Source organism: Trichococcus alkaliphilus (assembly GCF_003008695.1).
Classification (GTDB): domain Bacteria; phylum Bacillota; class Bacilli; order Lactobacillales; family Aerococcaceae; genus Trichococcus; species Trichococcus alkaliphilus.
Map to the genome: position 1 here is coordinate 1 of NZ_PXZT01000002.1, position 57,671 is coordinate 57,671.

Sequence of the window (57,671 nt, forward strand, 5' to 3'; positions counted from 1 at the left end):
AAAAATGGTTGACCGATGTGACCGAATTCAAGTATTACGAAGGACCGGCAACCAAGAAAGTATATTTGAGTGCCATTTTGGATCTTTATGACCGTCGAATTGTCGCATACATCATCAGTGATCAAAACGATATGCCGCTAGTCCTCCAGACTTTTGATGCGGCCATACAAAATGAACCAGAAGCTCAGCCGTTGTTCCACAGTGACCGCGGATTTCAATATACAAGCAAGCAATTCTGTGCACGTTTGAGCGCGGCTGGTATGATACAAAGCATATCCCGTGTCGCTCGCTGTATTGATAATGGCCCTATGGAAGGGTTTTGGGCGCTCATCAAGCGTGAAAAATATTATCGTCGTAAATTTACGAGTCGTTCTTCTTTGGTTGATATGATTCACAACTATATGGAATATTACAATAATAGACGCATTCAAAGAAAGTTGCATATCATGACTCCAATGGAGTTTCATGACCAGTATTTCGAGGCAGCCTAATGATCCCTCACGTTTTGTGAGTGAAGCGTTTTGTGCTTCGCTCATAAAACGTGTGGGCCGCCAAGCGTAAGCGCGGCAGGGTTAAATACAAAAAAAACTGCCCCCACATTACGGGGAGCAGTCTGTAAAACTGTTTAAATATTTCACTGTCCTATTGACGGGTGGCATACCAGAAGAGGCAGTCTTTTTTGTATTTAGTCCCCAGATTATCCGATTGTTCGGTGTTATCGGACAACCTCCGACTCTTCCACATGCTGCTTGTCCGATTCTCCCGCGATATCGGACAACCTCCGACATTATCGCACGATCTAATTGCACAAAAAAAGCTGAACCCGCAAAGGATTCAGCTTTTAGATTTGTACTATCGGTACTGTTTATATTTTTTAGAAGAATACGTTTGTTACGCCATCGCCTGAAGCACGGAAGCTTTGTGCTGAAGTTGAACGGTAACCGTTCAATACTTCGTTAACTGCTTGGATTGTGTCAGCAGAAGGTACTTCTGCTGCAGCAGCTCCGTTGGAAACTACTGAGAACTGACCTGATGCATACAATACAGCATCAATTGTCGTTCCGCCCCAGATTCCTGATTCAACACGGTTCATGATAACAGAAGCAACGTTCAATTTTTCTTGGTAGCTTGGGCCTGCTTCAGCTTGGACTACTTGATACAAGAAGTAGCTCGCTTGGTAAGTCGTTGCTGCCGTTTGTGTTACTGCAACTGGCTCAACATATGTTTCTACTGCTGGTGCTGCAACTGGCTCTGCTACTGGTGCAGCTGCCTGCACTTCTTCAACTGCTTCAACTGGTGTTTCGACTTCAACTGCTTCTTCGGAGCTGACATCGTAGCTCTTCAATTCTGAGTCTTGTTCAACAGTCACGATGTTGTGGTCTGCTGACAATACGATTGAGTTTCCGGCAATGATCATGTCTGCATTTCCGATGCTGTTGACATCGACTAAGGCATTCACTGATACGTCAGTTGCCAATGCGATTGCTGATAAAGTGTCGCCCCATTGGAAAGTGTATTTGCTGCCGCTCTCCAAGTTTTGGATATCTGCTTTGATTTGATCTGCTGTACGGGCTGTCCAAGTGGATGAATTATATTCTGTTGCGTTTGCTTGTGTAGGATTCGCTGTTGCCATAAAACCGATGGCTGCTAAAGTTGCGCTCGTTACGAATAATCTAGATTTGAAGTTTTTCATGTGTGTTTTGTCCCTTTCTTCTCTTCGCAATGTTTTCGTATTGCAATTTATACTCTTCATGACCTTTTTTATTTGATAAATGAAGTATTTATCCAGGTCTCGATCGGAGTTCTTTCAACAGAGACAATCCTATCATGAATCAAACCGCCAAAGTTAAAAATACATTCTTTGTTATTCCATCTTAACGTGACTGTCTCAAATAAGTGTTTATCTTACAAACATAAGTCAAATATTACGCTGTCGTAATATAGAAAATCAATTTGTAACAATTGGCGTGAAAGCTGTCTTTTTTCACAAACTCCATTTCAAAAAATATCCAAACCACTGATTTATCAGTGGTTGCAGCTGTAACATATGTTTCAATGCGTGTCATTTCTCAAGCGGATCGGACCCAATCCGCTTTTAATGCCTAAAAATTATTACAAAACATTTGCTTATTGTAAACATAAATAAAAAAACCTTACCGAATTTATCGGTAAGGTTAAGATGCATTCAATTCAGTAAGCGGGCGACGGGAATCGGACCCGCGACATGACCTTGGGAAGGTCGCATTTTACCACTAAACTACGCCCGCATGCTGGTCTGTTCGACCGGACTGCATATTCCATTCTACTCCTAAATTGTGCTCACTACAATAGCCAAACAGAAAGAATGTACAAATTGGTGCGAAAAAAAACTCCCTCAGCAATCATTGAGGGAGCCTGTGCATTATTTTTGCTTATTTGCTGCCGGTTACTTTGAATTTCGTACCGGACAACGCTTCATTGAAAGTCACTTCGGAAATGTCTTGGTTCGTCTTGACTGTCGCTTTCTTTCCTGCCAGATCAACCGTTACCTCTTCCACACCTGCAATCGCAGAGAATTTCTCTTTGACTGTCGCTACGCAGCCATCGCATTTCATTCCTTCAAGCATCAATTCTTTTTCCATCATCGTTTCCTCTTTTCTCTATATATGATATTCCCTTACCGTTTTGAGACGGAGGGTTTGAATCCTTTCAGACGTAATGCATTCAATACAACCGACACCGAGCTGAAACTCATCGCTGCTCCGGCGATCATCGGATTCAACAAGGGTCCCCCGAAGACGTGCAGGATTCCCATCGCGACAGGAATGCCCAGGACATTATAGGCGAATGCCCAGAACAGATTCTCCTTGATGTTTTTGATGGTCGCTTTGCTGAGTTCAACGGCTGTGGCTACTGCCATCAGGTCGCTCTTCATCAGCACGATGTCCGCCGACTCGATGGCGACGTCCGTCCCTGATCCGATGGCGATACCTATGTCGGCTTGGGCCAATGCCGGTGCATCATTGACGCCGTCTCCTACCATGGCAACTTTGCGGCCTCCCTGTTGCAGCTTCTTGACTTCTTCAGCTTTGTCTTCAGGCAATACTTCACTCAAGACGCGGTCGATGCCTACTTGGTTGGCTATGGCTTGCGCCGTACGTTTATTGTCGCCGGTGATCATCGCGATTTCGATGCCCATACCACGCAGTTTTTTTATCGCGGCCGCACTGCTTGCTTTCACTGTATCGGCAACGGCGATGATGCCGGCCAATTCCCCATCCATTGCAATGTACATCGGTGTTTTGCCTTGTTCAGCCAGCATGTGGGATGTTTCAGCAAATGAACCGAGTCCGATCGTATGGTTCAGCATCAACTTTTCATTTCCCAACAGAAGCTCTTTCCCGTCGATTGTGACAGCGATACCGAAGCCAGGCAACGCATTGAAGGCGGATGGTTTCAATAAAGACAGCTGTTTCTCCTCGGCATCGCGAACGATGGCTTCTCCGAGCGGATGCTCCGACCCTTTTTCAGCCGATGCCGCCAACAGCAACAGTTCATCCGGATCCAGCCCTTCACGGACCAGAACATCCGTCACTTTAGGCTTGCCTTCCGTGATCGTCCCCGTCTTATCGAAAACGATAGTCTGGATTTTATGCGTCACTTCCAAAGCCGTCCCGCTTTTGATCAGCACACCATTCTCGGCTCCCTTACCGGTACCCACCATGATGGCGGTCGGGGTCGCCAAGCCCAAAGCGCAAGGACAAGCGATGACCAACACGGAAATCGTGATGGTCAGTGCAAAAATCCAGGATTCTTGTCCCAGGAAGTACCAAGCCAGCCCTGCCAGAACAGCGAGCACGATGACGATCGGAACGAAGTAGCCCGAAATCGTATCAGCCAGTTTTGCGATCGGTGCTTTTGAACCTTGGGCATCTTCCACCAACTTGATGATCTGCGCAAGGGCCGTATCTTTCCCGACTTTTTCGGCACGGTATTGGATCGTTCCGTTTTTGTTTATGCTGCCGCCGATGATCACATCACCCGCTTTTTTCTCCACCGGCATGCTCTCGCCTGTCAGCATCGATTCATCGACGGATGTCAGGCCTTCCGTCACTTTCCCATCGACAGCCATTTTCTCGCCGGGACGGACAACCAAAATGTCCCCTACCATGACGGCATCCAGCTTGATTTCCTGCTCATTGCCGTCACGGATGACGCGGGCTGTCTTAGGCGCCAAGCCCATCAGTTTTTTGATGGCTTCCGATGTCTTGCCTTTTGAAACGGCCTCGAAGTACTTGCCGAGCGTAATCAGCGTCAAAATGACAGCCGCTGATTCGTAGTACAAGTTCATGACAAGTTCATTGTTCCCTCCGATTGCTGCAAATGTGCCATAAAGGCTGTACAGAAAGGCAGTACTGGTCCCCAAAGCCACCAGCGAGTCCATATTGGGGTGTCCCTTGAACAAGGACTTGAATCCTACCGTAAAAAATTTCGTCCCGAGCACCATCACTGGAATCGTCAGCAAGAGCTGCGTGAGCGCGAACGTGACCGGGTACATAGTCGGATGGAGGCTCATCGGCAAAGGCAACCCCAACATGTGGCCCATCGCGAGATACAGCAGCGGAACCGTGAACACCGCCGAGAGCCAGAAGCGTCTCCACATATTTTTGATATGCTTGTCTTTCTTCGCCTGGTTTTGGTCGCTTTCTTCTATAGTAGCGTTCTCTTCGATTGCTGTGTAGCCTGCCTCGGCCACGACCCTTTCGATGTCCCCCGCATGAAGCACTGTCGGATCGTAGGAAACGACCATTTTTTCTGTAGCCAAGTTCACGGATGCATCAGAGACACCAGCAACTGCCCGGGTGACTTTTTCCACGGTTTGGGAGCACGAAGCACAACTCATGCCTTCTATCAGAAATGTCTTTTCTTTCTTGTTTGCCACCAAAACGTAGCCAGCTGCATCGACTGCATTCTTCAGAATTTCTTCTGAAAAATGGCTTTCATCGACGGCAACAGTCAGTTTCTCGGTCGCCAAATTGACTGTGGCTTCCTTGACGCCTGCGACTTTAGCTGCCGCTTTTTCCACGGCTTGTGAGCACGATGCACAACTCATGCCTTCTATATCATAACTTTTATTTTCCATCGGGCGATTCCTCCTTGTGTACGCAACCGGTTTGTTTGCAGTTGCATTGTCCTGGCGTGCACATGCACTTTACTTCATCGACTGCCTTCCGTTTTTTGGCGGCGATCACCTTTTCCAACAGGGCAACATCAGCGTGGCTCAGCGTCGCTCTTTCGATCAGTTCCGCTATCGTACTGCCGACTTTTTTCGTGCAGACGTGCGCCAAAAGATCTTCAGTAGCGCCGCCGACGCTTTCCTGTTCGGATACGTTTGCGCTGTAGATGAATTTATTTCCGATCGGTTCCGTCGCCAACAAACCTTTGTCGACGAGTCTTCCGATCAACGTTTTGACGGTGGCTTGTTTCCAATCCATTTTTTCCTGCAAAACTGAAATGATTTCTCGGCTGGTCGCTTTCCCGTTTGTCCAGACAACACGCATCACTTCCCATTCAGCGTCGGTTATCTTCTTCTGTGTCGAATCGGTCATTTTTTTCATCCTTTCGTTGTTGTTTCTTGCTTCTGAAGTAAGTTTACATCTGTAGACGTTTTATGTCAAATGATTTTAACCCAAAATAAAAAACAGCAAGTTACCGCCAATCGGTTTGCCTGCTGTTTTGCTCTCAATTAATTTGTTTGTACTATAGTAGGTCATCAGGACCGTTGCTCTCTTTCGCGCTTGCGCACGCGCCGGCGGTATAAGGTCGGCGCCATGCCTTCCTTTTCCTTGAATTTGCGGGAAAATTCCGCCACGGAGGGTATTCCGACCAGTGCGGCTATTTGCTTGATGAAGCGTCTTGAATGAATCAGCAAGTAGCGCGCTTGATCCATCCTGACACGATCAAGATAGTCCAGCAACGAAACGCCGTAGATCCGGATGAAAACCTGCTGCAGTTCCGATGAGGGCCCATGACAGGCTTCGGCAATGCGATTCACGCTCAACGGGTTTTGATAATGGTTATGGATAAAGCGTTCGGCCTGACCGGCCCATTCCAGATCCGTAACGGCCTTCCCGTTCGGTCTGCATCTGCGGCAAGGACTGTAGCCGTGAACCTCCGCAACCTCAGCTGAAGTAAAGATGCAGACATGATTGAATTTAGGAAGCCGGGAAGGACAGGACGGCTTGCAGTACAATTGCGTATTCCTGTCCGCGTAAAAAAATTCTTCATCAAAACGATGATCCCGTTCATTGATTGCTTGCCATTGCTCCACATTCACTGCTTGTTCTGCCCTATCCGCCGCCATCGTCTGGTTCCATCCTCTTCAACCGTCATTTATATCCGCTTCCCATTATAGTATATTAATCAAGGATATGCTTCAGTCCGTCGCGAAAAATTTATGCCTTCTCACAAAAAAAACAGCAGTCGCACCGAATGGCACTGCTGCTGTTTGATGACGACCGGAACGGTCTGTCGCTTACCCGATATTACTTCCGGCATAAGTCAATTCGGCCTCTTCGCCGCGGACTTCCAAGAGCGCTTTTTCGATGATGGCCATGACCTGCTCTTCATCACCGCTGTTATTGACGATGTCAAACGTATCGATGTTTATCTTGATTTTTGGACTTTGATCGTACTCCTGATACCATTGCTCATAATTTTTGAATAGCAATTCATAGTAGGCCAATAACTCGGAATCATCCTCGATCTGTTCAAATTCACGGCCGCGCTTGCGGATGTGATCCAAAATCGTCTCGAAGGACCCATCCAGATAGATCAGCAAATCCGGCGCTTTTTTTGGCATGCCTTCCAGTTCTTCCATCATGTTCGCCAACAGGTCGTTGTAGATATCCATCTCCTCTTGGGAAATGTTGCCCTGCAAGTGGTTGACCCTCGTAAACAGCGCGTCTTCATATATGGAACGATCCAAGACATTATTGTCATCAGTCAATGCAGCCTTGATGCTGCGGAAACGCGTATTCAAGAAATATATTTGAAGGCTGAAAGCCCATTTTTGTGGGTTATCATAAAATTTGTCCAAGATTGGGTTGTAATCGACGCTTTCGAAAAAGGCCTCCGTCCCCAATCTTCTTGAAATCATTTCAGTGTAGGTCGACTTTCCAGCACCTATCATTCCTGCCATTACCAGCACGCTCAATCATATCCCTTCCTTTGGTGTTATCTGATTATTTCCGTATTTTATGTAACTTCCGGTCCGCTGATTTGCGGAACAACATTCAGTATCATACCATGCCAAAGAAACGAGATATAGTGTTTTTTTGATTAGAAAACCCATTTCCAGCGCAAAAAAGACAACCTCTTTCCGCTTCCGAAAACACTGGTCAAAAGCACCAAAATCCACTATCCTAGAAGAAAGGAGTGTCGCCCATGAGTTTGAACCATCGCACCATCAAAATCGCTTTTGCGACAGTCATCGCCATTCTGATTGCGCAATTTTTTGATTTAAATTATTCCGTTTCGGCCGGGGTCATTGCGATCCTCAGTGTGCTGGACACCAAAAAATCCTCCGTTATGACGGCACTGCAACGGATTGCCTCCACGGTGTTGGCATTGACGATCGCGACGATCCTGTTCCGTCTCTTCGGCTTCCACATCGTCGTGTTCGGCATCTACCTGTTGTTTTACGTACCATTGGCCTATCGCTTCAATCTTCAATCCGGCATCGCGCCTTGTTCGGTCCTTGTGACGCATCTGTTGTTGGAAAAGCAGATAAGCTTTCCTTGGCTTCTGAACGAACTCGCCCTGATGATGATCGGCGCCGGCGTGGCTATTTTATTCAATCTGTACATGCCCTCCAAAGCGAGCCAAATCATTTTGCTTCGGGAACAAGTGGAGACGCAAATGAAGGAAGTGCTGCACAGTTTCAGCGTCTCACTTCGCGAGGGGGAAGACCGCAATCAAGGCCGGTTGTTAGACGAATTGGATGATCAGTTGGAAAAATACAGGCAAGTCGTCTACGCGGAATTCGACAATCAGCTGTTGGACCAATCTACCTATAATATCCGCTACTTCGATATGCGCAGCGAGCAAGTCACCATCCTGAAATATATGGCCACCAACCTCGGCTTATGCGCGCTGCCGACAAGCGAAAACAAGATTTTGGCTGGCCTGTTCTTCCTGACTGCCGCCCAGCTGCATGAGCAGAACACCGGGATTTATCTGATGGAGGACATCGATTCATTGCTGCAATCATTCCGCGAAAGCGAGTTACCAGCCACCCGTGCGGAGTTCGAAAATCGTGCCATCCTGTTCCAGTTGCTGAACGACTTCAGGCGCTTCATCCAGACGAAAAAAATGTTCTACGAAGAGTACGCAGCGGAAATCATTACAAAAAAATGAGTTTTTCGTGAGAAAACATTTGACACTTACTAATCGTGTTGTTATTATGTATATAAATTCAAACAACCTCACGGTGAAAAGAAGAGTACGGATAACGGAAATGCACAGAGAACCTCGGCAGCTGAGAAGAGGACAGGAAAGTCATCCAGAAAATGGTCTTAGAGTGATTGGTTTGCGAACGCCTTATGGCCTCAGCAAACCACGTCCGCATACGTTACAATGCCGCAGTATAACAAGACAGAACGGTCGTCTTGCGTACTGACTGAGGGGGCATGCGCGAGCATACCCTGAACCAAGGTGGTATCACGATGAGCAATCATACGTCCTTGCACAGCAATGTGCAGGGGCGTATTTTTTTTACTGTACGATATCGTTTGACAAAAAATATAAATTGAAAGAAGGAAAATAACATGACAACAGCACAAAAAACAACAACTTTACCATTCAGAGCCGACCACGTAGGGAGCTTTTTACGCACAGAACCATTGAAGGAAGCGCGCTTGAAATTTGCAGCCGGCGAAATCGACGCAGCCGCTTTGGACCAAGTGGAAACAGAAGAAATCACGAAATTGGTCAAAGATCAAAAAGAAAACGGCTTGAAAGGTTTCACTGACGGCGAATTCCGTCGCTCTTGGTGGCATATCGATTTCATTGAAAACCTGAACGGATTTGAAGGCTATGTGCCGGAACACGGCTATGATTTCGGGGATGTGGAAGTCCGCAAGTACGCTTTCCGCAACGTCGGCAAAATCTCCTTCAATCCGAACCACCCTTTCCTGGCTGCTTTCAAATCATTGAAAGAAATCGTCGGTGACCAAGGCGTAGCGAAATTTACGATCCCTAGCCCGAACGAAGTTTTCTATCCAGGCTACCGCAACGAAGAGATCTATCCTTCGGTTGAAGCGTACCAGGCTGACGTGCAACAAGCTTACATCGACACTGTCCAGGCTTTCTACGACCTAGGCTGCCGTTACCTGCAATTGGACGATGTGCACTGGGGCTTCCTTTGCAACTTCGCGAATGATTCGGAAGAGTACAAAGCTTCCAAACGCATTGCTGCTGAGAACGTTCAAGCCATCATCGAAGCAAAACCTGCTGATCTTGTGTTGACGACACATGTCTGTCGCGGTAACTACAAATCCCATCACTCTTTGGAAGGCGCTTATGATCCAATCGCAGAAGAACTGTTCGGACAAACAAGCTTTGATGGTTACTTCCTGGAGTATGATACCGATCGTTCCGGCGGTTTCGAGCCACTTGCCTTCTTCAAAGGCAAAGGCCGCATCGTATTAGGTTTGGTTACTTCGAAGACAGCTGAGTTAGAAGACAAAGAAGAAATCAAAGCCCGCATCAAAGAAGCCAGCAAATACGTGCCTTTGGATCAATTGGCGTTGAGCACGCAATGCGGATTCGCCTCTACCGAAGAAGGCAACTTGCTGACGGAAGAAGAACAATGGGCTAAAGTACGCCACGTTGTGGAAATCTCCAAAGAAGTTTGGCCAAAAGACTAATCTCATAATGATGAAACGCACAATCGGTCGATTGTGCGTTTTTTTGGTGTGGTATAGGGCACGCTTGATTATCCCTTCCCTATTCTGTTTTCCAACATTCTGTAGTCGATTGGATTATTCCGCAGCATCTCATTAGCGATGGCGATGACATCCGGACCAGCACCCACTTTAAAGACAAGCTGTGGTTCAATCGGGAAATTCACCTGGATATCCGCCTGCTTCGTCAATTGGCGATCCATCTGCCGGATCAAAATATCCAAACTTTGGATTGCGACATTGAACGGCGATTCCAGTTGCCGGTCGACCGCGTCATAGATCATCGACACGGACATCAGCACGCTGAAGAGCGACCGATCAAAAAGAGGAATAGGCAAATTCATCATCACCCCGCCATCGACCAACTGTCTCCCGTCGATTTCCGCAGTGGAAAAAATCATCGGAAACGCACAGGACGCTGCTACGGCAACTCCCAATTCGATATCCTGCGGGTAAATGAACCAATCTCCAGTCGGGCTCGTGAAAAAATCGGGTTTGTTGGTGAAGACAATCAATTCGCTTGTATGGATGTCCACGGTCGTGATCGCGATAGGCAACAGGCAGTCGGAGAGCATCCGGCAGCCAATTTTTTCAAATAATTGACAGGCCATCTGTTGTAGATTCTGCAATTCAACGAAGCCATTATTGTGTTCCCGTACATGCTGAAAGAGCAGATAGGCGGGCCTGCTGAAAACGCCGCGATCCGCAAATTCCCTTTCCTCTTCCAATAAGGTTTCCTCGATCTCGGATGCCGTGAGCCCGCTGGCCACCAAAGCCGCTACGACCGCCCCCATCGAAGTGCCTGCGACGGCATCGATTTTGACGTGATGCTTTTCCAGATCATGAAGGACGGCAAGCTGCGCAAAAGACTTCAGGCCGCCTCCAGCCAGACTAAGTCCAAACAGTCCCTTGCCTTTTTCTGCTTGTTCAGGCGATTCCATATGCGTTCGCTTCCTTCAAAAGTAGTTTTCTACTATAATTATCGCTTATTTCAGCGGAATCCACAAAAAGGAAGACTGTTGAAGGAACGCCACCTCCTGCAAACGTGTCTTTCACAGTAGGTGGAGGGTATATTCAGATGGCTTCTCCGGCCTGATTACCGCTCCCCGGAGCTGAAGCCCAATCCTCATCCCCTACTCCGACGAAGACTTGCTCGCCGGAGAACGAGCGCCCCTTTGATTGCCCGTCCGCCCAAAGGTATCTCGGCACAACGCAAAAAAGCGGCCAGCCGACCGCTTTTCCGCATAAAACTATTCGAAGCCTAAGATAAAGATCCCTACCATAATCATCGCAATGACCGCGTATTGTTTGGCAGTCAGTTTTTCTTTCAGGAAAATCCGCGAAAGGATGACGGACACCATAGTATAGGAAGAAATCAGTGGCGCAACGATGACTGCATTCGCGCTGATCGCAAAAACATAGAAGAACTGCCCCAATGTTTCGAAGATGGCTGCCAGGCTGCGGTCTTTCTGATCGCGCAAAGCAAAGGTTTCCTTCTTGATCAAGACAAGATAAACCCAAGCCACAACGGCTACGATCAGCCAGGTCAATTCATAAGAAATGTTCGCCTGCATTTCGTCCATTCCTCTGTCGAAGACCCACGCATCCGCGAATGTCCCAAGGGAATCGATCAATGCATATCCTAGAGGGAACAACAAAGCAATCGCGCCGTATTTGTACTTACGATCCACCATTGCCTTGTTCTCTTTCTTTTCTGCCTCAGCAAACCGTTGTTCAAAGACCGACAGCAAGATGACGCCGATCGTAATCAACCCTACCGCAAAAAACTGCAGTCCGGTCATGGATTGCCCCAAGAAAATGAAAGTCAGCAAGCCGGAAATCGCGCCGGACGAGTTCTGTACAGGTGAAGAAATCGACAGTTCCAGAAAACGCAATCCGGCATAACCGACCGCCATCGATAAGATGTACAACGCTGAAACCGGCAGATAGGCGATCATGTTGCTCGGATCGTAGACCACTCCCGAAGTCAGCATGACATAGACCGCATGGATACCCATGACCGCACCAACCATGATGACGATCTTCAGATAACTGTATCTATCTTGCGGATCACTCCCCTTTTTATAAAACAAATCCGCTGTGCCCCAAGCCAAAACGGAAACTATCGCAAATAAAAACCACATGCTACATCCATCCTTTATAAAATAATTCCTAAAACTTACTTACTTATTATACTAAAAGGATGGAGGCCGCAATAAAAATAACGCAATGTCAACAACATATCGATAGACTTATCGTAAGCAATACGCAATATTGTCGCTGACGATAGATAACTGACGCGAGTTTCTGTACCTGCAAAACGGAATCGGCAACGGAGCCCTATCCCCTAAGCTGCTGCTCCTAAGGTCAGTCGCGCACTCTTTTGCCCAAGTATACGAGATCGCGCTCGATACCGTCGAGTTCGGCCACTCTCGGTAAATATCCCCATTGTTCAAAGCCAAATTTTTTCATTAGCCCGATGCTTGGTGCATTGTGGCCGAAGATAAGGCAGACCAGATTGGTGATGTCCAACTCGTCGCAGGCAGCCAATACAACCTCCATAATCTGTGTGCCCATTTTTTGGCCGCGGTAATCTTCATGGATATAGATGCTCAATTCTGCCGTCTTGTCGTAGGCGGCACGCTCGTGGAAAGCTTGAAAGCTTACCCAAGCGCAGATTTTCCCATCCTCTTCAAAAACCCAAATCGGTCTGTAGCTCGGCGAATGGTCCAGGAACCAGCCCATTTTTTGTTTGACGGTCACCGGTTCTAGGTCGGCCGTCACCATCCGGCTAGGAATCGTCTGGTTGTAGATGGCGACGATATCTTCCACATCGTCCAAAGTTGCGTTTCTATGTGTAAGGGTCATTTGTTTATTCCTCCAAAAATCAAAAATTCACAGCCCGACCTCTCGAAGGACTATACGCTATTTTAACAGTTTGTCGCAGTGATGTGCCATCTATTTTCAGAGGAGTGGAAAAATAGTGTTTGCCTGCCCCCACTTTCTGCAGGATTGCCGCAGTTTTTCGTAATCTTCCCAATGAAAATCGGTTATACTGGATACAAGAATGGGGTGGATTAAATTATGAATGAAGAAATATATATCGCAGAAGATGAAGATGGCATCCGTTTGACAGTGAAGACATTTCTGGAGAGCGAGGGTTATGTGGTCTCCGACTTTCCCAATGGCGACCTGCTCTACGATGCTTTCCTGAACAAACAACCGGACCTGGTCATCCTGGATGTGATGATGCCGGGATCGAGCGGCTTCGAGATCACAAAAAAAATACGCGACATCAGTTCCGTCCCGATCATCATCCTGACCGCTAAAGACAGCGATATGGATTATGCGACGGGCATCAACTTGGGCAGCGATGATTATTTCACGAAACCGTTCAGCGCCATCGCCCTGAATATGCGCGTGAAAGCGATGCTGCGCCGCATCAAGATGGATCAGGAACGCATGCCTTCCCGCCAGGAAGAAGCGACGCTGCGGATCGGTGATATCGAGATCGATCTGGCCGCCATGTCCGTCAAACAAAATGGTGTCTCCCTCAACTTGACACCGAATGAATACAATGTGTTCGTTTATCTTATAGAAAACAAAAACCGTGCAGTTTCCAGGGATGAGCTTTTGGATTCGATCTGGGGCTACGGCAAGGACATCGAAACGCGGGCCTGCGACGATACGGTCAGGCGCCTGCGCAAGAAACTGGCAGGTTCCACAGTCGAGATTGAGACTGTTTGGGGATTCGGCTTCACCGTGAAGGAGTCGTCTGAAGGATGAAGAAATCGAAAAAAAGTTTGAAGATCCGGCTTCTGACGACCGTCACTTTATTGTTGGCGGCCGTCTTTGCCCTCATTTATCTGGTGTTCAATTTTTTCTTTACTCAGTACATCGAAACGGCAGCGGCCTCACTGCTGGTCGAAGCGAGACAAAATTACATCGAGCGTCCCTTCGATGAGGACAAAAAATTGGATCCGGAACCAGCTACATCGGATGTAGCCGTTGTGGATGAGCCACGGGACAAAAATCCTGAACCGCATACCGCCTTCGCATCCAGCGTCCAAAAGACGATCATTTCCGAAAATTTCGAAATCCTGTTCCCGCAGATTCAGGATACGGGATTCAGTGACGATGATACTTTGACTAATTTCGTTTCTGGACTGGAAAGTTCCGACATCACGCTGGCATTGACGGCCGATGGGAAATTGGAATTGGAGGATAATCTCTACTACTATTCCATCGCTCCCAACGCCGAGGAAGAAGGGACCTACGCGGTATTCTTCCTGAACATGTCCGATCTGTTCGTCTTCGAGCAGAATCTGAATCAGATCCTTTTGATCATCATGCTGATCGGATTGGTGACCATTGCCACCATCACCTACCTGCTCGTTTCAAGAATCACAAAACCGTTGCAGACGTTGGCCTTGTTCGCGAAAGAGATTGGTGAAGGAAACTATCAGACGATTGATGAGGAATTCATCGATCTGGAACTTCATGAACTGAAGACGACCATGAACGAGACCACAAAAAAACTCAAGCTGTACGACGCCGATCAGCGCACGTTCTTCCAGAACGCCTCCCATGAACTGCGGACACCGTTGCAGATCATCAAGACCAACGCGGAAGGCATCGAGGTCGGCATCATCGATGACAAAAAAGGTGCCATCGCGATCAAAAACGAGACCGACAAATTGGGCACGCTCGTGGAGGATATCCTTTACCTGTCGCGTCTGGAGACGCGTTCATCGGATCGGTTAACGGCCACCAACGATATCCGCGAGACCTTGGCCTATACCGCTGAACGCTATGCCAGCGTCAGCGATCAAAAAAATCTGCAGGTGCAGTTTGACTTCCAGAAGGATCCCGTCCTGTTCCATTACGATGAGCGAGATTTTGAACGGGCTTTCCAGAATCTCATCTCCAATGCCCTGCGTTACGCAAAAAGCATCATTCGTTTGGGCTGCAAGGAGATAGACAACCGGATCATGATCACCATCTACAATGATGGCGAACCGATTTCCAAGACAGACCTGCCGCATATTTTCGACCGATTCTACAAAGGCAATAAAGGCGTGCACGGCATCGGACTCTCCATCGTCCAATCGATCGTGCAGACCTATGGCGGACGCATTGAAGTCATGTCCTCCGCAAAAGGAACAACTTTCACGATCATCCTGCCCCAACAAAACAAATCTAATTAATAGAATATAAAAACATGGACCGAAACGCTGACCGCCCCCATAGGCCAGCGTTTCGGTTCTTTTTTTGCGGTTGGATTCGGCATTCCTTCAACTTTACGCATCTTTCCGCTCAATTTGCTCCAATTTTGCAACAACTCTCTGCCCTGTTTACGGAGAATTGTTTGCCGGATCGGCATAGAATAAGGACATCAAGAGAAACAAGAAACGAGGTCGAGCGTTATGAACGAAATATGCTACCGAAACGAATTCAAACACGAGATTTCCCAAAAGAACAAAGTCATCCTCACAAGTCGGCTGAGAAAGGTCCTGAAACATGACGAGAATTCAGTAGGCAACAGCTACAGCATCAGGAGTCTCTATTTTGACACCATTTATGATGATGCTTATTGGGACAAAGAGGATGGCCGCAGTTACCGCGAGAAGTTCCGGATCCGTTATTACAACAATGACCCTTCCTTTATCCGCCTAGAAAAAAAAGTCAAGGACGGCGCAGTCGGTTACAAACAGAGCGCCTGCATCACGAAAGCAATGGCCGACCAGCTTATCCAAAAAAAATATGATTGCCTGGCTGATGCGAGCCATCCTTTGCTTCAGGAATTCTACGCCAAGTGCAAAAGCCAATGCATGGAACCGAAAGTGATCATCACTTACGAACGGGAAGCCTTCGCCTATGGCCCCGGGAACACGCGCATCACGCTGGATTTTGATATGCACGCCAGCACACAAGTATCCTCTTTCTTCCATGATGGCCGTATCGGAATAAGGGAACCAGGAATCGACTGCGTGCTGGAAGTCAAATTCGACAATTATCTGCCGGGATGGATCCAAAGTCTGGTGCAGACAGAAGAAACAAACAGCACCTCACATTCAAAATACGTCATCGGCCGACATTTAAACCAAATATAACAATTATCCAGGAGGAATATTGAAATGACAACATTTACAGATATCATTAAAAACAGTTTTTTGGAGGAAACGGCCGACTTTTCCATCGCGGCGGCTTCAGTTTCCCTGCTATCGGCGCTCTTCATCGGCCTGTTCATCTTCTTCATCTATAAAAAAACCTACGCCGGCGTCATGTATTCGAAACCCTTCAACACATCGTTGGTCCTATTGTCGGTCCTGACCACTTTCGTCATCCTGGCTGTAACTTCCAACGTTGTCCTTTCCCTAGGGATGGTCGGTGCCCTTTCCATCGTCCGCTTCCGCACCGCCATCAAGGAGCCGCTTGATTTGGTCTTCCTTTTCTGGTCGATCAGTGTCGGCATCATCCTGGGAGCTGGCTTGTATTCTCTGGCTTTCCTCGGATCTGCATTCATCACTGTCATCCTGCTCGTTCTGACAGGAAAAGTCGATTCTTCGGCCCCTTACATTTTGATGCTGCAACTGGAGAATGAGAATGCGGAATTGCAGGCGACCGAAATCATCAAAAACCGTTTCGGAAAAATCATCGTAAAATCCAAGAGCATCACGGACGGTCAACCGGAATTGATCTATGAAGTAAAAGTAAAGAACAACGAAACAAGCTTCATGAATGAATTGAGCGCCATCGAAGGCGTCCAGAACGCCACTTTGGTCAGCTATAACGGCAACCAAGCAGGATAATAAAAGAAACCTTAATCAACTAAAAAACACACTAGAACAGGAGATTTAACCCATGAAAAGTACTATAATCAACTTAAAGAACAGACCGCTTACGCAAATCCTCACTCTTACAGGCACCCTTGCCTTATTGACTGCATGCTCTACTGAAGCGAGCACCACTACAACAGCATCCAGCGCCGTCTCGACCACTGAGGCGACAGTTGAATCCACCCTTGCATCAGACTCCAGTTATTCAGAAAGCAACAGCACAGCCATCAGTTTTTCCGACAAGACCATCACAGTCGACGGATCCGGAGCTGCGGCTGACGGTTCCATCCTGACCATCACGCAACCAGGTACGTATATCCTCAGCGGAACCTTGAGCGAAGGCCAAGTACGTGTCGAAACAGTCGATGAAGCCGATGTCCAGATCGTTCTCGAAGGGGCTACCATCACGAATTCCACAGGAGCGGCCATCTACGTGAAAAGCGCCAACTCCGCGACCATCACTTTGGCTGAAGGAACGACCAATACTTTAAGCGATGGAGAATCCTATACCTTCGAAGACAGTGAAGACGAGCCGGATGCGACCCTGTTCAGCAAATCCGACCTCATCCTGAACGGAACGGGAACTTTGGTCATCGATGCCAATTATGCTCATGCCATCAAAGGTAAAGATGATGTGACCATCGCAGAAGGAACCTATGAAATCACTTCCGTCGGCGACGCCATCAAAGGTAGCGATTCGCTCTTCATAAGCTCGGGTACCTTCACGATCGATGCGGGTGGCGACGGACTGCAGTCCACAAATGAGGAAGAAGAAGGCAAAGGAACCTTGACTATCGAATCCGGCACTTTCGCGATCACAGCAGCCTCTGACAGCATCCAAGCCGCAACCGATCTGCAGATCCTTGGAGGCGACTTTACGATCACAACCGGCGGCGGCAGCGCGAATAGCAGTACAGCGAGCGAGGCTTGGGGAACGTGGGCAGCACCTGCTGATGAAGCAGCCACCACTACCACCGAGGAAACAACCAGCGCCAAAGGTTTGAAAGCGACAGGCTCATTAGCGATCTCCGGCGGCACCTTCGTCTTGGATACATCCGATGACGCCATCCACACCAATGACACGGTCCAAATCACAGGCGGCGATTTCACGATCGCATCCGGGGATGATGGCATCCATGCCGACAACACCTTGACAATCGACGACGGAACCATTAATATCAATCAAAGTTATGAAGGCATCGAAGCTACCGAAATCACGCTGAATGGCGGAGACGTCACTTTGACTACCTCAGATGATGGCATCAATGCCGCAGGCGGAAACGATGCGTCAGCCGTCAGCGGACGCCCTGGCGAAAACACATTAACATCGACTGCAGAAGGAGCAGGACTCCTGACCATCAACGGCGGAACGCTTGTGGTAAACGCGAGCGGCGATGGACTCGATAGCAACGGCAGCATCGAAATGAACGATGGTACCGTGATCGTCAACGGCCCGACCGACAGCATGAACGGTACATTGGATTACGACAGCACGTTCAACATGAACGGTGGTACCCTGATTGGGGTCGGCAGCTCCGGCATGGCGATGAGCCCTTCTTCGACCTCCGCCCAATGCTTCCTGTTCACGTCCTCTATCCCATTGGCTGCGGATGAAGCCATCCAGATCACCGGTCCGGACGGAGAAGTGATCATGACCTTTGAGGCTTCCACAACGGCACAGTCGCTTGTATTCTCCAGTCCTGACCTGGTCAACGGCTCTGCTTACACAATCACAACCGGCGGAACAGTTTCCGGCGAATCCACAACCGGTATCTACGAAGATCCGTCCTTCAGCGGCGGTTCATCCACCGTTGATGTCAGCGCCACAACTGAAGCAACCAGCGGACAAATGGGCGGCATGGGTGGCAACTCAATGCCCGTATCCGGTGCGTCCGTGAAATAAACACACATCAACAAAATATCTTTCCTAGCCGAGCAATCCGGAAAAGAGGCTAACCATTCCCTCTTTCCGGTCATTGGCAGAAATTAGCCCCAGAAGAGGTAACTGATATGAAAAAAAGAAAAAAACTAAAGAAAAAATATGCGCTTTTCCTGACTACCTTGTTCCTTGCGGGCTGCGTTACGTTCCTATTGTGGGATTTGGCAAATTCCCAAGAAGGGGAAAGTTCCGCATCAGCGCAGACCTTGACGACCGATGTCGCATACGCGGTTGATGAAGTACTGGAAGCAGATGAGACCAGCATAGCGGAAGCGAATGCGATTCTCCAGAGCAGCACGATCATGACGACAGCCGGAGATGATTTGGCGGCGGATTTGGATGAACTGAATGCTGCCTACCCTGCCCAACTTGGCTTTGTCCTCATCAACGAGCAGACCGGCGAAGCCGTCACGACCAACGCTTCCCGCGTCTTCACCAGCGCGAGCCTGTACAAATTGTTTCTGACTTACGCTATCCTTGAACAGGTCGATGCCGGTGTACTTTCCTTGCAGGATCAGATGGCGGATGGGGCAACAATCGATGATTACCTGACCAGCACCATCACTGTTTCGGCAAATGAACCCGCAAAGGAACTTGCGCATCTGATTGGATGGGAAAACATCGAAACTTTCATTCATGATCAGGGATTCGTTTCCACAAGTTTTAACCCTTATCTGGAATCCGACGGCGTCTATTACAACGGCGATCTGGAAACAACCCCAGCCGAAGTGGCTTTCTTATTGGAACGCCTGCTGGATGGCGAATTACTTTCAGAGTCCAGCACCACGTACTTTTTGGGACTCTTGGGTGATCAGCAACTCGTCTACGCCCTGAACACAGGCCTTACCGATGAGGTAACCTTTGCGCATAAAACCGGCTTGTTGACTGACGTATCCCACGATGCTGGGATCCTGTCGCTGGACGGCCAGAATTATATCGTAGCCGTCTTGACGGATGGTTGGCTAAACGCGACCGATGACGCCACCCCGGTATTCGAGGCAATCGGCTCTGCCATGATGACCTACCTGCATGCACAATAACCAAAAAACATAACGAAAGCTTGGTCGTTCGGAATATTTCTCCGAAACCCAAGCTTTCGCTACACAGCAACGCTTCTTAGCGGATAAACCTTTCATCATAAGCTTGAAACCATAGCCAACAAAAGGCTTATCATTAGCTATCTGCCCCGAGTTGCGGTATGCTACAGAGGTACTATCTATTTGCTGACGTTATATTTTTTATATCCAGCTCAAATCCAAGCCAGTACAGGTATACTTCCAGGAGGAAAACATATGAAATTACAAGTAGAGAAACGCGAAAAAGTTGGCTCATCTGCAGCAAAGCGTGCACGATTGGACAAGAAACTGACTGCAGTCATCTATGGTAAAGATGTTGAAGCAACTCCAGTATTACTTGATGCAAAAGATTTTGACGAAGTGCTCAAGCAATTAGGTAAAAATGCGATTTTTGAAGTCAGCATATCCGGCGGAAAAACGATGCAAGTCATCCTTAAGGACATCCAACAGGCTGCCCTGAAGAACGAAATCCAAAACGTCGAATTGCAAGTAATCACAAAAGGTCAAAAATTGACGATGACTGTTCCGATCCACTTAGTCGGTAGTGAAGACGTCAAAGAAGGTGTCTTGACCCAAACATTGAACGAATTGGAAATCGAAACGGAAGCTACCAATGTCCCTACCGAATTCCAAATCGCTGTTAATGAAATGACCATCGGTGATACTTTAACAGTTGCCGATATCAAAGTCGATGCCGACATTTCAATCCTTACCGACCTTGAAGAAGCAGTTGTTGTCGTTTCTGCTCCAGTAGCTGAAGAGGTTGCAGAGGAAGAAGCTCCAACTGAAGAAGCTGAAAAAGTCACTGAATAATTTTCAAATCAGATAAGCGTAAAACCTTGATTGGCACCCTTACAGGTTTCATCAAGTTTAGACTTACCTACACAAAAAAAGTTTCGGTTTTGAACGTCAAAACCGAAACTTTTTTTGTGTACACCCAATGGATTCCTGAACTATTCTGGTTAGGAATCCTTCAAAGCAGTAAATGGCTATAGCCAGTGGCTTTTTCCCAAATAGTTTTCCAGGAAGCGCTGAGCCAAACTGCCTTTTTTGATGTTGGCTTGCGCAGCGTCGATGGAAAACCATTCCGCCTGGTCCACTTCATCAGTCATGCCATCGAGACACTCGTTCGCGACGATACAGGAAAAATTCAGCATCAGTGTGTTGTTTTTTTCAAAATATTCGCTTTTGTTATAGCGCAATCCAACCGTTTGCAGTCCAAGCTCTTCGGCGATTTCCCGGGCCGCTGCCTGCTCCGCATCCTCGCCCTTGTTGACGTATCCCGCACAGAGAATATAATCCGCACCACCGTACTGCTTGATCAACAAAATTTTATCTTGTTCCTTGTTCAAGATGACCATGCTCACAGCCGTGTTGAAAACAGGAAATCGATATCCCTCGCAACTGTTACAATAAGGGATATTCCCCTCATTTTCCAGATGTTTCGCTTCCAGTTCTGTTCCGCATTCCATACAATAATTCATCTATTTTGGACTTCCTTTCCGATTATGATTCCGTTTGCTCATTCTAAAACCGTTACCCCACTGCAAAACTCATAGGACAATATGGGATATTATAGCACGCCGGCCTTGTCTTTCTTTCCTTTCGAATAAAAAAAACTTTGCGTTTGCATCCTCTATGGGAAATTCGGACAGATTGCTTGTTAGTCTTCATTACACTCCCGTGTTGGCCATTATCAAAAATGTACTGCTGTTCTTCAATCTGTCATTTACAAATATTTCCCCCTTCGTGACCATATCGTTTGTCCTCCGTCAGTTATCGCTCTAAAATAAGAGTGACAAGTGAAATGAAGCCTTATGAATATGCACACTGCTTTTGGCCGCCCAGTTCAAATGCCTTCTGCTTCGGGATGAATGAAAGCAAGCGAGGGGATCACAATGGAAGAAGACATCAAAAAAAGCACCCGCGAAGAAGTATTGGAGCAACGCCAAGCAATTTTGAAGGATCTGATTCTCCGCCTTCACGCAGGTGGGGACTACGAACAGATCAAGAAGGAATTCAAGGAACATTTCGCGACGGTCAGCGCTCTAGAAATTTCGATGATGGAACGGAGGTTGATAGAACAAGGCATCGCCGTTGAGGAGATCCAGCGTCTCTGCTCGATCCATGCCGATCTGTTTGCCGATGCTGTGACCTATGGACAAGCCCCCGCTCCGGATAGCGAGAAACCGGGGCATCCGATTCGGGTGCTGAAGGAAGAAAATGTGGCCATCGAAGCGACGCTCGACCGGATTGCGCGCCTCTTGGAAAGCTATCTTGCAGAGCCGGATCCCGATCTGAAAACCGGCCTGCTGAAGCAACTGGAGATCCTCTGGGGCTTCGACAAGCATTACGCGCGCAAAGAATACGCCATTTTCCCAATCATGGAGCGCTACGGCATGACCGCTCCGCCGAAAGTGATGTGGGGCGTGGACGACGAGATCCGGGGACAGTACAAGAAAATGAAACGGTTGTTGGAAGAAGGACAGCTGGACGCTCTCAAAGTGACTTTCGAAACGCTTCAGCAGGAAATGAAGGAAATGTTCATCAAGGAGGAAGACATCCTGTTGCCGATGGTATCCGACTCGTTCACTGAAGACGACTGGATGAAGATTGCGGCTGAATCAGACGAAATCGGCTATTGCATCGTCCATCCGGAATCGCAATGGCAACCCAAACGGCTCGCTTTGGAAACAGGCGAAGCAATGGGTTCCATTCTGGAAGGCAACATCGCCTTCGGGACCGGATTTCTAACGGTGAAAGAGCTGGAAAAGATGTTGAACCGATTGCCGTTGGAGCTCACTTTCATCGATGCGGATGGAATCGTGAAATATTACAATGACGGACCGGATGAGAAAATTTTCATGCGCACGAAATCCGCACTGGGAAGAGATGCCGAAAACTGCCATCCGCCAAAGAGCGTCGCGCTCATGAGGCAACTGGTCTCGGAGCTGAAATCCGGAAAGAAAGACCAAGAAATCATGTGGTATGAGGAAAGCGGGAAGTTCATCGTCGTGAATTATTGCGCGCTCCGCGACGAGGACGGCAGCTTTATGGGAGTCCTGGAATACGTGCAGGAGGCCCAGTCCATCCGCAAGCTGACAGGGGCAAAAAGACACCTTTCCGAGTGAAGTCTGTTGCGGGGATGAGATTCCAGTTGAATGTTTTCTTAACCCGAGAATCCGGATTTCGTCATGTACTCCGGTGAGCGCGTTCTCGCCGGAGGTGCGTATGAACATTCGTCATGTACTCCGATGAGCTCTCCTTCATCGGAGAAGCCGGCCGAATCGCAGTTTTTCTCCGATGAACGCACTCTTCACCGGAGATTCCGCTCTTTTCTCCAGATAAAAAGTCGGTGCTTCAATCAAAAATGATTGAGGCACCGACTTTTTTGGCTATTCTTTTTTATTATTTGATGATTTGGGAGGTCGGGCAGTGTTTTTCTGCCGACGCGCTTTCTTGCGCAACACCGAGATGGACCATCAATGCGGTGCCAGCAATACAGTCGGCCTCAGCCTCTATCGGAGCAGGCTCGTTCATCGGACAAACTGTTACAGTGCAGGCATTGCATTTCTTTCTGCCGCTCGCGATCAAACGGATTTGACGGAATAAGATGTACCCCATCAAGATCATAAACAACAACAAAACAATCCAAGATTGAACATTCATAGGTTATTCCCCCTCTTCCTATTTGACCATCGGTTTCGCCAAGCTGCCCCACATCGGCGAAGCTTTTTTCGGTGCGGGTCTGACGACCAAGAACACCAATATTGCCGTTGCTGCAGCCGCTATGCTGGCGCCCGCCCCGAATGGTGTGCCCAACACGATGACGGATCCGAGCTGATTGATGATGAAGGCCAAGACATAAGCCAAAGTAGTTTGATACAAGACGCCGAAAAGCGTCCATTTAGCGCTGCCGAATTCGGTGCGCATCGCTCCGACAGCCGCGAAACAAGGCATGCAGATCATATTGAACACGAGGAATGATACTGCGCTGACCGGGTTGAACAGCGTGCTGAATGCGGCAGCTACCTCCGCCTCCGAGCCGGTTGTCCCCATCAGTACACCAAATGTGCCGACAACATTTTCCTTTGCGATCAGTCCTTGAATGGTCGCGACCGTCGCTTGCCAAGAGCCGAAGCCCAATGGTGCGAAGAACACAGCAACTGCACTGCCGATTTTGGCCAGAATGCTTTGATCGCTTTCAGCAGCCATCCGCAACTGCCAGTTGAAAGAAGATAAAAACCAAATGAAGCTGGAGCTGAGGAAAATGACAGTTCCCGCATTTTTGACGAAGGCCAAACAACGGGCCCATACTGCGCGGAAAATGCTTTTCCACTGCGGCCAGTGATACATCGGCAACTCCATGACGAATGGGGAAGCTTCCCCGGAAAAGATGGCTGTCTTACGCAGCAGTACGCCGGAAAAGATGACCGTCGCAATCCCCAACAGGTACATCGACAAGGCCACCCAGGATGCGCCGCCGAAAATGGCATTCGCAATCAGGGCGATGACCGGCAGTTTCGCACCACATGGGATGAAGGAAGTGGTCAGAATCGTCATACGGCGATCCTGCAAGTTTTCGATTGTGCGGGAAGCCTGGATGCCCGGGACCGAGCAGCCGGAACCGATCAACAAGGGGATGAACGATTTACCCGAAAGGCCGAAGCCGCGGAAAACCCTATCCATAACAAAGGCTACGCGAGCCATATAGCCGCTGTCCTCCAGCAAGGTCAAGCAGAGGAACAAGGCGGCCATCTGCGGTAGAAAGCCAAGAACTGCACCTACGCCTCCGATGGCACCGTCGATCACAAGGCTGCTGACTGCGGGATGGATGTCGATGCTGTCGAAGAAGCTTTGCACGACCCCTGGCACGATGCTTCCGAACAACACATCGTTGACCCAATCAGTCCCCCACGTCCCCACAGTCGTGATGGCGAAGTAGTAGACCGCATACATGATCAGGACGAAAATCGGCAACCCAAGCCAACGGTTCGTTACGATGTGATCGATCATGACCGAGAAAGAAGCTTTGTTGCTATTTTTCACGAGCACTTGGCGCGTAATTTTCGTCACGAATTTATAGCGTTCGTTGATCAGGATTGCTTCGGAGTCGTCGTCCAATTCCTTTTCATAACGGCTGAGCAGGCCTTCCATAACAGCCTGGCTGTCCTCAGGAATCGCAAGTTTCCCAGAAGTTTGTCCGTCCCTTTCGAAAAGCTTGATGCTGTAGTAACAACGTAATTTTTTCGGAACCAATGGAGCAATAATTTCTTCGATCGTATCAAGGATGCTTTCCACGACGATACTGTATGTAATCGGTTCAGCTACAGATAACGATTCAGCGATGGCCTTGAACAACTCTTCCAAGCCGCTTTCCTTCAGAGCCGAAATCGTTACGAAAGGCAATCCGAACGCGCGGGACAATCCTGCGACGTCCAGCTGATCGCCCCGTTTCTCGACGATGTCCATCATGTTCAGGACAACCACGATCGGCAGATGCAATTCCATCAATTGGGTAGTCAGGTAAAGATTCCGCTCCAAGTTGGAGGCATCGACGATATTGATGATCAGATCCGGTGCATCCAGCGTCAGATAATCGCGCGTGACGATTTCCTCGATTGTGTATGGGGAAAGCGAATAGATGCCCGGCAGATCGATGACCTGCGTTTCGCCGTCATGCAGCAATGTGCCGGCTTTCTGTTCGACCGTAACCCCTGGCCAGTTGCCGACGCGTTGGGTGGAACCTGTCAAATGGTTGAATAAGGTCGTTTTTCCGCTATTAGGATTTCCGACCAGCGCTATGGTTTTCCCCATCATTTTTCCTCCCCAAACGTAACTTCGATCATCTCAGCATCTTTTTTGCGTATCGATAATTCATACCCACGCACCATCACTTGAATCGGATCGCCCAATGGAGCGACTTTTCTGACATAAATGGCAGTGCCTTTCGTGATCCCCATATCCATGAGTCTTCTGCGGGTAGCGCCCTGTCCTGTTATCTTGTTCACAATTGCAGTGACACCGATCGGCAAGTCTCTTACATTCGTCAAAATCGTCCCCTCCATTCCTTCAGCAATAGTAATCTTCCGATACCAATTGAGAACCATTCTCATTAAGTCATAGCTTAAGGCATAGACGCCTTCAGGTCAAGATAATTCGTGCATTTTTACTTATTTTTTTATACCGGAAATGAATGGATGGGTCCTGTCCCCAAGGGTACGAAAAAAATAAAAAGGCACGGAAGAGGTCAACTCCTCCCGTGCTTGTGAAATGTTGTTTCTTTTCAGCGACGATGTTTGTCATAATTGTTGCGGCTGACACTCGATACTTCCAAAACGGCTTTGATCACAACAGCGACCACTGCACCCAGAACGGCTCCAAGCGGCCCGAACAACAGTATGCAGACGACCGTCGCCAGAAAAGTGTACAGCGGACGGATACCGATTTCCTTACCTGTGATGAACGGTTCGGCAATCTGACGGACGACCACCAAAATGACATACAGCAGTCCGATTTGCCAAGCCAATGTTGTGTTCCCCAGCAGCAGATGGATCACCGCCCAAGGGATCATCACCATCCCGCTCCCCAGAATTGGAATCAAATCGAAAACCGCGATACCCAGTGCCTTCAGGAACCAAAAATCGACGCCGAAGTACAGGAACCCGATACACAACAGGACAAAACTGATGGAAGCCAATTTGACGGCTGATTTGAGGTACCCCTTCAAGCCTTTTCCGGTGGCGTTGATGATTTCCTTGATATAATAGCTGATCGTATCCAATGCGACCCCTCGCTTTCTCTTAATAAATTCAGTATACACGCCTGAGCACTAGCCATGCATCGGCCATTGGTCGGATTCTTTCCCATTGCGGGCGACGCGCTTGACGGCTGATGCCATCAGGAATGTTCTATGCTAAAATGATATAGGAAACAGACACTGATTACACGTGAAAACACTTGGGAAATGGAGCAGAAAATGGAATCCAATCATCTTCAGAAATTTTATAATAAAACCCCAGCCGAAAGGATCACTGCCTTGCGGGCGGCCGGCATCCTGGATGAGGAAGCGACAGCCAAGCTTCAGGAAGGATTGAAGTTGCCGCAGGAAATCGCCGACAACATGATCGAGAACCAATTGAGCACGTACGAGTTGCCCTACGGTGTCGCCTTGAACTTTTTGATTGACGGTAAAGACTATGTCGTCCCGATGGCCATCGAAGAGCCTTCCGTCATCGCTGCGGCCAGCGCGGGCGCCAAAATCATCGCCATGGCGGGCGGATTCCATACGACGATCCAGAAACGGATCATGATCGGCCAAGTCGCCTTGAAAAATGTCCCTGACAGCGTAGCTGCTGAACAACTGATCGACTCACATCAGGAAGAGATCCTGCATGTTGCCAATGCTGCCCACCCTTCCATCGTGAAGCGTGGCGGCGGAGCCCGTCGCATCAGCGTTAGGTGTTTGGCCGCCATCCCAGATGAAGGGATTCCCGCATTCCTTGTCGTCCATCTCCATGTCGAGACGTTAGAGGCGATGGGGGCCAACATCATCAATACGATGATGGAAGGCGTCATCCCTTACCTAGAGAGTTTGACCGGGGGCGAAGCTTTGATGGGCATCCTGACCAATTACGCGACCGACTGCTTGGCGACCGCCGAGTGCCGGATACCGGCTGCACTTCTGGCCAAAGGCGTGTTCTCCGGTGAAGAAGTGCGTAACCGGCTGATTGAGGCTTATCAGTTCGCTTACGTCGATCCTTATCGCGCCGTCACCAACAACAAAGGCATCATGAACGGCATCGATGCCATCGTGCTGGCCTCCGGTAACGATTGGCGCGCCATTTCCGCCGGGGCACACGCTTATGCCTCCCGCAGCGGACAGTACCGTTCGCTGACAACCTGGAAAAAAGCGGAAAACGGGGATCTGCTCGGAAGTCTGACTTTGCCATTGCCGATCGGAGCTGTTGGCGGATCGATCAACTTCCACCCTGCCGCTAAAATGACGAAAGAAATTCTTGGTTACCGTTCGGCATCCGAACTGGAGTCCATCATCGTTTCGGTCGGGCTGGCACAAAATTTCTCCGCCATCAAAGCGCTAGTGACGGAAGGCATCCAAAAAGGACATATGGGCCTGCATTCGCGTTCACTGGCGATCAGTGCGGGTGCGGTCGGGAACGAAATCGAACAGCTCTCGGAGCTGCTTAAAGGCGAAAAAAATATGAATCTCGCGGCGGCGCAGGTGCTTTTGGCGCAAATCCGCGGTGCGGATGCAGTTGATTGAGACGTAACACGATCGGCGGAGAAGCCAGCCCCCGGAACCATCCAAAATAAAAAGCAAAAAACAGCACTCCGTTCACCAATTATCTGGCTGACGGCGTGCTGTTTTTTCATCGCATTCATTATCTGGTTTTGTTCAGATAGATGCGCTTGTTATCTTCCATTCCTTCGATACAGATAGTCGCAGGATCTGCGTCCACATCTAGTTCGATGCTTGATCCATCGACCGGCAGAACGTGGGAAAAGATCTCCTCATATTCTTTGACGGTCACTTCTTTGCGTCCGGCAAACATCTTTCCATGCTCAGCGGCAGCCAAAGCTTCTTTGAAACCGTCCTGCAGCGTGGCCGCGAAGAACTCGCCGACTGCTCCGGATCCATAACTGAAGAGACCGATTTTGTCGCCCGCCTTCAGGTCGTCGGAAAGCTCCAGCAAGGAAAGCAGGCTCAGATACAGGGAACCCGTGTAGATATTGCCGACGATTTTGTTGTAGATTGTGCTGGTTCGGTAATGTGCCGTCAGACGTTCGCGGTCCGCTTCGGAACCTTCGTCCAGCACTTCGAGCAGAGCCTTCATCCCCATCTTCGTGTAAGGCAGATGGAAACAGATCGCTTCGAAATCAGCCAACGTGGCGCCGTACTTCGCTTTGAATTCTTCCCAAGTGTTCAGGAAGAACGAGATATACTGCTCATTTGAATATTTACCGTCGACAAAAGCCATTTCCGAGTAGATGGGTCTCCAAAAATCCATCACATCGGCGGTCAGATAGCTGCTCTCATTCTCCAGCGCGAGGATGCGCGGTTCTGCGCTGATGATCATAGCTACTGCACCAGCCCCTTGCGTAACCTCACCGGCCGTGCCGATTCCATAACGGGAAATATCCGAACCGAGCACCAATACCCGGCTTTCCGGGTTCAAAGCGACATGCCCTTTCGCCAACTGGATACCTGCAGTCGCTCCGTAGCACGCTTGTTTCAGTTCGATGCAACGGGCATGCTCCTGAATGCCAAGCAGATCGTGTACGTAGACGGCACCTGATTTCGAATTGTCGATCCCGGATTCCGTTCCGAAAATGACCAAATCGATTTTTTCCAAATCCTCTTTATCGATGATCCGTAAAGCGGCATTCGCCGCGAGCGTAACAGCGTCCTGAGTTATGGGCGCGACAGCCATCTTTTCTTGCCCGATGCCGATCGTATACTTAGCCGGATCCACTCCCCTGGCGTCCGCCAATTTTTCCATATCCACAAAGAAGTGTGGCGCATAAAAGCCAATCTTATCTATCCCAATCTTCACGACAACTACCCCTTACTGTTCATATATAACATATTTGATGCCTCTCCTCCCAAATGATAGACCAGACCGCTCAAAAAAACAACCTCAGGCATCCAAATTAAAGATATCTTACAAAATCCATATCCAAAAATTGTATATGATTTGAAATTCTTTACCAATTCTTATATCATTATGAGCGCTTAGTCACGTAAAATAGAAAGTATCAAAGGTCGATGAAAATAATTCTACCCAAAATAATACAAAAAAGGAGACATTTAATGGAAGAAGTCGTAATTGTCAGTGCTGCAAGAACCCCCATCGGTTCATTCGGAGGCAGCCTCAAAAATTGTACCGCAGTCGATCTGGGGAAAACAGCTACAGAAGCTGCGTTGAATCGTGCCGGCCTTTCCCCTGAAGAAGTGGATTCCGTCATTTTCGGGAACGTCCTGCAGGCAGGCATAGGCCAGAATACGGCGCGGCAAATTGCAGTCGCTGCCGGAATCCCCTATGAAAAAACAGCCATGACGATCAATGAAGTCTGCGGCTCCGGTTTGAAAGCGATCATCCTGGCGAGCCAAGCCATCCGTCTGGGTGATGTCAAAACGGTAGTTGTCGGAGGCACCGAAAGCATGTCCCAGGCCCCTTATCTGTTGCCGAATCAACGCTGGGGCAGCAAACTCGGCGACATCAGCGCCATCGACAGCCTTGTGCACGACGGCCTGACGGACGCATTCGATCAGCAGCACATGGGAATCACGGCCGAAACAGTGGCGGAAAGATTCCAAGTGAGCCGCGAAGACCAGGATGCTTTCGCGTTGCATTCGCAACAGAAGGCTGCAACCGCGCAAGAAGCGGGTTACTTTAATGAAGAAATCGCGCCTGTCATCCTCACGGACCGCAAGAACCAGCTGACGGTCGTGGCCGATGATGAATATATCCGCAAAGATGTCACCATGGAGAGCTTGGGCAAATTAAGACCTGCCTTCCAAAAGAACGGCACGGTGACTGCCGGGAACGCATCCGGGATCAACGACGGCGCGGCCGCCTTGGTGCTGATGCCGAAATCGGAAGCCGAAGCGAAAGGCATCCCTTATCTGGCCACAATCAAAGGCTATGCCGAAACCGGAATCGACCCTGCCATCATGGGCTATGCGCCTTACTACGCCATCAAGCAAGTATTGGACAAGACCGGGCTGCATGCAGAGGACATCGACCTGTTCGAATTGAATGAAGCGTTCGCCTCCCAGAGTATAGCCGTAGTAAGGGATTTAGGCTTGCCAGAGGACAAAGTCAACATCAGCGGCGGCGCCATCGCCTTGGGACATCCCATCGGCGCTTCCGGATCACGGATTTTGGTGACCCTGCTGCATGCACTGGAACGGACCGATACGAAGCTCGGTCTCGCCTCCCTTTGCATCGGTGGCGGAATGGGCATCGCTATGATCGTTGAGCGTCCTTGACCTATTTTTGACCACACCCGCTCACTCCCCCGTCATTTGCTCGTACGGGGGAGTTTTTTCATAAAAAAGTGCATAAGAACAGCGCGCATTTCGATATGTTATTGAGTTTTCAACGAAAATGTGGCATACTCTTTATGAGAAATTTTTAATTTAAAAATGAGAATAATGTAGAGGAGACTGAATCCGTGACGACCTATCATAGCACACGAAATGCAGAAAAAACACTGACGGCTTCACAAGCAATATTACAAGGGATAGCGCCAGACGGCGGATTGTACGTACCCGATCACATTCCGGCTTTGGACATCGCATTGGATCGCCTAGCCGACATGACTTACCAAGAATTAGCCTACGAAGTAATGAAAAACTTTTTTGACGACTTCACTGAAGAGGAATTGAAACATTGCGTCAACGCAGCTTACGACGACAAATTTGACGACTCCAGCATCGTCCCATTGGTGAAAGCCGGCGGAAACCACTACCTGGAATTGTTCCATGGCCCGACCATCGCTTTCAAGGACATGGCTCTTTCCATCTTGCCTTACTTAATGACGAATTCAGCCAAGAAAAACGGCAGCACGAAAGAAATCGTGATCCTGACGGCAACTTCCGGCGATACCGGAAAAGCGGCCTTGGTCGGATTCGCGGATGTGCCGAACACACGCATCATCGTCTTCTATCCTAAGAACGGCGTCAGCGCCATTCAGGAAAAACAAATGGTGACGCAAAAAGGCGACAATACTTCTGTTGTAGCAATCGATGGAAACTTCGATGACGCACAGACAAACGTAAAAAATATGTTCGGAAATGCAGACTTGGCTGCACGTTTGGATGAAGCAGGATTCCAATTTTCTTCAGCCAACTCCATCAACATCGGACGCTTGATCCCGCAAGTGGTCTATTACGTCTATGCTTACGGCCAAATGGTGAAACAAGGCGCCATCGCTGCCGGCGAGCCGATGAACGTCGTAGTCCCTACCGGAAACTTCGGGAACATCTTGGCTGCCTACTTCGCGAAACAAATGGGCTTGCCGATCCAAAAACTGATCATCGCTTCTAACGAAAACAAAGTCCTGGTCGATTTCTTCGACACCGGCGCTTATGACCGCAACCGCGACTTCATTTTAACGACATCCCCATCCATGGATATCCTGGTTTCCAGCAACTTGGAACGCCTGTTGTTCCTGTTGGCCAATGAGAGCGCGGCAGCTGTCCAAACTTTCATGGACCAATTGAAGGAAATCGGTCGCTACGAAGTGACGGAAGAAATGAAGGAAAAAGCAAAAGATTTCTATGCCGACTACGCGACTGAAGAAGAAGTCAGCGCTCAGATTGCTGCGCTTTATCATGCTGAAGGCTATGTCATCGACCCGCACACAGCGGTGGCGGCGCATGTTGCCAACACTTATGTAGCTGAAAACGATGATCACACCCCGATCATCATCGCTTCGACTGCCAGCCCTTACAAATTCCCGCAAGCAGTCCTGAATGCCATCGACCCTGAGTTTTCGGATGATTCCATGGAAGAAATGTTGGATCGCCTAAGAGAATTGAGCGGCGTCGCTTTCCCAGCCGCAATCGAAGAACTATTGCATGCGGAAGTTCGCCACAACACCGTTGTCCCTTCCGACGAAATGCAGAAGAGCGTCGAGTCCATCCTGGGCTTGAACTGATTTTCAAATGTTTAACTGCCTAGCCGGCGGTCCGGAATGTTTCCGGGCTGCCGGCTTTTTTGCGCTTTTGTTCATTTTTCATTCTGTCCTCCGGCGAGAATAGTCTTCTCCGGAGCTGAGAATGCAGAGATATGCTCTCCTCCGGCCAGCTTCTCCTCACCGGAAGTAGCGGCTGTATTTCACTCGGAACTCCTGCCAACAGCTCCTGGCCGGAGTTGCCGGTAATATTCCTTTCGTTTCTACATTCAGGCACACACATCATCAAGAAATCCGCGCTGTTTTTTGGTAAAATGGAATCAGAAAGAAACAGAATCGAGGCGCCACATGAATATATTGATCGACGGGGATGCTTGTCCCGTAAAAGACATCATCATCGAAGAAGCCATCAAACGCGAAATACCGGTCACAATCGTCACCAGCTTTTCCCACTTTTCAAATGCGCCCCAACCACTCGGAGTGAAGACGGTCTACGTCGATTCCGGTGCGGACGCAGCCGACTTCAAAATCATCCAGCTCGCAAAAAGAGGCGATCTGCTGGTCACGCAGGACTACGGCTTGGCTTCACTCGCTTTGCCGAAGGGACTCACCGTCCTCCATCACAAAGGCTTTGTCTACGACAACAGCAATATGGAGCGGTTGCTTGAGGAACGCTACATGAGTGCCATGGTCCGCAAAAGCGGCAACCGTACAAAAGGCCCGAAGCCATTCACGGATGCTGATCGGCATAAATTCAGGAAACTGCTTATTTCCAAATTGCAAGAAACCTAACAGACTAAATAGACCTAAGAAAGAGGTGCATTGCTATGCGCAATGAGATCATTATCGAAGATGTGAAACATGTCGTCGCAGAAAAGCTGAGGAACGAAGCTACGGGGCATGATTGGTGGCATACGTTGCGGGTCTACAACACGTCCATGGACATTGCCGAAGCGGAAGGAAACGGCGATCGGCTCATCATCGGCTTGGCGGCTCTTCTCCACGATGTAGCCGACCATAAATTCGGCTATACCGACGACGACCGCGAAGACATGATCACCGACATCCTCAGGCCGTTCGAGCTGAGCGACTCCGTCATCGAACAGGTCATCTACATCGTGAACAACCTTTCCTTCAAGCAAGGAAAAAACAAGCATGTGCTGGAAACGCTCGAAGGCCGGATCGTGCAGGATGCCGACCGCCTGGATGCGATCGGCGCAATCGGCATCGCGCGCGCATTTGCGTATGGCGGGCACAAAGACCGGCCGCTTTATGATCCCGAGCACACTGGGGATACGGACAGCGATACGATCGGCCATTTCCACGAAAAACTGCTCCTGCTGAAGGATGGCATGCACACGGAAGCAGGCAAACAAAAGGCGATCGCCCGCCACACTCGGATGGAACAGTTCCTGAAGGACTTCCATTCCGAGTGGGAAGGCCACTGAGAAAATGCGAAAAGACTGGTTCGAATCGGGATGTTTTATCCCAACCGAACCAGTCTTTTTATTCTCCAAAAATCACAAAGCCATTTCGTAGATTTTTCTGCTGATGTCCAGTGTCTGGTCAGCGCGTTCCGAAAGGCGATCACGCTTGTGGACTTCCAGTTGCTCAACCATATAGTCGATATCCGTTTCTTCGATGCCGATTTCACTGAATCGGGTCGGCATCTCCAACGAACGGAAGAATTCTTCGGTTTTTTGGATGCCAAAATCGATCCGCGCCTCATCGTCACCTTCCGTCGCGCCCCATACGCGCTCTGCATACTGGAGCAACTTATCCCATTTTTCCTTTTTGCGTACCTTCATAGTGGCAGGCAGAATGACCGAAAGCGTACGGGCATGATCGGTCCCGTTCAAGGCAGTGATTTCATAGCCCAAGGCATGGCTGGACCAATCGCCGGGCACCCCTGAAGCCGTGAATCCGTTGAAGCCGTTCGTCACTGTCCACATGAAGTTTGCGCGCGTATTGTAATCTATTTCTTCATCCGCCAGGACTTCCTGGCCGATTTCGATGAAAGTATGCAGAATGCCTTCAGACCAGCGATCCTGCAGTTTTGCGCCGACAGGATAGGTCAAATAGTTCTCCATGACATGGACAAAGGAATCGGATAGGCCGTTCGCCAATTGCCTTTTCGGCAACGTGTAAGTCAACTCGGGTTCCAGAATCGAAAAAGTCGGAAAGAGATTCTCATTTTTGATGCTCACCTTCGCCTGCAATTCCTCGAAGCTGACTACGGTGATCGGGTTCATTTCCGAAGATGTCGCCGGAATCGTCAACACTGTCCCGAAAGGCATGGCCTTTTCGACCGGCAGCCCTTTGCCGACTCCGCTTGCGAAGATATCAATCGGATCGCCTTCAAACAGGCTGGCTGCGGCGATGAATTTCGTGCCGTCGATGACCGAGCCGCCACCCACCGCAATCAGGAAGGTGTAACCTTCCGTTTTGATTTTCTCGACTGCGTCCATCAGATATTCAAAGACCGGGTTCGCCGGAATTCCACCGAACTCCCCCCATTTCCTGTCGGCCAGAGCCTCCACGACACGGTCGAAGGTGCCTGAGCGTTTGGCACTGCCGCCTCCGTAAGTGATCAGCACTTTTGCATCTTTCGGCACAAACTTATCGATTTTTTTGACCTGATCCCTTCCGAATGCGATCCGGACAGGGTTATAAAATTCAAAATCCATGATTTCAGCTGACGGTGACATAAAATTCCCCCATTGGTTTCAGATAGTTATGCTAACTTTGTGCACAAGGCGTCGATCGCATTTTCAAAGATGGCAAGGCCGGCCTCCAACTGTCCATCCGTCATGACCAACGGAGCCAGGAAACGGACCACATTCCCGTAAGTGCCAGCATTTTCGATGATCAGGCCGTTCTGTACACAATGCTGGATCAGAGCGTTCACCAATTCCGGAGCGGGTTCCTTCGTCAGACGGTCTTTGATGAATTCGACCCCGATCATGCCGCCCAAACCGCGCACATCACCGATTTCTTGGTATTGCTGTTGCCATTCCTCAACGCGGGCAGTGTAGGCTGCACCCAACTCCAATGAACGGTCGCAGAGGTTTTCGTCTTCGATGACTTGGATCGTCGCAAGCGCCGCAGCACAGGACACCGAATTGCCTCCGAAGGTGCCCCCGATCAGGCCGCCGCCAATCCCTTTGACGATTTCGTCACGCGCAACGATGGCGCTGAGAGGGAAGCCGCCTGCGATTGATTTTGCTGTACACAGGATATCCGGCGCACAGCCGGCTTCTTCATAGTAGGAAGATGCGAACAGTTTGCCCGTGCGCCCGAATCCGGTCTGCACTTCATCAGTCATCATCATGATGCCATTTTCATCACAGATTTGGCGAACCGCTTTAACCCATTCGATCGGAGCCGGGATGAAGCCGCCCTCTCCCTGCACCGGTTCGAACACGATGGCCGCAACTTGGCTGGCCGGCGTCAACTCGTCAAAAGCGCGTTTGATGCGGTCGATGTAGTAAGCCACTGCCTCTTCATCAGTGTAATAGGCCGGTTTGCGGTAAAGATTCGGATAATCCACCCGGAATATCCCATCCGGGAACGGCCCTAAGCCGACTGAATTGGCCTTTTTCGCTGTCATGTGCGTCGTCAGCAACGTACGCCCATGGAATGCGCCAGAGAATACAATGACATTCGGACGTTTCGTGTAGGCTCTCGCCACCTTTACGCCATTCTCGATTGCTTCTGCACCGCTGTTCGCAAAGAAAGTCCGCTTCTTTAAGCCCTTCACCGGCACGATATCATTCATTTTTTCAGCCAAAGCGATATACTTTTCGCTCGTAAGGATATTGATCATCGCATGAAAATAATCATTTTCCTGCTGCTTGACCGCTTCCACCACTTTCGGGTGGCGGTGGCCAATATTCAAAACACCTACGCCTCCGACCCAATCCAAAAAGCGGTTGCCGTCCACGTCCTCGATGATGGCGCCCTCTGCCTTCGCAATCGCAACCGGGTAGACGCATGTCAATGAAGGAGGGATTGCTTCAGATCTCCGTGCCAGGATGGCTGCGGCCTTTTCCCCCGGCAATGCCGCAGTGATGATTTCCGGCAATTGATATCTCAATTCTGTTTCTGTTAGTGATGTTGTTCCTGTCATAACGCTCGCTCCCCTTTTCATGCATACTTGTCATATCTTTTGTAACTTCGATGGTTTGATTATATAGATTTATCAAGCAAACAAAAAACATTTCGTGACACCGGATAGGACATTTTCTGTTATGCGATGTCAGCTTCGTTCACATCGCTTTGGGAACAAGGTTGCAATAACAGCAAATATCTTTGATGCATACAGCATTCCAAGCAAAAAAACCTCCCGTTATCTTTACGGAAGGTTTCCTGACATGGAACTCTATTTATTTTTCGTTTTCATTTCATTTAAAGAATATTGCCCAGTAAACGGATGCGGAAATGTAAGGATTTCCGTTCCAAAACGGACTCATGCATTTGCATCCCGCTCAACAAAATGACCAAAACTGAAACGGACTGCATTTTTTTGGTCGCCGAATTGGATGCCTTCCTTCACCACCACTTTTTCTTCCAACAATTCCTGAAGCAATTCATCCATCTCAGCATCGGTTTTATTGGCGAAGTGGCAATAAAGATGATAGCCGCCTTTTGCCGGTTCAAAACTGATTTCCGATCCATATTTGTTTCTGAGCCAAGTCTGCAATTTGTCGGCGCGCTCTTTCAAAGCCGATACGATGATCGGGAGATGGTCCGTGATTTCGCTGGCCAAATAATGATCGGCGAGCAGTTGCGGCAAGAAACTCAATCCGGAGTCGATCTGATCCCGAATGTCGGCCAATTCCCGGATAATGGCGGCTGGACCAACCATCCAGCCGATCCGGATATGCTGACCGGCAAATTTGGATAAGGAACCGAGATACAGCACTTGTTGGCGTTTATCCAAGCTTTTCAACGGACGGTTATCGACCGTTTCATCAAAGACAAAGCTGCCGTATGCATCATCCTCCACAATCGGGATGCGCTTCAGCAAACAATAATCAAGGATTGCCTGTTTCCGCTCCGGACTCATGACGGTACCTGTCGGATTCTGGAAAATCGGATTCAGAAAAATCATCTTCAGAGGATACTGCAGGGAAGCTTCCTGGAGCCCGTTGACGGTCATTCCCTCGTCATCCATCGGAATCGGAATAATCCGCAACCCGGCAGCCTGAAAAAGCCGCAAAGAATAGAAATAAGAGGGAGCCTCGATGCCGATCGCATCGCCCGGCTTCAGCAGACCTTGCGTTATCAAAAACAATGATTGCTGGGTTCCCGAAGTGATGAAAATTTCCTCGAGCGGGACAGTCATTCCGTACGCTGTCTGCAGGTGATTTTGGACACTTTCCCTCGTCGCTTTGATCCCGCGGTTCTCCTTGATAAAGGTGGCTTCCCCGTGCAACATTTCCCCAAGCGAAATATCCGGGATCTTCAGTTCCGGCAAGAGGTCCTTCGGCAGATCCCCGTTCCCCAAATCCAGGATTTCACGCGATCGGTGCTGGGCCAACAGCTTTTTCACGTTCCTTTGATAAGGGGTATCCACGGAAAGATTATCCGGCGTCAAGGAAGTCCGCCAATTGATGGTGGGCCTTGTCTGCATCCCCCATTTATTCGGATTCACGAACGTCCCGCTGCCCCTTTTGCGGATAAGGATGCCCTGCGTCGTCAGCTCTTCCAATGCCCGGATGACGGTCGACCGGTTGACCTGCAGTTCCTCCGCCAGCTTGCGTTCCGCCGGCAAGGCTCGGCCGGGGACCAAATCGCCGGCTTTTATCTTTTCTTCGATCAGCTGCATAAGCTGTTGATAGAGCGGCATGCCCCTATCCTGGTCCAGTCTCCACTCCACCATTCCATCACTCTCCTTGGTTTTCAAACATTATACACCAAATTGGTTGGTTCGGAAACAGTCCAATTGGATGTAGGTGTTTCAAGGTAATTGGATTATGATTTAACCATTCTTTAATCATTTTATCATTTAAAACTAGGAGGATTATTTATGACAACAAAAATCATCGGTTCAGAAAAAGTAAAACGCGGGATGGCCCAAATGCAAAAAGGCGGTGTCATCATGGATGTCGTGAACGCGGAGCAGGCAAGGATCGCTGAAGCGGCTGGTGCCGTTGCGGTCATGGCTTTGGAGCGCGTTCCCTCGGATATCCGCGCAGCCGGCGGGGTCGCGCGGATGGCAGACCCTACAATCGTCGAGGCAGTGATGAACGCGGTCAGCATCCCCGTCATGGCGAAAGCCCGCATCGGCCACATAACCGAAGCGCGCATCCTTGAAGCGATGGGCGTCGACTACATCGACGAGAGCGAAGTGCTGACCCCTGCCGATGAGGAATTCCACCTTTTGAAATCGGACTATACCGTTCCTTTCGTCTGCGGCTGCCGTGACCTGGGTGAAGCGCTGCGCCGCATCGGTGAAGGTGCTTCGATGCTGCGCACAAAAGGCGAACCGGGCACGGGGAATATCGTGGAAGCCGTCCGCCATATGCGCAAAGTCAACGGCCAAATCCGCCAGTTGATCACGAAATCGGACGATGAACTGATGACATTCGCAAAGGAAATCGGAGCCCCTTACGAATTGGTCAAAGAAATCAAAATGCTAGGAAAATTGCCTGTCGTGAACTTTGCTGCCGGTGGTGTCGCAACACCTGCTGATGCAGCACTGATGATGAGCCTGGGTGCGGATGGCGTCTTCGTCGGATCCGGCATCTTCAAAGCCGAGAACCCCGAAAAATTCGCCCGTGCCATCGTCCGTGCAACAACGAATTACGAGGACTACGCCTTGTTGGCCGAACTGTCCAAAGGCTTGGGCGAACCGATGAAAGGGATCGACATCAGCACGCTCCACGCCTCAGAACGCATGCAGGAAAGAGGCTGGTAAGTATGACGAAAAAAATCGGTGTATTGGCTCTGCAAGGTGCAGTCACAGAACACCTGCAGGCCCTGACTAAATTGGGCGTTACCGCGACTGCCGTGAAACTGCCTTTTGATCTGGATGGTCTGGACGGACTGATCATCCCAGGAGGCGAATCGACTGCCATCGGTCGTTTGATCCGCGAACAACATCTGGAGGAACCGTTGCGGACATTTTTCGCAGCCGGCAACGCGATTTTCGGTACCTGCGCCGGACTGATCCTCTGCAGCACCGACAGCAGTCATGCCCCTGAAGAATTGCGGCTAGGCTTCATCGACATCGCAGTCGAACGGAACGGCTTCGGGCGCCAAGTCGACAGTTTCGAAGCCCTGCTGCCTTTTGAAGGCATCGCCGAACCGGTGGAAGCCGTCTTCATCCGCGCCCCTTATATCCGCTCCGTAGGCATCGGCGTGCGGATCCTGGCGAGCATCAACGGAAAAATCGTGGCGGCCGAAAACGACCAGATTTTGGTCACAGCTTTCCATCCTGAATTGACGGATGATCTGTCGGTGTTCGAGTACTTTTTGAAGAAAGTCGAATAAGTTGCAGTTATCGGACATGTGCGGCTCTTGATGACCTATCGCAGACTCGTGCTTGTCCGATATCTTTCCGGTATCGGACATCCACAACCATCTCAGGCTCCTGCTTGTCTGATATCTTTCCGGTATCGGACATCCACAGCTATTACCGGCATCTGTTTGTCCGATATCTTTCCATTATCGGACAAACACAACCCTTGCAGGCACCAACTTGTCGGATATCTTACTGTTATCGGACATTTAGCTCGCAGCACTACCGCACATGTGCAAACAAAAATCCCCTGCTCACACATTTAGCGTGTGAGCAGGGGATTTTGTATTTGTTTAGTCCAAATCTTCGCCATTGCTGGCAATGGCTTTTTGGTACCAGTAGAAGGAATCCTTCTTCAGGCGATTCAAGCTGCCTGAACCGTCGTTGTTACGGTCCACATAGATGTAGCCATAACGTTTCGCCATCTCACCAGTCCCGGCCGAAACCAAGTCGATGCAGCCCCAAGAGGTGTAAGCGACGAGATCCACGCCGTCCAACACAATCGCATCACGCATCGCCTTGACGTGGTCGCGGAGATAGGAGATGCGGTAATCGTCATGGATTTGGCCGTCGACAATTTCATCCACAGCTCCCAGTCCGTTTTCGACAACCATCAGCGGCAGTTGGTAACGGGAATGGAACGTGTTCAAAGAAACGCGCAGACCCAATGGATCGACTTGCCAACCCCATTCCGATTCCGCCAAGTATGGGTTCTTCTCGCCCATCAAAGCATTGCCTTCACCCGGCACGCCGGATTGCGCAAAGCTGGCTGCGCTGGAAGCATAGTAGCTGAAGGAAATGAAGTCGACCGTATGTGCAGCCAAGATTTCCTCGTCGCCTTGTTCGAACGTAACGTTGATGCCCTTAGTGGCGAAGTAAGCCAGTTTGCTCGGCGGATAGTAACCTCGGGCATGGACATCCGAGAAGAACAGTTTTTCTTCTTCTTTTCGTTGCGCAGACCAAACGTCTTCCGGTTTTGCCGACAACGGATAAACCGGCGCATAGGCGATCATGCAGCCGATGCGGTTCTCGGGATCGATTGCCCTTGCTGCCTTAGTAGCCAAAGCGCTGGCGACGAACTGATGATGCAAGGCTTGGTACATGATTTCTTCCTGGCTTTCGCCCGCTTCAGCTTTCGAACCAATCGAAATCTGCGGTAGGAACGTCGCCATGTTGATTTCATTAAAGGTCAGCCAATAATTGACTTTCCCTTGATAGCGTTCAAATAAAGTTGTCGCATATCTTTCGAAAAAGCCGATCAGTTTGCGGTTTTTCCAGCCGCCGTAGTGGTCGACCAGATATTGCGGCATTTCGAAATGGGAGATCGTCACCAATGGTTCGATGCCGTATTTCGCCAATTCATCGAAGACATCATCGTAAAAGGCCAAGCCCGCTTCGTTCGGTTCCAGTTCATCGCCATTCGGGAAAATCCGCGTCCAAGCGATGGACATCCGGAACATCCGGAGACCCATTTCGGCGAACAAAGCGATATCTTCCTTGTAGCGGTGATAGAAATCGATTCCGATGTGCGAAGGGTAGTAGTCGCCGACTCCGGCAAAACGTTCGGCAAAGTCGCGCGAGCAGGTCAGTTGGTCGATGACCGACGGGCCTTTCCCATCAGAGTCCCAACCTCCTTCAAATTGATTGGCGGCTGTAGCTCCGCCCCAGAAGAAACCTTCTGGAAATCCTTTACCTGCTGACATGGCTATTCCTCCTATTTCTGTACCAAAGAGGCGCCGTTTGTTGCGATGACTTCTTTGTACCAGTTGAATGATTTTTTCTTGTAACGATTCAGTGTGCCGGATCCGTCGTCGTGACGATCAACATAGATGAAGCCATAGCGTTTCTTCAATTCTGCAGTCGAAGCGCTAACCAAATCGATGCAGCCCCAAGTCGTGTAACCCATCAGATCCACACCGTCTGCGATTGCTTCGGCAACCTGCACCAAGTGGTCGTTCAAGTAGTTGATGCGGTAGTCGTCGTTGACAGTCATTTGGCCGTCTTCGCCTTCAACCAGCTGGTCGACTGCACCCAAACCATTTTCAACGATGAACAATGGTTTTTGGTAACGATCCCAGAAAGTGTTCAGGATGACACGCAATCCTTTTGGATCGATCTGCCAGCCCCACTCGGAAGCCTCCAAGTATGGATTATGGATACCGCCCAAGATATTGCCTTCGCCTGCTGCTCTCTTGGCAGGATCAGCCGTTTCCGTGGAACTCATATAGTAGCTGAAGGAAACAAAATCGACAGTGTTCTTCAGGATTTCTTCGTCTTCCGGCGTGATGTTCAACTCGATGCCGTTTTCGCGGAAATAGCGTTTCATGTAGCCAGGGTATGTGCCGCGTACATGGACGTCCGAGAAGAAGAAGTTTTGGCGGTCCGCTTCCATCACCGCGATGATATCGTCAGGATGGGAAGTCAACGGATAAGTCGGCATTGCGATGACCATGCAGCCGATTTTGAAGTCCGGATTGATTTCGTGGCCGATTTTTGTCGCCAAAGCACTGGCTACCAACTCATGGTGGCAAGCTTGGTACAGATCGGATTTCGACAATTTTTCAGGAGCTGTCGCAATCCCGCCGCTCATGAATGGTGCGTGGATGATTGAGTTGATTTCGTTGAACGTCAACCAGTATTTGACTTTGTCTTTGTAGCGCGTGAAGACCGTGCGCACGTAGTTTTCGTAGAAACCGATCATTTTGCGGTTAACCCAGCCGTCATATTCGCGCGCAAGGTGCAGCGGCGTTTCGTAGTGGGATAGAGTAATCAGCGGCTCGATGCCGTATTTTGCCAATTCATCGAACATGTCATCGTAGAACTGCAGGCCAGCTTCGTTCGGCTCCGTTTCGTCGCCGTTCGGGAAGATGCGTGTCCAAGCGATCGATGTGCGGTATGTTTTGAAGCCCATTTCCGCGAACAAGGCGATATCTTCTTTATAACGGTGGTAGAAGTCGATCCCTTCCAATTTCATGTTGTCAGGTGTAGGACCATCAGTGATCGGCCCGAATCCTCCTTGAGGGGTTACGTCCTGAACGGAAAGCCCCTTTCCGTCAACATTATAAGCACCTTCGTATTGGTTAGCGGCTGTTGCGCCACCCCATAAAAATCCTTTTGGAAATACTGTTTGCATGTGATTGCTCCTATTCTTTTTCTGGTTCTATTTTATGCACGGGCCTGACTCATTGCGGTACAGTCCCGAATTATGAAAAATCATCCCAAATGGGTTCGGGCGCCTGAGACCACAAACCAAATCCCCGAATATCTGGTTTTTATTCGGGGACATGGCTTGCGGTCTAGGTTTTTTTCCCGGATATCTGGTTTTTATCCGGGAATATTGCTTGCGGTTGAGATTGATTTCCCGAATACTTGGGCTTCATTCACTACAATTATTTGTGATCGATTCCGATTTGACTGATATCTTTCGTTTATGCGATGACAGTCAGCAGATAGTCGCCGTCAGTCAATGTTGCTTCTTTCGTCGTGATGATATCCAAGTAGTCATTGCTGTTTGTGACGATGATCGGAGTGATGATTTCATAACCTGCTTTTTGGATAAAGTCGATGTCGAATTCCAACAACAATTGGCCAGCTACTACTTTATCGCCTTGTTGCACATGACTCGTGAAGCCTTTACCTTCCAATTGGACCGTATCCATTCCGACGTGAATCAGGATCTCTGTTCCATTTTCAGTCGTCAAACCGATCGCATGTTGTGTTGGGAACAAAAGTGTTACAGTTGCGTTTGCGGGAGCATAGACTTCACCGACAGTCGGACGGATCGCGATTCCTTTACCAAGTGCGCCAGTCGCAAAAGCTTCATCCGGAACATCTGACAAGAGAACCATTTCGCCGATCATTGGGCTAGCAACCAAGTCTTTTTCAGCAGCTGCGCTCAAATCTTTTTTCATTGCTTCTACGACTACAGAGTTTGTGTTCAGTGTTGTTGCTGTATTTGTTGCAGTTGCTGTAGTTTCAGTTTCTCCGTAAAGAACTGGAATTTTTGAGAAGAAGACAAGGATGAAGCCGGAAACAAGCCCTACAGTACACACGATGATGGAAGCCCAGAAATTGAAAGTCATTGATCCGTTTGCTTCCAGGTAGCTAGGGAATGAGAATACTCCCAAGCCACCCATACGGTAGCTTGTCAATTTGAAAACACCTGCCACGACACCGGAGATGGCACCAGCAATACAGCTCAATTGGAATGGACGTTTCATCGGCAAAGTGATACCGTAAATGGCTGGTTCCGTTACACCGAACAAGCCGGAAATCATAGCAGGGATACTTAACTGTTTCACTTTTGCTTCTTTAGTCTTCATGTAAATTGCGATGATGGCACCTGTCTGGGCGAAAGAAACACCTAATACAGTTGACAACAATTGATCATAGCCTTGCGTCGCAAAGTTGTTGATTGCAATCGGAATCAAGCCCCAGTGCAAGCCGAACATGACGAATACTTGCCAGCCGCCGCCCAACAATGCTCCGGCGACGATTGGGCTTAAGTTATAGATCCATGATACGCCAGCACCAAGCAACGTAGCAGCCCACGAGGAAATCGGTCCGACAAACAAGATTGTCAAGGGAACGACGATTAACAAGGTTAAGAAAGGCACCATGAACAATTTCACAACATCCGGTACGACTTTCTTCAAGACATTTTCAACTTTTGAACCTAGGAAGACGGCCAACAGAATCGGCACAACCGATGAAGCGTAGCTCATCATGATGACCGGCAAACCTAAGAAAGTCATGAAGATCGGCGATTCAAAAATGGTACCAGCGAACAAAGTGTACAATGGATCGATTCCTGCAGGATTGACCATGCCTGGATATACCATTGCGGTTGCGACTGCCATCGCAGTAAAGCTGTTCATTTTAAAATGTTTGCTAGCGGTGAAAGCAAGGAAGATCGGCAGGAAGTTGAAGAATCCGTCACCGGCTGCTTGAATCAGGACATAGGCCCCATCTGTTGCAGGAATACCGAAAGCCAACAACAAAGCCGCCAGACCCTTCAGCATCCCTGTAGCTGCCAAAGGTCCCAAAATTGGTTGGAAGATTTTTGAAATCATATCGATGAACTGATTGAACAGGCTGCCTTTCGGACCTTCGTCCTCCGCTTCCACTTCGCCGCCGCCGTTCAATCCGCCGACTGCGTTGACCGCTGCGTAGACGTCAGGTACGTGGTTGCCGATGACGACTTGATACTGTCCGCCGCTTTGGATGACGGTAACGATACCTTCGAGTTTTTTCAGGTATTCCGTATCCGCTTTGCTTTCGTCAACCAATTTGAAACGCAGACGCGTGATGCAGTGAGCCAAGCTGCGGACGTTTTCTTTGCCGCCCACATGAGCCAAAATGTCTTTTGCTAATTCTTCATATTTCATGTTGTATCCCTCTTTTTCTATTATTTTTTATAAAAAAAACCTAAATAGAGAGCATGGGAATTTCTTCCCCGCTGTCTACTTAGGTTTTGCCTGCTTTACCAGTAACAATCCTCTTGAGAGCATTTTAGGTATTCACTTTTGCTGCACGACCCGATGGATATGGATTGTGAGGTAAACAAGTTCGTCGGTCCCGACTTGAAAATGATGGGCAGCTCCGACATAGGTCGATATTTTGTTGGCACAGGTATAGGCAGCCGGATAGTTTGCCTTCACTTGCTCCACCAAGAAGGTATCTGGAGCCGTCTGGAAAACTTCTCCCATGACGACTCGCTGTGCAAAGTACTGAAGATGGGTGTAGAAACGATTATAGGAAATCGATTCTTCATCGAAGGCGACTCCGAAATGCAAGCGGACGATGTTCAGGATGTCCTGAACGATACGGGTCACTTTCATCGTCTCTTCGATCATTTGCCCTTCCTTCTGAGCATTCACGAAATGAAGCGCGATGGATGTCGCTTCATCGGGTGCCATTATGACACCGGTGTGCTCCGCGATGAGTTCCAGCCCGATTTTGCCGAGCTCGTATTCCCGTCGATAGAACTTCTTCACTTCGAAGGCCAAAGGATTGGTCAAAACGATCCCTTCCTTTGTCCGCTGGATGGCGTAATGGATATGGTCGGCAAGCGTCAGGTAGACGTTTGCTTGGAAGATATGATTCAGCCGAGTCTCGGCTTCTTGGATGATCTTAAAAATGGCATCTGATTCTTCTTGCGGTAAATCCTGATAAATGGCCTTTAATTGATCTGCTGAATCATTTTCCTGGATAACGAAGGTTTTCTCGATCAAAGACTTATCGAAAACGTCCCCTGATCTTTTCTGGAAACCGATCCCTTTTCCCATCACAATGACTTCGGATGAATCGCCGGCTTTCGCCAGGACCACGTTGTTATTGTAGACTTTTTCAATCTTCATCGATTATCCCCATTCCCCCTTCCATTAAAAAAAACCTAAACTAACACCAAATGATGTGCACATCATCTCGTATCAATTTAGGTTTTGCCTGCACAACCAGTAACAATCCTATGAACAACATGTTAGCACTTCCAATAAAAAGATGCAAGCCCTTTCCATAAAAAAATCTCATTTTCATTTAGCGCGTTGTTGGAACAGCATTTTTTTGAAAACTAATGTTATTCGCTTTATGACTAATGTGCTGCGGAGCAGCATTCTGCGGTAAAAAGATGGATTGTTTGCGTTTATTCATGTTTTTGACCACATTTCGCGCCGAAAAGATGAATTCTTTTTAGTTATTCATCTTTTTGGCCGTACGCCGCATCAAAAAGATGGATTCTTTATTTTTATTCATCTTTTTGGCCTACATTCTGACTTCTGATGAAAGAGGCTGCCCGCTATGGAGGCAGCCTCTGGATTAGGCACGTTCTTTGGTTGTCATCATTTTACGGAAAACATAGCGGTTGTTCAACAGGTTCACGAAATGCTGCGTCACCGTACCGGTGAACAGCATGGCGAATATGGTCCCGAGCCCGACTCCAGCGATTCCTTCCAGAAACAACAACGAGAAGACAACGCTCAACCCGACGCAAACGGCGTCGAATCCAGTCTTCATCTGCTTGACGGTTAGTCCGAAATGCTCGGACATTTCGCGCACGAACAGGTCGAACGGAAGCGCAGGCAAACGGCAATTCAGCATCAGACTGATCCCAAGCGACAACATGAAAAATCCGGTGAAAAAGAACACGATCCGCAGCGGTATGTTTGCGACAATGCCCGAAAAAAGCAATTCAAAGAAATCCAGCAGGTAGCCGAACAGCAATGCCAATGCAATCGAAAAGACATATCCCAAAAACTTCCGCGTAATCAGAGCCATCACCACCACAAGGACCACTTGGAAGAGAAAGTTCCAGCTGCCGATCGTCACGTGCGCAAACATTTCGTTCAACACCACAGGCACGGACGAGATCGTCGACACCCCTAATTCGCTTTTGATCATCAATGAAACAGCAATGGCGTTGCACATTACGCCCATCGCCAAGGCAAGTTCACTTGCCAACACTTTTTTCTCCATATCGTCCTCCTTATTCTTTCTTTCGCATTTTTTACTTTTTGATGACCAGCCCCAGCATCACAACGAAGGCCAACGCCTGTTCTTCACTGACGATCGCACCTTTGAGATCTTCAAGCGTGACGCTGATGCGTTCAAATCGGCAAGTGCTGATATCGATCGCCTTCAAAGGCGTACCAGTGAAATTGATTCCGGAAAGTTCGCACTCCGAAAAATCGACTTTCTTTAGTTTGCAGGTATAAAAATCGGCTTCATTCAGGCGGCAGTTCTCGTAACGGACATTCTTCTGCTTGCTGAATCCGAAAGCCGCCATCTGCAAATTGCATTCTCGGAATAGCACATCCTCGAAGACCCCTTCGGTCATTGAGGTACCGATGAGGCGGCAATTCACGAAGCGGACACGTTTCATCGTCACTTCATCCAGTTGCACATTGGCGAAATCACAGCTTTCGAAGATGACATCCCGCAAGTACAATTGTGGCACTGTCGCTTCGCTGAAAGTCACGTTCTAGAATCTGACTTCGGTGAACTCCACTCCCCGTCTGTCGCAGAGATCGATGGCAATATCTTTGAACAGGGCATGCTCTATGTATGGTTCATCCGGATCGAAACAGTCGGCGAAATTTTTTTCGGGCAAATCTTTTGGCAGAACGGGTTCCATGATCTTGGCGGGCACTTGCTTCATTCCTTCCTGATGATTCTCTTTCTTTTAGTATACCTGAATAATCGACGCTTAGATATCAAAGCTTGACCGAGCCACCCTTTCGTCTGCAGTGATATAATGGAGGCAAGGAAACTGGTTAAGGGGGAATCAAGATGGATCGCACATTTGATCAAGTGTTTCGGGGGTCGGCTTTCACGAGCAGGTCGCCTCAGGAAGTGAGCGTATTGGAGGATTGTTTGTTTTGTCTGGATGAGAAAGGCTTGATCCGGCGCATCCTGAAGCCACAGGATCATGATTACGAAACGGTCTTGGCCACCTACAGCGGAACCGAAAAATTTCGCGAACTTGCTGACGGACAGTATTTCCTGCCGGGGTTCATCGATCTGCACATCCATGCACCACAATGGGCGCAGGCCGGCACTGCCATGGACATCCCTTTGCATGATTGGCTGAATACCTATACTTTCCCGCTGGAATCGAAATTCTCCGATCTGGATTTCGCCCGCAAAGTCTATCAGGATCTCGTCACAACTTTATTGGCGAACGGAACGACTACTGCGCTCTATTTCGCGACCGTACACAAGGAAGCCAGTTATCTGTTGGCCCAAATCTGCGCCGACAAAGGCCAACGCGGTCTGGTAGGGAAAGTGGTCATGGACGACAAGGAAGAGAATCCGGCGTATTACCGGGATGAAAGCACTGAAGCTGCATTGTCGGAAACAGAAGATTTCATCCAGCTGGTCCAGGAACTGAATAAGACAACCAAACAAGGCGTCTATCCGGTCGTGACTCCCCGCTTCATTCCGAGCTGCACGGATGAAGCATTGGCGGGTCTCGGCGAGTTGGCGAAAAAATACGGCACGCACATCCAATCGCATTGCAGCGAAAGCGATTGGGAGCACAATTATGTCCACGAACGGATGCACAAGAGCGACACCTTTGCGCTCCATGAGATGGGCCTTCTGCAGGATAAAGCGATCATGGCGCACGCCGTCTTCCTTTCGGATGAGGATGCCGATTTGTTTGCCGAAACCGGAACCGCGATTGCGCATTGTCCGATTTCGAATGTCTGCTTCTCAAATGGTGTCCTTCCCGCGGCCCGTTTCACTCGGAAAGGGATAGACATCGGTTTGGGCACTGACATATCCGGCGGCTTCTCCCCCAGTCTTTTCGACAACATCCGCCAAGCTGTCATCTCATCGAGAATGCTGGAGGAAGGCGTCGATCCGTCGCTTGCGGCTCCAGAACGCGGATTGCCGCAATCGCGCATTTCCGCCAACGAAGCGTTCTACTACGCGACTGCTGGCGGAGGACAGAGCCTGAGCTTGCCGATCGGACGATTGGAAGAAAATTACATTTGGGATGTCCAAGTGATCGACGTCAATGCGACGAACGCCAAATTGCCTTTGTTCGATGAAGGGATTTCCATGGAAAATCTGTTGCACAAAATCCTCTTCTTGAGCCGTCCGGAAAACATCCGTGAGGTTTGGGTCCAGGGCGAATGCGTGCACAAACGAACATAATTTTGTCAATGACTGCTCGTATTAACAGATTAAACTCTGTGCTTTTTGCCTATTGATATATTAGAAAGCAATATAGAAGATACCGTGGGGGCGAATAAAATGCCTATATGATCTATTCATGTTAGAATGAAAATAATATACTATTGGAGGATGTTATTATGAACCAAAAACTCGTTGAGATTTGCCTGCGTGTCAGAGATATTGATGCTACTTTAAACTTCTATACTGATCTATTTGATTTTGAAGTTGCCAGCCACAGAAAATTCCCTGAAGATAAGTTTGATTTAGTTTATCTGAATTCTCCCGGTTCTTCAGTACAAATTGAACTCACTTACAATTACGATGCCGAGCCATATAATGTAGGAAATGGCTTCAGTCATTTAGGTGTGACTGTCAGTGACTTAGAAAAAATGCATGAAGTTTGTAAAGCTTCTGCTTACGAAACAGGTGAATTAAAAGGACTTTCAGGCGGCACACCCACCTATTTCTTTGTGACGGACCCTGATGGCTATCGAATTGAAGTAAAGCGCGCAAAATAATTTTTCCAAAATTTCAAATGTAAGCATATCGGATTTTGTGAATATGCTTACATTTACCCAAAAAGAAACACGCAAGCAGCCAAGCGGATGCTTACGTGTTTCTTTTCATTCAAGCTGCTCAAGCAGCGTATGTTTAGACTTTTTCTTTCAAAATGATGTTCAACACCAACGCAACGATTGTTCCTGCCGAGATACCGGATGAGAACAATCCGCTCAAGATGCCCGGCAATTGCGCCACAGTATCCGGAACAAAGGAAACACCCAGACCGACACCCAACGCAGAAGCGACGATAATCATGTTGCGGTTGTTGAATTCAACACGTGACAGAGACTGCACACCGGCAGCAGCAACCGTACCGAACATCAAGATGCCGGCACCACCCAAAACAGGTTGCGGCATGATTGAAATCAAAGTAGCAAATTTAGGGAACAGGCTCATCACAATCATGATGATACCACCCATGATGGCTACTTTACGGGAAGCATTGCGGGTCAAAGGGATCAATCCGGCATTTTGGCTGAATGTAGCGGCTGGACCGGACCCGATGAAAGGCGCGATGAACGAACCGAAACCATCCGCACGGACACCGGCAGCGATTCTTTCATCCGTCAGTTTCGTTTCCGTAACAGCGCCCAATGTCTGCATAACGCCGACTGTTTCAATGACTGTGACCAGATAGCCGGATACAAAAGGAATCGCGTATTCAAGCTTGAAATCGGGAACTCCGAATTTGAAGAATTGTGGTAAGGCGAACCATTCAGCGGCAACGACTTGGCCGAAGTCGACCATACCCAACGGAATGCAGACGACATATCCGATTGCGGCACCGATCAGTACAGCGGCTGGCGCGATTTTGCTTGGTCCGTAATGGTTGATCAAAGCGATGATAAGGAACACGAGCACTGCGATACCGATATTCACCGGATTACCGAAATCCTCAGATCCGAAACCACCACCTGCCCAGCCCATCGCAACGGACATCAGCGTCATCCCCATCAATGAGATAACCGATCCGGTCACTACCGGCGGGAAAAATTTCAACAACGGTTTTACGAAATAGCTCAAAATAATTTCCAACAAAGCACCCAGCATCGTTCCGCCAAGATAGGCAGTGATGCCACCCGCTCCGATGACGGCAGCAGCTGGCGCCACAAAAGCAAAGTCAGTTCCCATTATTGTCGGCAAGCCTGCTCCGACGCGGAACCATTTCGGACCGAAACCTTTTGATTGAATGATTGAAACGATGCCCGAAGCCAACAGCGCTGCGCTGACCATATAAGCAGTATCCTCAACCCCGAAACCTGCGATTCCGGCAATGATAAGCGGTACTGCCACTAAACCACCGAAAGCGGTGATGACGTTTTGAAATCCTAAAACGATTGTCGTGCCTAAATCGGGTTTATCCTCTACCCCATAAGTCAGGCCTGTATGTACTTTCTCTTCCATGTTTCTCCTCCTGATAACGAACATTAATGATTGCAAAACAAAATATAATTCGTTTATTAACGACAAATAAAATTATATCGATATCACATACAATTGTAAAGTGTAAATACCGAATTATAAGGGCTTTCATTATGAGAATCTTCACATCTTCGGGCTAAACCGGGGTTAAAAGCGAACATTACGGATATTTTTTGGGTATTTGTATTGAAAATGACGAATTACGGTTTATAAATCATTGTCAGATACGGGTGCGATGTAGTCCGATTTTTTGTTATACTATATTAAACGAAAAAGATGAATGGAGCATAAGTAATGAAATCAGAAAAATCATACGGAGCTATTGTGCTTTCCAGCAATAACGGCAACCGAAACGTTCTCCTGATCAAGCATGAAACCGGCGGCCCCGCTGTTCATCTAAGCCCAATGCATATCGGTTGGGCCTCAAATCAGATCAGGTAGTTATTGCTGAAAAATAAGGAGTGAGATTTTGACGAAATTAATAATAGATTCAACATGTGACCTAAACGAAGCGATGCGCAAGCATCCCAAACTGGAGTACTTGCCGTTAAACATCATCATCGATGGCGAAAGCTACAAGGACGGCATCGAAATCGATTTGGAACGCGTCTACGAAGTGATGCGCAAAGGAGTGATGCCACAGACTTCACAGATTGACATCGCCAGCCTGTTGGAAATATTGGACCGCAATCGCAAAGCCAACGAAGATCTGATTTATTTATCTTTCTCAAGCGCAATGTCTGGAACACATGCGGTAGCCCACCAAGTATTTGAGATGTACCGTGAAGAATTCCCGGAGATGAAGCTAACCTTGATCGACTCGCAAGGCGGTTGCGGCGGTGCTAGCTTGGCTGCCATCCAAGCCCTGAACTTGTTGGATAATGGCTATCCTCATGATGAAGTTGCACAAACCATCCAAGAAATCGTTGCGTATACTTCCTATTCCTTCACAATCGCCAATCTGGACTGGCTCCAGAAAGGTGGCCGCATCAATAAAGTAACAAGCGTCATCGGTGACAATCTGAACATCAAGCCTTTGTTGACTGTAAAGGCAGGCAAAATCGTGATGGACCAACTCCTGCGCGGACATAACCGTGTCTACAAACGTATCATCAAAAAAACGGTCGACCATATCGGTCCTTATCAAGATCAACTCGTTGTCATCAGCCATGTGGGCGATCCAGAAATCGCACAAACACTCAAAGCAATGCTGAGCGAGACCTTGCCGGAAGCTTCCTTTGTCTTATTAAGGGTAAGCGCGGTTCTGGGCGTTCATCTCGGTATCGGTGGTGTCGGTGTCTTCGCCTTATCTCAATTGCCGGAAAGATATGATAGACGCCCTGCGTTTTTGGAAAAGTAAAATGAAACAAATGAATGGAGCATAAACTATGAAATCAGAAAAATCATGCGGAGCCATCGTGCTCTCCCCAGATAACACCAACCGAAAAGTATTATTGATCAAACATGAAAACGGCGGCCATTGGGCATTCCCGAAAGGCCATGTTGAGGAAGGCGAAACGGAAGTCGAAACAGCATTGAGGGAGATCAAGGAAGAAACCGGCTTGAGCACCGATTTAAGCACCAACTTTCGGAAATCCATCAGCTACTCCCCGGCTCCCGACGTAATCAAAGAAGTCGTCTACTTCATCGCCTTCGCCCACACGGAAACAATCGAAAAACAGGATGCCGAGGTCACCGATTTCGCTTGGATGCCGTTCAACGAAGCTTTGCAAGCCATCACCTATGATAACGACAAAAGCATCCTGCAGTCCGCCATCGATTTCATCGAAGGCATGAAAAACTGATAAAAGCAAAGAAGGGCCGCCTCAAAAAAATGAGGCGACCCTTCTTTGCTTAAAATTGAAAAAATAACGTCTTCTTCTCCGGCGAACGACGGCCTCGCCGGAGGTCATGATGCTTCCAGAGTGTCCTTCTCCGTCGAGCGCAGCGCCACAGGAGGACGGGAGCGATTCAAATCCCCTGCTCCGTCCAACGACAGCTTCACCGGAGTTCAAGCCACCGAACCGCAGAATCTCAACAGATCTTACAATATTTCAGCTCAATTGCGCGTCAAAACGATTTCGACGGCAAACTTATCGTAGCGGTGAACAGAGGTTGAGAACTCAAACGCATTGCCGGTATCGAGATAGCCGACTTGCTCGGCTATCGCCACTGGATCACCCTTTTCCAGTCCAAGCTCCTCCGCTTCAAAATCAGTGGCTTTGCGAACAGAAACCGTCCTATGCGCGCTTTGTATTTTCAAGTGAAGATCCTTTTCGATGAAATCATAAATCGATCCGTTGATATTTTTTTCCTTGATGTTTGGTATCAGATCAATCGGCATATAGATTTTTTCCATCACGGTCGGCTCGTCCTCCACATAGCGTACGCGATAGATGTCGTACACAAAGCTTCCAAGCGAAATATTCAACTTTTTCGCTGCTTCTTCCGGTACTTTCACGATTGAAAAATTCAGTATTTTGCTGTGGACCTTCTTCCCGGCATTGAGCGCAGTCGTGCCGCGGAATTGATTTGCCATCGTCACACGCTCTATTTCCTCCAGGTTCAGGTCCTTCACAAAAGTACCGGAGCCTCTCCTCTTGATAACCAGGCCTTCTGCAACCAGAATGTCTAATGCTTTTTTGACCGTCATTTTGCTTGCATTGTAATGAATGCACATATCTTTTTCGAAGGGAATCTGTTGATTGGCAACGTACTCTCCTTTTACGATTTTATTCCGAATGTCATTGGATATGACGACATATTTTTGCATATTTTAACACTGCTCCTCTAGTTAATGTCTAGCTTTCCAAGATCAAATTAAGTAGATCATCTCTAAAAAGTCTATATTTTTAGCATACACAAAATATGACTTGAAGACAATCATTTCTTCTTCATACTGTCGGAAATCAACAGGCGTCTTCCACCTTTTTACGTTGGGTGGAAGGATCTCTATTCGGCCATTGTCAAGTCCGTCTCTCTAGATACGAAAAAGAGAGCAACACCAAAAACGATGGTGGGCCCTCTTTCGTCGTCTGTCACATTCAAATAGAAAAGAAGTTGTTCAGGATCCATTTGATTTTCAAGCTTGTGGGAACCAATTGCATGAATTTTTGATGGGCCGTCAACTCTTCGATGGCCTTCTCGTTTTTCTCCAGATACGCTACGACATTATCCAGGGAAACATCCCCTCCAGCGAGTCGTTCCACCATTCTTTTTATGTCGGGACCCGTGATCAAGGAGTGTTTGTCATGCAGTTGATATTTTTCGCCCTCAACGGCAATACTCTTGATGAGCAGCAACAACGCGATATTGAACTTAGTCCCCCTGAATGTCACGACACCTATATTCGTCTGGTTGTCCTCATACCAATAGTTTCCGTCATCGTAGTAAAGTTCACTCTTCAGAAAATCAAAATCACGTGTGATCTTGTCATTGTTCAGGGTCAGATACTCTCCGGTCCGCAAGAGTTTTTCCATATTTTCACGAACTTCATTGGAAACGAATCCTTCGTCGCTGATGAATTTCGGGGGTCTTCCTTCTTTCGTCATTTCCACCATGATGCGCTTTGCCTTGACATCGATATCTTTCACGATCCACACCCTGCCTGCCAACAGGATTTTGCTTTCGATTTGGATATCAGGTGTGAACGGCAGGCTGCCGATGCGTTCATGTTGGTAATGGACAGAAAAATCACTTGTCGTGAAAAACAGTGCGTAGAAATCCCTGGAACGCAGCAGACGTTCCCCCTCCAAACCGACAATCGCCTCATCATCCATGATTTCGATGAAATCTTTTTGCACCATGTAATCAATCAACAGCGCCAAATCCGCATCCGAAATCGCCCTCCAGACCGGAAAGGTTTTATTCAGCTGCAACAATTGCGTCATCGGCATACTGACCTTTTGGAAGAGGATCGCCATCACTTGATGCGCCAAAGCATTGTAGGGAGTCTCGATCATTTCCGTCGCGTCCATTTCACCGCGTTCCAGCAAATCCAGTGCGGCATAGGTCTGCAACATTTCCCAGGATTCGTCTTCGACAATGTGCAGGATGCTTTGGTGAGTTCTCCGTCCGCTGCGCCCCAGTCTTTGGCTGAGCGAAGAAGTGGATGGAGGGGATCCATACTGCACCACGCTGTCCACCGATCCGATGTCTATTCCCAATTCCAAGGTGGAGGTACAGGTGATCGTGAACAGCTGATCCTCGTTGTTTTTGGCAAAAAATTCCACTTCTTCACGCAAAAGTTTGTCCACCGATGAATGATGGGCAAAATAGCGGATAGGCGCGTTCTCTTTATTTGCCATCTTATCCAATTTATGGGTGATTTCTTCCACCCTGTTGCGGGAATTCGGAAAAATCAGCATCGTTTCCGTCTTGGAATACTGGTAGATCGCCTCCAAGGATTCCCTTGCGACGAACGGGCCCGCCTCACCACTCGTGTAGTCTATCGTGATGAGCAGGTCATTTTTATCACGGTCCACGAGAATATCCGTATCCCGATTGCTGCCGAAGAAGGCTTTCGCATAGCCGAAATCCTTCTTGTTTAAGGTTGCGCTCATCGCGATGAAACGAGGGGCTTGCATGAATTGGCTGATCCGTTGCAGCAGTGACTGTAGGTGAATACCCCGTTCCGTCCCCAAAAAACTGTGCAGTTCATCGATGATGATCCACTCAACCCCTTTAAAGAGGTGCTGCGCTTCGCCAGGACGATTCACCAACATGCCCTCAATCGATTCCGGTGTGATCAAAAGCACACCTTTCGGTTGATTGACAACTTTCTTTTTCTGGGCCTGGGAAACTTCGCCATGCCAGGGCGTGATCGGTATATCCAAATACTCACTGAGTTCGCTGATGCGCTGAAATTGATCATTGATCAGGGCTTTCAAAGGAGAGATGTACAGCACCTTCAGCCCCGTTTCCCAATCTTCCACGCTGTTCAGCGCCGGGATGAATGCAGCTTCCGTTTTCCCCGAGGCCGTCGGAGCGGACAGAATAAGGTTGTGATCGGTATTGGCAACCTGTTTGATGGCAGCACTTTGAATGTTCGTCAGGCTTGGCCACCCTTTATCATAGATGTACTGCTGGATGTCTCTGCTTAGACTGTCAAATGCCTCCATCAGTAAACCTCTATTTCATCGTGGTCATCTGCGTCCTTCGCTACGACGGACGACTTTCTGCCAAAACGATCCGCAAGGATATGGCTGAAAGAATAGTCCGGATTTTGGCGCTGCAAGGACAGGATTTCGATATAGTCCTTGATGACAGACCGCGGCGTCAAAAATGCCGCAGCTCCCGGCCGGTTCAACTGGTCTTCCATATATTGCTGAATTTCGCTGTCCTTCATTGTCAGCGTCGTTTGATAGGCCGTATTGTATATTTCTAATAACTTGGTCAAAAGGATAAAGATCTCTTCCGGTGTCAGTGGCTTCAAATCGATGACGGTACTGTTCACATTGACATAGTCTTTGTTTTTCATCAATTCGTTACCGAAGCGTGTTTTCAAAGCGCCATAGCTGGCCAATCCTCTTCGTTCGTCATAAACCGTGTGCTTCGTTGCGCCAAAATTGATAAATAGGCCTTTAGCTTCATTGGTTTTCGTTTCGTTATACAGATTGAGGATCATCTCATAATTTTTTTCCCGTGTCAAAGAACGGGGTAATTTGTACAGATTGACTGATTCATCAAAGTTTATGACAAATCCCTTGTAGCCGATCTTCAGGAATAATTCCGCCAGATTTTTCAACGCAATGAGATAGTTCGAATCGTTGATGACGTTCTTGATGCCCAATTCTTTGGAGGCTTCCGTTTTTGTCGTGATATCCCCGCGGATCCAACGAATCGCTTCGATCTGAAGCGACATATTGTCACCCGCAATCCCCTCGAAATACTTCATCAGCGCTTGCCCGAATTCATAGGAAAGCCCCGATGAATAGAAGGAATTCGTTGTCTTCAGGATCGCATTCTCCACCAATTTCCAATGGGTCTTTTCCATCAAAGCAGGAACAGTGAGGCTGTTTTCTG

51 protein-coding genes and 1 tRNA gene (1 of these 52 running past the window's edge) are annotated in these 57,671 nt (G+C 48.7%); 22 read left to right on the forward strand and 30 right to left on the reverse strand.

The features are described 5' to 3' along the window. The coding region (locus C7R73_RS01600; RefSeq protein WP_153060330.1) for an IS3 family transposase at positions 1–491 on the forward strand (491 nt) is incomplete at its 5' end. 383 nt (positions 492–874) lie between these two features. Here the strand turns inward: C7R73_RS01600 and C7R73_RS01605 are convergent. The 7 genes from C7R73_RS01605 to C7R73_RS01635 all read right to left on the reverse strand — a co-directional run bounded on the left by C7R73_RS01605 (position 875) and on the right by C7R73_RS01635 (position 7,189). Continuing rightward, positions 875–1,693, reverse strand: a complete 819-nt coding sequence (locus tag C7R73_RS01605; protein ID WP_106448828.1) for a cell wall hydrolase — start codon at positions 1,691–1,693, stop codon at positions 875–877. 503 nt (positions 1,694–2,196) lie between these two features. Beyond that, a tRNA-Gly gene (locus C7R73_RS01610) sits at positions 2,197–2,267 on the reverse strand. 144 nt (positions 2,268–2,411) lie between these two features. Next, a complete protein-coding gene (locus C7R73_RS01615) occupies positions 2,412–2,624 on the reverse strand; it encodes a heavy-metal-associated domain-containing protein (protein WP_275658084.1) in 213 nt (70 codons plus the stop codon). 32 nt (positions 2,625–2,656) lie between these two features. After that, a complete protein-coding gene (locus C7R73_RS01620) occupies positions 2,657–5,122 on the reverse strand; it encodes a heavy metal translocating P-type ATPase (protein WP_106448830.1) in 2,466 nt (821 codons plus the stop codon). Beyond that, positions 5,112–5,588, reverse strand: a complete 477-nt coding sequence (locus C7R73_RS01625; RefSeq protein WP_106448831.1) for a CopY/TcrY family copper transport repressor — start codon at positions 5,586–5,588, stop codon at positions 5,112–5,114. The genes C7R73_RS01620 and C7R73_RS01625 overlap by 11 nt, the downstream gene beginning before the upstream one ends. A gap of 164 nt (positions 5,589–5,752) precedes the next feature. Beyond that, the gene (locus C7R73_RS01630) at positions 5,753–6,343 is read right to left on the reverse strand and encodes an Ada metal-binding domain-containing protein (RefSeq protein ID WP_106448832.1); all 591 of its coding nucleotides are present in this window, start codon (positions 6,341–6,343) and stop codon (positions 5,753–5,755) included. A gap of 171 nt (positions 6,344–6,514) precedes the next feature. After that, positions 6,515–7,189: a deoxynucleoside kinase gene (locus C7R73_RS01635; RefSeq protein WP_239992556.1), complete on the reverse strand. Its 675-nt coding sequence runs from the start codon at positions 7,187–7,189 to the stop codon at positions 6,515–6,517. A gap of 236 nt (positions 7,190–7,425) precedes the next feature. On the opposite strand from C7R73_RS01635, the gene C7R73_RS01640 reads away from it, so the two are divergent. Both C7R73_RS01640 and C7R73_RS01645 read left to right on the forward strand, forming a co-directional pair. Continuing rightward, the gene (locus C7R73_RS01640; RefSeq protein WP_106448833.1) at positions 7,426–8,397 is read left to right on the forward strand and encodes an aromatic acid exporter family protein; all 972 of its coding nucleotides are present in this window, start codon (positions 7,426–7,428) and stop codon (positions 8,395–8,397) included. Positions 8,398–8,807: 410 nt separating this feature from the next. Further along, complete coding sequence (locus C7R73_RS01645) at positions 8,808–9,908, forward strand: 5-methyltetrahydropteroyltriglutamate--homocysteine S-methyltransferase (RefSeq protein WP_106448834.1); 1,101 nt, start codon at positions 8,808–8,810, stop codon at positions 9,906–9,908. 68 nt (positions 9,909–9,976) lie between these two features. Here C7R73_RS01645 and C7R73_RS01650 read toward each other — a convergent pair whose 3' ends face one another. The 3 genes from C7R73_RS01650 to C7R73_RS01660 all read right to left on the reverse strand — a co-directional run bounded on the left by C7R73_RS01650 (position 9,977) and on the right by C7R73_RS01660 (position 12,812). Beyond that, positions 9,977–10,885, reverse strand: a complete 909-nt coding sequence (locus tag C7R73_RS01650) for a patatin-like phospholipase family protein (RefSeq protein WP_106448835.1) — start codon at positions 10,883–10,885, stop codon at positions 9,977–9,979. Between the two features lie 309 nt (positions 10,886–11,194). Beyond that, positions 11,195–12,088, reverse strand: coding sequence for a DMT family transporter (locus tag C7R73_RS01655; RefSeq protein WP_106448836.1), 894 nt, complete (start codon positions 12,086–12,088; stop codon positions 11,195–11,197). 223 nt (positions 12,089–12,311) lie between these two features. Next, complete coding sequence (locus C7R73_RS01660) at positions 12,312–12,812, reverse strand: GNAT family N-acetyltransferase (protein WP_106448837.1); 501 nt, start codon at positions 12,810–12,812, stop codon at positions 12,312–12,314. Between the two features lie 216 nt (positions 12,813–13,028). On the opposite strand from C7R73_RS01660, the gene C7R73_RS01665 reads away from it, so the two are divergent. The 7 genes from C7R73_RS01665 (at position 13,029) to C7R73_RS01700 (ending at position 20,611) form a co-directional block, all read left to right on the forward strand. Continuing rightward, positions 13,029–13,730, forward strand: coding sequence for a response regulator transcription factor (locus tag C7R73_RS01665; protein ID WP_106448838.1), 702 nt, complete (start codon positions 13,029–13,031; stop codon positions 13,728–13,730). After that, the gene (locus C7R73_RS01670) at positions 13,727–15,151 is read left to right on the forward strand and encodes a sensor histidine kinase (RefSeq protein ID WP_106448839.1); all 1,425 of its coding nucleotides are present in this window, start codon (positions 13,727–13,729) and stop codon (positions 15,149–15,151) included. Before C7R73_RS01665 ends, C7R73_RS01670 begins: the two co-directional genes overlap by 4 nt. A 219-nt stretch (positions 15,152–15,370) precedes the next feature. Then, complete coding sequence (locus C7R73_RS01680; RefSeq protein WP_106448841.1) at positions 15,371–16,057, forward strand: polyphosphate polymerase domain-containing protein; 687 nt, start codon at positions 15,371–15,373, stop codon at positions 16,055–16,057. A 24-nt stretch (positions 16,058–16,081) separates the two neighbouring features. Beyond that, entirely contained in the window at positions 16,082–16,756 is a 675-nt protein-coding gene (locus C7R73_RS01685) for a DUF4956 domain-containing protein (RefSeq protein ID WP_106448842.1), read from the forward strand. A gap of 52 nt (positions 16,757–16,808) precedes the next feature. Beyond that, the gene (locus tag C7R73_RS01690) at positions 16,809–18,686 is read left to right on the forward strand and encodes a carbohydrate-binding domain-containing protein (RefSeq protein WP_106448843.1); all 1,878 of its coding nucleotides are present in this window, start codon (positions 16,809–16,811) and stop codon (positions 18,684–18,686) included. A 107-nt stretch (positions 18,687–18,793) separates the two neighbouring features. Further along, entirely contained in the window at positions 18,794–19,762 is a 969-nt protein-coding gene (locus tag C7R73_RS01695) for a serine hydrolase (RefSeq protein ID WP_106448844.1), read from the forward strand. Positions 19,763–20,014: 252 nt separating this feature from the next. Next, the gene (locus tag C7R73_RS01700; protein ID WP_106448845.1) at positions 20,015–20,611 is read left to right on the forward strand and encodes a 50S ribosomal protein L25; all 597 of its coding nucleotides are present in this window, start codon (positions 20,015–20,017) and stop codon (positions 20,609–20,611) included. Between the two features lie 176 nt (positions 20,612–20,787). Here the strand turns inward: C7R73_RS01700 and C7R73_RS01705 are convergent, their stop codons facing one another. Beyond that, positions 20,788–21,282, reverse strand: coding sequence for an NAD(+) diphosphatase (locus C7R73_RS01705; RefSeq protein ID WP_106448846.1), 495 nt, complete (start codon positions 21,280–21,282; stop codon positions 20,788–20,790). 414 nt (positions 21,283–21,696) lie between these two features. Here C7R73_RS01705 and C7R73_RS01710 point away from each other — a divergent pair, with 414 nt between their 5' ends. Next, complete coding sequence (locus tag C7R73_RS01710) at positions 21,697–22,929, forward strand: DUF438 domain-containing protein (protein ID WP_106448847.1); 1,233 nt, start codon at positions 21,697–21,699, stop codon at positions 22,927–22,929. A 277-nt stretch (positions 22,930–23,206) separates the two neighbouring features. On the opposite strand, the gene C7R73_RS01715 is transcribed toward C7R73_RS01710, so the two are convergent. From C7R73_RS01715 to C7R73_RS01730, 4 genes are all read right to left on the reverse strand, one after another. Beyond that, a complete protein-coding gene (locus tag C7R73_RS01715) occupies positions 23,207–23,467 on the reverse strand; it encodes a hypothetical protein (RefSeq protein WP_106448848.1) in 261 nt (86 codons plus the stop codon). An 18-nt stretch (positions 23,468–23,485) separates the two neighbouring features. Continuing rightward, a complete protein-coding gene (feoB, locus tag C7R73_RS01720; RefSeq protein WP_106448849.1) occupies positions 23,486–25,615 on the reverse strand; it encodes a ferrous iron transport protein B in 2,130 nt (709 codons plus the stop codon). Further along, entirely contained in the window at positions 25,615–25,851 is a 237-nt protein-coding gene (locus C7R73_RS01725; RefSeq protein ID WP_205076444.1) for a FeoA family protein, read from the reverse strand. Before C7R73_RS01725 ends, feoB begins: the two co-directional genes overlap by 1 nt. A 233-nt stretch (positions 25,852–26,084) precedes the next feature. Beyond that, positions 26,085–26,582, reverse strand: a complete 498-nt coding sequence (locus C7R73_RS01730; RefSeq protein ID WP_239992550.1) for an AI-2E family transporter — start codon at positions 26,580–26,582, stop codon at positions 26,085–26,087. A 159-nt stretch (positions 26,583–26,741) separates the two neighbouring features. On the opposite strand from C7R73_RS01730, the gene C7R73_RS01735 reads away from it, so the two are divergent. Further along, positions 26,742–28,082, forward strand: coding sequence for a hydroxymethylglutaryl-CoA reductase, degradative (locus C7R73_RS01735; protein WP_275658085.1), 1,341 nt, complete (start codon positions 26,742–26,744; stop codon positions 28,080–28,082). A gap of 118 nt (positions 28,083–28,200) precedes the next feature. Here C7R73_RS01735 and C7R73_RS01740 read toward each other — a convergent pair whose 3' ends face one another. Next, complete coding sequence (locus C7R73_RS01740) at positions 28,201–29,373, reverse strand: hydroxymethylglutaryl-CoA synthase (protein ID WP_106448851.1); 1,173 nt, start codon at positions 29,371–29,373, stop codon at positions 28,201–28,203. 257 nt (positions 29,374–29,630) lie between these two features. Here C7R73_RS01740 and C7R73_RS01745 point away from each other — a divergent pair, with 257 nt between their 5' ends. From C7R73_RS01745 to C7R73_RS01760, 4 genes are all read left to right on the forward strand, one after another. Then, on the forward strand, positions 29,631–30,812 hold the full coding sequence (locus C7R73_RS01745) for an acetyl-CoA C-acetyltransferase (RefSeq protein ID WP_106448852.1): 1,182 nt from the start codon (positions 29,631–29,633) through the stop codon (positions 30,810–30,812). A 185-nt stretch (positions 30,813–30,997) separates the two neighbouring features. After that, a complete protein-coding gene (gene thrC / locus C7R73_RS01750) occupies positions 30,998–32,485 on the forward strand; it encodes a threonine synthase (RefSeq protein WP_106448853.1) in 1,488 nt (495 codons plus the stop codon). A gap of 324 nt (positions 32,486–32,809) precedes the next feature. Beyond that, positions 32,810–33,253 carry a YaiI/YqxD family protein gene (locus tag C7R73_RS01755; protein WP_106448854.1) on the forward strand — a complete coding sequence of 148 codons (444 nt, stop codon included), beginning with the start codon at positions 32,810–32,812 and terminating at the stop codon, positions 33,251–33,253. 35 nt (positions 33,254–33,288) lie between these two features. Further along, the gene (locus C7R73_RS01760) at positions 33,289–33,909 is read left to right on the forward strand and encodes an HD domain-containing protein (protein ID WP_106448855.1); all 621 of its coding nucleotides are present in this window, start codon (positions 33,289–33,291) and stop codon (positions 33,907–33,909) included. A 72-nt stretch (positions 33,910–33,981) separates the two neighbouring features. Here the strand turns inward: C7R73_RS01760 and C7R73_RS01765 are convergent, their stop codons facing one another. From C7R73_RS01765 to C7R73_RS01775, 3 genes are all read right to left on the reverse strand, one after another. Continuing rightward, on the reverse strand, positions 33,982–35,169 hold the full coding sequence (locus C7R73_RS01765) for an iron-containing alcohol dehydrogenase (protein ID WP_106448856.1): 1,188 nt from the start codon (positions 35,167–35,169) through the stop codon (positions 33,982–33,984). A 26-nt stretch (positions 35,170–35,195) separates the two neighbouring features. Then, positions 35,196–36,590, reverse strand: a complete 1,395-nt coding sequence (locus tag C7R73_RS01770; protein WP_106448857.1) for an aspartate aminotransferase family protein — start codon at positions 36,588–36,590, stop codon at positions 35,196–35,198. Between the two features lie 339 nt (positions 36,591–36,929). Further along, positions 36,930–38,345, reverse strand: a complete 1,416-nt coding sequence (locus C7R73_RS01775) for an aminotransferase-like domain-containing protein (protein WP_106448858.1) — start codon at positions 38,343–38,345, stop codon at positions 36,930–36,932. A gap of 147 nt (positions 38,346–38,492) precedes the next feature. Here C7R73_RS01775 and pdxS point away from each other — a divergent pair, with 147 nt between their 5' ends. Both pdxS and pdxT read left to right on the forward strand, forming a co-directional pair. After that, positions 38,493–39,383: a pyridoxal 5'-phosphate synthase lyase subunit PdxS gene (gene pdxS / locus C7R73_RS01780; RefSeq protein WP_106448859.1), complete on the forward strand. Its 891-nt coding sequence runs from the start codon at positions 38,493–38,495 to the stop codon at positions 39,381–39,383. Between the two features lie 2 nt (positions 39,384–39,385). Beyond that, positions 39,386–39,958: a pyridoxal 5'-phosphate synthase glutaminase subunit PdxT gene (pdxT, locus tag C7R73_RS01785; RefSeq protein WP_106448860.1), complete on the forward strand. Its 573-nt coding sequence runs from the start codon at positions 39,386–39,388 to the stop codon at positions 39,956–39,958. Positions 39,959–40,279: 321 nt separating this feature from the next. On the opposite strand, the gene C7R73_RS01790 is transcribed toward pdxT, so the two are convergent. The 7 genes from C7R73_RS01790 to C7R73_RS13700 all read right to left on the reverse strand — a co-directional run bounded on the left by C7R73_RS01790 (position 40,280) and on the right by C7R73_RS13700 (position 48,141). Beyond that, positions 40,280–41,689, reverse strand: coding sequence for a 6-phospho-beta-glucosidase (locus tag C7R73_RS01790; RefSeq protein ID WP_106448861.1), 1,410 nt, complete (start codon positions 41,687–41,689; stop codon positions 40,280–40,282). A gap of 11 nt (positions 41,690–41,700) precedes the next feature. Further along, positions 41,701–43,119, reverse strand: coding sequence for a glycoside hydrolase family 1 protein (locus C7R73_RS01795; RefSeq protein WP_106448862.1), 1,419 nt, complete (start codon positions 43,117–43,119; stop codon positions 41,701–41,703). A gap of 295 nt (positions 43,120–43,414) precedes the next feature. Beyond that, positions 43,415–45,373 (reverse strand): beta-glucoside-specific PTS transporter subunit IIABC, encoded by a 1,959-nt coding sequence (locus C7R73_RS01800; RefSeq protein ID WP_106448863.1) that lies wholly within the window; start codon positions 45,371–45,373, stop codon positions 43,415–43,417. A gap of 132 nt (positions 45,374–45,505) precedes the next feature. Further along, positions 45,506–46,345, reverse strand: a complete 840-nt coding sequence (gene licT / locus C7R73_RS01805; RefSeq protein ID WP_106448864.1) for a BglG family transcription antiterminator LicT — start codon at positions 46,343–46,345, stop codon at positions 45,506–45,508. A gap of 457 nt (positions 46,346–46,802) precedes the next feature. Continuing rightward, positions 46,803–47,459 carry a YczE/YyaS/YitT family protein gene (locus C7R73_RS01810; protein WP_106448865.1) on the reverse strand — a complete coding sequence of 219 codons (657 nt, stop codon included), beginning with the start codon at positions 47,457–47,459 and terminating at the stop codon, positions 46,803–46,805. A 31-nt stretch (positions 47,460–47,490) separates the two neighbouring features. After that, positions 47,491–47,961, reverse strand: a complete 471-nt coding sequence (locus C7R73_RS01815) for a pentapeptide repeat-containing protein (protein ID WP_106448866.1) — start codon at positions 47,959–47,961, stop codon at positions 47,491–47,493. Positions 47,962–47,964: 3 nt separating this feature from the next. Beyond that, a complete protein-coding gene (locus tag C7R73_RS13700; protein ID WP_161525843.1) occupies positions 47,965–48,141 on the reverse strand; it encodes a hypothetical protein in 177 nt (58 codons plus the stop codon). A gap of 131 nt (positions 48,142–48,272) precedes the next feature. On the opposite strand from C7R73_RS13700, the gene guaD reads away from it, so the two are divergent. Then, a complete protein-coding gene (guaD, locus tag C7R73_RS01820) occupies positions 48,273–49,643 on the forward strand; it encodes a guanine deaminase (protein WP_106448867.1) in 1,371 nt (456 codons plus the stop codon). Between the two features lie 158 nt (positions 49,644–49,801). After that, entirely contained in the window at positions 49,802–50,182 is a 381-nt protein-coding gene (gene gloA, locus C7R73_RS01825) for a lactoylglutathione lyase (protein ID WP_106448868.1), read from the forward strand. A gap of 133 nt (positions 50,183–50,315) precedes the next feature. Here gloA and C7R73_RS01830 read toward each other — a convergent pair whose 3' ends face one another. Then, positions 50,316–51,629 (reverse strand): uracil-xanthine permease family protein, encoded by a 1,314-nt coding sequence (locus C7R73_RS01830; protein ID WP_106448869.1) that lies wholly within the window; start codon positions 51,627–51,629, stop codon positions 50,316–50,318. 487 nt (positions 51,630–52,116) lie between these two features. On the opposite strand from C7R73_RS01830, the gene C7R73_RS01835 reads away from it, so the two are divergent. Together C7R73_RS01835 and C7R73_RS01840 are read left to right on the forward strand one after the other, a co-directional pair. Then, entirely contained in the window at positions 52,117–53,007 is an 891-nt protein-coding gene (locus tag C7R73_RS01835; protein WP_106448870.1) for a DegV family protein, read from the forward strand. 28 nt (positions 53,008–53,035) lie between these two features. Then, entirely contained in the window at positions 53,036–53,452 is a 417-nt protein-coding gene (locus C7R73_RS01840) for a bis(5'-nucleosyl)-tetraphosphatase (protein ID WP_106448871.1), read from the forward strand. Between the two features lie 254 nt (positions 53,453–53,706). On the opposite strand, the gene C7R73_RS01845 is transcribed toward C7R73_RS01840, so the two are convergent. From C7R73_RS01845 to C7R73_RS01855, 3 genes are all read right to left on the reverse strand, one after another. After that, a complete protein-coding gene (locus tag C7R73_RS01845) occupies positions 53,707–54,420 on the reverse strand; it encodes a GntR family transcriptional regulator (RefSeq protein WP_106448872.1) in 714 nt (237 codons plus the stop codon). 271 nt (positions 54,421–54,691) lie between these two features. Further along, positions 54,692–56,767, reverse strand: coding sequence for a DEAD/DEAH box helicase (locus tag C7R73_RS01850; RefSeq protein WP_106448873.1), 2,076 nt, complete (start codon positions 56,765–56,767; stop codon positions 54,692–54,694). Further along, positions 56,767–57,671, reverse strand: the 3' portion of a protein-coding gene (locus tag C7R73_RS01855; protein ID WP_106448874.1) for a BREX system ATP-binding domain-containing protein. The gene runs 424 nt beyond the window's last position; 905 of the gene's 1,329 nt are visible here — the last part of the coding sequence; its start codon lies off the right edge, out of view — the gene reads right to left on this strand; the stop codon is at positions 56,767–56,769. Before C7R73_RS01855 ends, C7R73_RS01850 begins: the two co-directional genes overlap by 1 nt.

Bases quoted from the DNA above. Each gene is read 5' to 3' on its own strand.
- C7R73_RS01605 (WP_106448828.1), bottom strand. From the start codon at position 1,693: ATGAAAAACTTCAAATCTAGATTATTCGTAACGAGCGCAACTTTAGCA.
- C7R73_RS01615 (WP_275658084.1), bottom strand. From the start codon at position 2,624: ATGATGGAAAAAGAATTGATGCTTGAAGGAATGAAATGCGATGGCTGC.
- C7R73_RS01620 (WP_106448830.1), bottom strand. From the start codon at position 5,122: ATGGAAAATAAAAGTTATGATATAGAAGGCATGAGTTGTGCATCGTGC.
- C7R73_RS01625 (WP_106448831.1), bottom strand. From the start codon at position 5,588: ATGACCGATTCGACACAGAAGAAGATAACCGACGCTGAATGGGAAGTG.
- C7R73_RS01630 (WP_106448832.1), bottom strand. From the start codon at position 6,343: ATGGCGGCGGATAGGGCAGAACAAGCAGTGAATGTGGAGCAATGGCAA.
- C7R73_RS01640 (WP_106448833.1), top strand. From the start codon at position 7,426: ATGAGTTTGAACCATCGCACCATCAAAATCGCTTTTGCGACAGTCATC.
- C7R73_RS01645 (WP_106448834.1), top strand. From the start codon at position 8,808: ATGACAACAGCACAAAAAACAACAACTTTACCATTCAGAGCCGACCAC.
- C7R73_RS01650 (WP_106448835.1), bottom strand. From the start codon at position 10,885: ATGGAATCGCCTGAACAAGCAGAAAAAGGCAAGGGACTGTTTGGACTT.
- C7R73_RS01655 (WP_106448836.1), bottom strand. From the start codon at position 12,088: ATGTGGTTTTTATTTGCGATAGTTTCCGTTTTGGCTTGGGGCACAGCG.
- C7R73_RS01660 (WP_106448837.1), bottom strand. From the start codon at position 12,812: ATGACCCTTACACATAGAAACGCAACTTTGGACGATGTGGAAGATATC.
- C7R73_RS01665 (WP_106448838.1), top strand. From the start codon at position 13,029: ATGAATGAAGAAATATATATCGCAGAAGATGAAGATGGCATCCGTTTG.
- C7R73_RS01670 (WP_106448839.1), top strand. From the start codon at position 13,727: ATGAAGAAATCGAAAAAAAGTTTGAAGATCCGGCTTCTGACGACCGTC.
- C7R73_RS01680 (WP_106448841.1), top strand. From the start codon at position 15,371: ATGAACGAAATATGCTACCGAAACGAATTCAAACACGAGATTTCCCAA.
- C7R73_RS01685 (WP_106448842.1), top strand. From the start codon at position 16,082: ATGACAACATTTACAGATATCATTAAAAACAGTTTTTTGGAGGAAACG.
- C7R73_RS01690 (WP_106448843.1), top strand. From the start codon at position 16,809: ATGAAAAGTACTATAATCAACTTAAAGAACAGACCGCTTACGCAAATC.
- C7R73_RS01695 (WP_106448844.1), top strand. From the start codon at position 18,794: ATGAAAAAAAGAAAAAAACTAAAGAAAAAATATGCGCTTTTCCTGACT.
- C7R73_RS01700 (WP_106448845.1), top strand. From the start codon at position 20,015: ATGAAATTACAAGTAGAGAAACGCGAAAAAGTTGGCTCATCTGCAGCA.
- C7R73_RS01705 (WP_106448846.1), bottom strand. From the start codon at position 21,282: ATGAATTATTGTATGGAATGCGGAACAGAACTGGAAGCGAAACATCTG.
- C7R73_RS01710 (WP_106448847.1), top strand. From the start codon at position 21,697: ATGGAAGAAGACATCAAAAAAAGCACCCGCGAAGAAGTATTGGAGCAA.
- C7R73_RS01715 (WP_106448848.1), bottom strand. From the start codon at position 23,467: ATGAATGTTCAATCTTGGATTGTTTTGTTGTTGTTTATGATCTTGATG.
- feoB (WP_106448849.1), bottom strand. From the start codon at position 25,615: ATGGGGAAAACCATAGCGCTGGTCGGAAATCCTAATAGCGGAAAAACG.
- C7R73_RS01745 (WP_106448852.1), top strand. From the start codon at position 29,631: ATGGAAGAAGTCGTAATTGTCAGTGCTGCAAGAACCCCCATCGGTTCA.
- C7R73_RS01755 (WP_106448854.1), top strand. From the start codon at position 32,810: ATGAATATATTGATCGACGGGGATGCTTGTCCCGTAAAAGACATCATC.
- C7R73_RS01760 (WP_106448855.1), top strand. From the start codon at position 33,289: ATGCGCAATGAGATCATTATCGAAGATGTGAAACATGTCGTCGCAGAA.
- C7R73_RS01765 (WP_106448856.1), bottom strand. From the start codon at position 35,169: ATGTCACCGTCAGCTGAAATCATGGATTTTGAATTTTATAACCCTGTC.
- C7R73_RS01770 (WP_106448857.1), bottom strand. From the start codon at position 36,590: ATGACAGGAACAACATCACTAACAGAAACAGAATTGAGATATCAATTG.
- C7R73_RS01775 (WP_106448858.1), bottom strand. From the start codon at position 38,345: ATGGTGGAGTGGAGACTGGACCAGGATAGGGGCATGCCGCTCTATCAA.
- pdxS (WP_106448859.1), top strand. From the start codon at position 38,493: ATGACAACAAAAATCATCGGTTCAGAAAAAGTAAAACGCGGGATGGCC.
- pdxT (WP_106448860.1), top strand. From the start codon at position 39,386: ATGACGAAAAAAATCGGTGTATTGGCTCTGCAAGGTGCAGTCACAGAA.
- C7R73_RS01790 (WP_106448861.1), bottom strand. From the start codon at position 41,689: ATGTCAGCAGGTAAAGGATTTCCAGAAGGTTTCTTCTGGGGCGGAGCT.
- C7R73_RS01795 (WP_106448862.1), bottom strand. From the start codon at position 43,119: ATGCAAACAGTATTTCCAAAAGGATTTTTATGGGGTGGCGCAACAGCC.
- C7R73_RS01800 (WP_106448863.1), bottom strand. From the start codon at position 45,373: ATGAAATATGAAGAATTAGCAAAAGACATTTTGGCTCATGTGGGCGGC.
- licT (WP_106448864.1), bottom strand. From the start codon at position 46,345: ATGAAGATTGAAAAAGTCTACAATAACAACGTGGTCCTGGCGAAAGCC.
- C7R73_RS01810 (WP_106448865.1), bottom strand. From the start codon at position 47,459: ATGGAGAAAAAAGTGTTGGCAAGTGAACTTGCCTTGGCGATGGGCGTA.
- C7R73_RS13700 (WP_161525843.1), bottom strand. From the start codon at position 48,141: ATGAAGCAAGTGCCCGCCAAGATCATGGAACCCGTTCTGCCAAAAGAT.
- guaD (WP_106448867.1), top strand. From the start codon at position 48,273: ATGGATCGCACATTTGATCAAGTGTTTCGGGGGTCGGCTTTCACGAGC.
- gloA (WP_106448868.1), top strand. From the start codon at position 49,802: ATGAACCAAAAACTCGTTGAGATTTGCCTGCGTGTCAGAGATATTGAT.
- C7R73_RS01830 (WP_106448869.1), bottom strand. From the start codon at position 51,629: ATGGAAGAGAAAGTACATACAGGCCTGACTTATGGGGTAGAGGATAAA.
- C7R73_RS01840 (WP_106448871.1), top strand. From the start codon at position 53,036: ATGAAATCAGAAAAATCATGCGGAGCCATCGTGCTCTCCCCAGATAAC.
- C7R73_RS01845 (WP_106448872.1), bottom strand. From the start codon at position 54,420: ATGCAAAAATATGTCGTCATATCCAATGACATTCGGAATAAAATCGTA.
- C7R73_RS01850 (WP_106448873.1), bottom strand. From the start codon at position 56,767: ATGGAGGCATTTGACAGTCTAAGCAGAGACATCCAGCAGTACATCTAT.